This window comes from Pseudomonas sp. Con_6, from assembly GCF_059379395.1.
Window position 1 is genome coordinate 2,367,120 of record NZ_CM182011.1, and the last position, 57,671, is coordinate 2,424,790.

General features: G+C 65.5%; 22 protein-coding genes (1 of these 22 only partly in view). 16 read left to right on the plus strand and 6 right to left on the minus strand.

The features are described from left to right. The 7 genes from benC to AC5QPF_RS10745 form a co-directional block, all read left to right on the plus strand. Positions 1–251: the final stretch of a benzoate 1,2-dioxygenase electron transfer component BenC gene (gene benC / locus AC5QPF_RS10715; protein ID WP_494963189.1), read on the plus strand. 760 nt of this gene lie to the left of the window's left edge; 251 of the gene's 1,011 nt are visible here — the last part of the coding sequence; its start codon lies beyond the left edge, outside the window; its stop codon occupies positions 249–251. An 84-nt stretch (positions 252–335) separates the two neighbouring features. Then, positions 336–1,097 carry a 1,6-dihydroxycyclohexa-2,4-diene-1-carboxylate dehydrogenase gene (locus AC5QPF_RS10720; RefSeq protein ID WP_494963190.1) on the plus strand — a complete coding sequence of 254 codons (762 nt, stop codon included), beginning with the start codon at positions 336–338 and terminating at the stop codon, positions 1,095–1,097. 53 nt (positions 1,098–1,150) lie between these two features. Beyond that, complete coding sequence (locus tag AC5QPF_RS10725; protein WP_494963191.1) at positions 1,151–2,479, plus strand: MFS transporter; 1,329 nt, start codon at positions 1,151–1,153, stop codon at positions 2,477–2,479. A gap of 49 nt (positions 2,480–2,528) precedes the next feature. Then, the gene (catA, locus tag AC5QPF_RS10730; protein ID WP_494963192.1) at positions 2,529–3,455 is read left to right on the plus strand and encodes a catechol 1,2-dioxygenase; all 927 of its coding nucleotides are present in this window, start codon (positions 2,529–2,531) and stop codon (positions 3,453–3,455) included. A 145-nt stretch (positions 3,456–3,600) separates the two neighbouring features. Beyond that, positions 3,601–4,800 carry a benzoate/H(+) symporter BenE family transporter gene (locus AC5QPF_RS10735; protein ID WP_494963193.1) on the plus strand — a complete coding sequence of 400 codons (1,200 nt, stop codon included), beginning with the start codon at positions 3,601–3,603 and terminating at the stop codon, positions 4,798–4,800. Between the two features lie 76 nt (positions 4,801–4,876). After that, complete coding sequence (locus tag AC5QPF_RS10740; RefSeq protein WP_494963194.1) at positions 4,877–6,127, plus strand: OprD family outer membrane porin; 1,251 nt, start codon at positions 4,877–4,879, stop codon at positions 6,125–6,127. Between the two features lie 205 nt (positions 6,128–6,332). Next, the gene (locus AC5QPF_RS10745) at positions 6,333–7,295 is read left to right on the plus strand and encodes an AraC-like ligand-binding domain-containing protein (RefSeq protein WP_494963195.1); all 963 of its coding nucleotides are present in this window, start codon (positions 6,333–6,335) and stop codon (positions 7,293–7,295) included. Here the strand turns inward: AC5QPF_RS10745 and lpxH are convergent. Both lpxH and AC5QPF_RS10755 read right to left on the minus strand, forming a co-directional pair. Further along, positions 7,276–8,025, minus strand: coding sequence for a UDP-2,3-diacylglucosamine diphosphatase (lpxH, locus tag AC5QPF_RS10750; RefSeq protein ID WP_494963196.1), 750 nt, complete (start codon positions 8,023–8,025; stop codon positions 7,276–7,278). The two genes, AC5QPF_RS10745 and lpxH, sit on opposite strands and share 20 nt — an antisense overlap. Continuing rightward, positions 8,022–8,522, minus strand: a complete 501-nt coding sequence (locus AC5QPF_RS10755; protein ID WP_494963197.1) for a peptidylprolyl isomerase — start codon at positions 8,520–8,522, stop codon at positions 8,022–8,024. The genes lpxH and AC5QPF_RS10755 overlap by 4 nt, the downstream gene beginning before the upstream one ends. 237 nt (positions 8,523–8,759) lie before the next feature. On the opposite strand from AC5QPF_RS10755, the gene AC5QPF_RS10760 reads away from it, so the two are divergent. Further along, complete coding sequence (locus tag AC5QPF_RS10760) at positions 8,760–10,460, plus strand: glutamine--tRNA ligase/YqeY domain fusion protein (protein WP_494963198.1); 1,701 nt, start codon at positions 8,760–8,762, stop codon at positions 10,458–10,460. 9 nt (positions 10,461–10,469) lie between these two features. Further along, a complete protein-coding gene (gene cysS, locus AC5QPF_RS10765) occupies positions 10,470–11,852 on the plus strand; it encodes a cysteine--tRNA ligase (RefSeq protein ID WP_494963199.1) in 1,383 nt (460 codons plus the stop codon). A gap of 145 nt (positions 11,853–11,997) precedes the next feature. Here cysS and AC5QPF_RS10770 read toward each other — a convergent pair whose 3' ends face one another. From AC5QPF_RS10770 to AC5QPF_RS10780, 3 genes are all read right to left on the minus strand, one after another. Continuing rightward, positions 11,998–13,380, minus strand: coding sequence for an ATP-binding protein (locus tag AC5QPF_RS10770; protein ID WP_494963200.1), 1,383 nt, complete (start codon positions 13,378–13,380; stop codon positions 11,998–12,000). Beyond that, entirely contained in the window at positions 13,358–14,035 is a 678-nt protein-coding gene (locus AC5QPF_RS10775; RefSeq protein WP_494963201.1) for a winged helix-turn-helix domain-containing protein, read from the minus strand. Before AC5QPF_RS10775 ends, AC5QPF_RS10770 begins: the two co-directional genes overlap by 23 nt. A 128-nt stretch (positions 14,036–14,163) precedes the next feature. Beyond that, complete coding sequence (locus AC5QPF_RS10780; protein WP_494963202.1) at positions 14,164–15,180, minus strand: branched-chain amino acid aminotransferase; 1,017 nt, start codon at positions 15,178–15,180, stop codon at positions 14,164–14,166. Between the two features lie 277 nt (positions 15,181–15,457). Here AC5QPF_RS10780 and AC5QPF_RS10785 point away from each other — a divergent pair, with 277 nt between their 5' ends. The 7 genes from AC5QPF_RS10785 to AC5QPF_RS10815 all read left to right on the plus strand — a co-directional run bounded on the left by AC5QPF_RS10785 (position 15,458) and on the right by AC5QPF_RS10815 (position 56,607). Continuing rightward, a complete protein-coding gene (locus AC5QPF_RS10785; protein ID WP_494963203.1) occupies positions 15,458–20,893 on the plus strand; it encodes an NEL-type E3 ubiquitin ligase domain-containing protein in 5,436 nt (1,811 codons plus the stop codon). Positions 20,894–21,064: 171 nt separating this feature from the next. Next, the gene (locus tag AC5QPF_RS10790; RefSeq protein WP_494963204.1) at positions 21,065–26,536 is read left to right on the plus strand and encodes an NEL-type E3 ubiquitin ligase domain-containing protein; all 5,472 of its coding nucleotides are present in this window, start codon (positions 21,065–21,067) and stop codon (positions 26,534–26,536) included. Positions 26,537–26,752: 216 nt separating this feature from the next. Next, entirely contained in the window at positions 26,753–32,176 is a 5,424-nt protein-coding gene (locus tag AC5QPF_RS10795; protein ID WP_494963205.1) for an NEL-type E3 ubiquitin ligase domain-containing protein, read from the plus strand. 188 nt (positions 32,177–32,364) lie between these two features. Further along, entirely contained in the window at positions 32,365–37,830 is a 5,466-nt protein-coding gene (locus tag AC5QPF_RS10800; RefSeq protein WP_494963206.1) for an NEL-type E3 ubiquitin ligase domain-containing protein, read from the plus strand. Positions 37,831–38,006: 176 nt separating this feature from the next. Continuing rightward, a complete protein-coding gene (locus tag AC5QPF_RS10805) occupies positions 38,007–43,475 on the plus strand; it encodes an NEL-type E3 ubiquitin ligase domain-containing protein (RefSeq protein ID WP_494963207.1) in 5,469 nt (1,822 codons plus the stop codon). A 176-nt stretch (positions 43,476–43,651) separates the two neighbouring features. Further along, positions 43,652–50,992, plus strand: a complete 7,341-nt coding sequence (locus AC5QPF_RS10810) for an NEL-type E3 ubiquitin ligase domain-containing protein (protein WP_494963208.1) — start codon at positions 43,652–43,654, stop codon at positions 50,990–50,992. 266 nt (positions 50,993–51,258) lie between these two features. Continuing rightward, the gene (locus tag AC5QPF_RS10815; RefSeq protein ID WP_494963209.1) at positions 51,259–56,607 is read left to right on the plus strand and encodes an NEL-type E3 ubiquitin ligase domain-containing protein; all 5,349 of its coding nucleotides are present in this window, start codon (positions 51,259–51,261) and stop codon (positions 56,605–56,607) included. Between the two features lie 28 nt (positions 56,608–56,635). Here AC5QPF_RS10815 and AC5QPF_RS10820 read toward each other — a convergent pair whose 3' ends face one another. Continuing rightward, positions 56,636–57,640: a glycine betaine ABC transporter substrate-binding protein gene (locus tag AC5QPF_RS10820; protein WP_494963210.1), complete on the minus strand. Its 1,005-nt coding sequence runs from the start codon at positions 57,638–57,640 to the stop codon at positions 56,636–56,638. Positions 57,641–57,671: the final 31 nt, after the last annotated feature.

Here is a 57,671-nt window from a genome sequence, read left to right on the forward strand (position 1 = left end):
ATCGCCTGCAGGACCTGGCGGCGCGGATTCCCGGCTTCACCTTCAGCGCCTGCGTGGCCAATCCCGAGAGCCAGTACCCGCAGAAGGGCTATGTCACCCAGCATATCGAGCCGGGCCACCTGAACGACGGCGATGTGGATGTGTACCTGTGCGGCCCGCCGCCGATGGTCGAGGCGGTGAGCCGGTACCTGGGGGAGCAGGGGATCAATCCTGCGAATTTCTACTTCGAGAAGTTCGCGGCTGCCGCTTGAGTTTCTCGATGGGTTGCACTGGCCTCATCGCTGGCTTGCCAGCGATGAGGCCAGTAGCCACACAGCTGAGTCAGGAGAAGAACAATGAACAACAGATTCCAAGGCAAGGTCGCCCTGGTCACCGGTGCCGCCCAGGGCATCGGTCGCGGCGTGTGCTGGCGGCTCAAGGCCGAGGGCGCGAAGGTGGTGGCGGTGGACCGTTCCGAGCTGGTCCACGAGCTGGCCGGGGAGGGCATGCTGACCCTCACTGCCGACCTTGAGCACTACGAGGACTGCGCCCGGGTCATGGCCACCGCAGTCGAGACCTTCGGCCACCTCGATATCCTCGTCAACAACGTCGGCGGCACCATCTGGGCCAAGCCCTTCGAACACTATGAACAGGCCCAGATCGAAGCCGAAGTGCGCCGCTCGCTGTTCCCCACCCTGTGGTGCTGCCACGCCGCGCTGCCGTACATGCTCGAACGCAGCAGCGGCGCCATCGTCAACGTATCGTCCATTGCCACCCGCGGGGTCAATCGCGTGCCCTACGGCGCAGCCAAAGGCGGCATCAACGCGCTCACCGCCTGCCTGGCCTTCGAGACCGCCGGACGCGGCATCCGCGTCAACGCCACCGCCCCCGGCGGCACCGAGGCCCCACCCCGGCGCATCCCGCGCAACGCCGCCGAGCAGAGCGTCGACGAGAAAGCCTGGTACCAGCAGATCGTCGACCAGACCCTGTCCAGCAGCCTGATGAACCGCTACGGCAGCATCGACGAACAGGTCGGCGCCATCCTCTTCCTGGCTTCCGACGAGGCCTCCTACATCACCGGCACGACCCTGCCGGTAGGCGGTGGCGACCTCGGCTGAGTGCGCCTCCTGCAAGGTTTTCCTCGAACAACAAAAACAACGAGACAGATGCCATGCGAACCCTGGATATCCACCCGATCATCGATAACGCACGCTTTTCCCCCTTCCACTGGATGGTCATGGCCTGGTGCGGCCTGCTGCTGATCTTCGACGGCTACGACCTGTTCATCTACGGCGTGGTGCTGCCGGTGATCATGAAGGAATGGGGCCTGACCCCGCTGCAGGCCGGCGCCCTGGGCAGCTATGCGCTGTTCGGCATGATGTTCGGCGCCCTGGCCTTCGGCAGCCTGGCCGACCGCATTGGCCGCAAGAAGGGCATCGCCATCTGCTTCGCGCTGTTCTCCGGGGCGACCATCCTCAACGGCTTCGCCAGCAGCCCCAGCGAGTTCGGCATCTACCGCTTCATCGCCGGCCTTGGCTGCGGCGGCCTGATGCCCAATGCCGTGGCGCTGATGAACGAGTACGCGCCGAAACGCCTGCGCAGCACCCTGGTGGCGATCATGTTCAGCGGCTACTCGCTGGGCGGCATGCTCTCTGCCGGCGTCGGCATCTTCCTGCTGCCGCGCTTTGGTTGGGAATCGATGTTCTTCGCCGCCGCGCTGCCGTTGCTGCTGTTGCCGGTGATCCTTCACTACCTGCCGGAATCCATCGGATTCCTGGTACGCCAGGGCCGCACGGAAGAGGCGCGGGTGCTGCTCAAGCGCCTCGATCCCGACTGTGACGTGCAGCCTGAAGACCAGCTCCAGGCCATCGACCGCAAGGGCAAGGGCGCCTCGGTGCTGGAACTGTTCCGCGACGGCCTGGCGGTGCGCACCCTGGCCCTGTGGCTGGCGTTCTTCTGCTGCCTGCTGATGGTCTATGCCCTCAGTTCCTGGCTGCCCAAGCTGATGGCCAACGCGGGCTACAGCCTGGGGTCGAGCCTGTCGTTCCTGCTGGCGCTGAACTTCGGCGGCATGGCCGGAGCGATCCTCGGCGGCTGGCTGGGTGACCGCTACAACCTGGTCAAGGTCAAGGTGGCGTTCTTCCTCGCCGCCGCGCTGTCCATCAGCCTGCTCGGGGTCAACAGCCCGATGCCGGTGCTGTACCTGCTGATCTTCATCGCCGGCGCTACCACCATCGGCACGCAGATCCTTCTGTATGCCGGCGCCGCCCAGTTGTATGGCCTGTCGGTGCGCTCCACCGGCCTGGGCTGGGCCTCCGGTATTGGCCGTAACGGCGCCATCGTCGGTCCACTGCTGGGCGGGGCGCTGATGGGCATGCAACTGCCGCTGCAACTGAATTTCCTCGCCTTCGCCCTCCCTGGCGCGGTGGCCGCGCTGGCCATGGCCGTGCACCTGGCCAGCGGCAGGCGGGCCGCCGTGGTGCCGGCCGCCTCGGCCTGAGGCGCGGCGCGCTACTCCCACTTCAAGAAAACAAAAGAGGACCGCAATCATGACCGTGAAGATTTCCCAGACCCCCGCCATCCAGGCGTTCTTCGAAGAAGCGGCTGGCTTTCGCAACGACGAAGGCAGTCCGCGCCTGAAACGTATCGTCCAGCGCATCCTGCAGGACACCGCCCGTCTGATCGAAGACCTGGAAATCAGCGAGGACGAGTTCTGGCACGCTGTCGACTACCTCAACCGTTTGGGCGGCCGTGGCGAAGCCGGGTTGCTGGTCGCGGGGTTGGGTGTCGAACATTTCCTCGACTTGCTGCAGGACGCCAAGGACGCCGAGACCGGGCAGACCGGCGGCACCCCGCGGACCATCGAAGGCCCGCTGTACGTGGCCGGCGCACCGCTGGCCGAGGGCCAGGTGCGCATGGATGATGGCAGCGAGGAAAGTGTCGCCACACCGATGTTCCTCGAAGGCCGGGTATTGGACCCCGAAGGCCGGCCGCTGGCGGGCGCCACGGTGGACCTGTGGCATGCCAATACCCGCGGCACCTATTCGTTCTTCGACCAGAGCCAGTCGGATTTCAACCTGCGTCGCCGCATCGTCACCGATGGCGATGGCCGCTACCGCGCGCGCAGCATCGTGCCATCGGGGTACGGCTGCGATCCGCAGGGTCCGACCCAGGAATGCCTGGACCTGCTGGGCCGGCATGGCCAGCGTCCGGCCCACGTGCACTTCTTCATCTCGGCGCCGGGGCATCGGCACCTGACTACCCAGATCAATCTGTCCGGCGATCAGTACCTGTGGGACGACTTCGCCTATGCCACCCGCGACGGGCTGGTAGGTGAGGTGGTGTTCCGCGAGGACGGCGCGCGGGGTGTGCCGGGGCGGTATGCGGAGCTGGTGTTTGATTTCCATCTGCAGGCGGCTGTGGACACCGATGCCGAAGCCCGCAGCAAGCGGCCGCGGGCGCTTCAGCAAGCCTGATCGACAGTGCCGGCCTCGCCAGTTCCCACAGCTACCGCCGTGTTCTTCAGGGCAATGGAGATCCTTGTGGGAGCTGGCTTGCCAGCGATCGGGGCCACACAACAACCAGAGCCGGGCACCGGCCAATCCCTTGCGAGCAACCGTCATGAACACTCTGATCAAGGACTGCTCCCTGTCCGCCGTCATCGCCGGCCTGATCGCCACGCTGATTTCCTACGCCGGCCCGCTGGTGATCATCTTTCACGCCGCCGAAGCCGCCGGTCTGTCCCGCGGCCAGTTGTCGTCCTGGGTCTGGGCGGTGTCCCTGGGCAGTGCCGTACTCGGTGCCGTGCTCAGCCTGCGCTACCGTGTCCCGGTGGTGATCGCCTGGTCCATCCCCGGCTCGGCGCTGCTGGTCACGGCCCTGCCGCAATTGGGGCTGGAACAGGCCGTCGGCGCCTACCTGCTGGCCAACCTGATCCTGCTGGCCATCGGTATCAGCGGCGCCTTCGACCGTCTGATCGCCCGGCTTCCAGGTTCCATCGCCGCCGGCATGCAGGCCGGCATCCTGTTCAGCTTCGGCATCGAAGTGTTCCGCGCCTTGCCCGTGCAACCGCTGCTGGTCACGGCGATGTTCGTCACCTATGTGCTGATGCGCCGCATGCAACCGCGCTATGCGGTGGTGGCGGTACTGCTGGTTGGCGCGCTGGTGACCGTGGCCAGCGGGCAATTGCGCAGCGAGGCGCTGGTCATGGACCTGGCCTCGCCTGAACTGATTACGCCGCAATTCAGCCTGTCCGCCTTGTTCAGCCTCGCTCTGCCGCTGGTGCTGGTGGCCCTGACCGGTCAGTTCATGCCCGGTATGGTGGTCCTGCGAGGTGCCGGCTACCGCACCCCGGCCAGCCCATTGATAAGCGCCAGCGCCATTGGCGGCCTACTGCTGGCGCCGTTCGGCTGTCATGGCCTTAACCTGGCGGCGGTCACCGCCAGCCTCTGCACCGGTCGCGAAGCCCATGAAGACCCGCGTCGCCGCTATATCGCTGCACTCTCCGGCAGTGCCTTGTACCTGTTGCTGGGCATCGCCGGGGCGACCCTGATGTCGCTGTTCGCCGCCTTTCCCGCTGCCCTGATCGCCGCCTTGGCCGGGCTGGCCCTGTACGGCGCCATCAGCGAGGCCCTGAGCCGCAGCCTGGCCGAGCCGGCGGAGCGCGATGCGGGACTGTTCACTTTCCTGGTCACCGCCTCGGGAGTGTCCTTCCTCGGCCTGTCGGCGGCGTTCTGGGGCCTGCTGTTCGGCCTCGCCGCTCACGGCCTGCTGCGCCTGCGCAGACCTCAACCCGGTGCAGCCCTGCGCCGTGATGCCTGAAGGAGACCTGCCACTCTCGAGCCTCGCCGTATTCCCGCGCCTTACCCAATAACAACAAGATCAAGAGAGCTTCGGAATGAATCACACCCCTTGCGTCGTACTGGGCCTGAGCGTGCTCAGCCAACCCCTGCTGGCCGCCGAGAACGGCTTCTTCGAGGATGCCAAGGCCAGCCTCAACGCCCGCAACTATTACTTCAGTCGCGATTTCTCCGACATCGTCGGCGCCAACCGGCAGTCCAAGGCCGAGGAGTGGGCCCAGGGCTTCATCCTCGATTTCAAGTCTGGCTACACCCCCGGGCCGATCGGCTTCGGCGTGGATGCCCTGGGCTTGCTGGGCATACGTCTCGACAGCAGCCCTGACCGGGTCAACACCGGATTGTTGCCGGTCCACGATGATGGTCGTGCGGCCAACGAATACAGCCGCCTGGCACCGACCTTGAAGATGCGCGTGTCGAAGACCGAACTGCGGGTTGGCGAGCTGCAACCCAATCTGCCAGTGCTGACTTTCAGCGATATTCGCCTGCTGCCGCCCACCTATCAGGGCGTCAGTCTGAGTTCCAGCGAGGTCGACGGACTCATCGTGCAGGCCGGGCATCTGAGCTCGACCCACCTGCGCAACGAAGCCGGCGACGAGAAGATGCTGGCGATGCTCGGTCATGTGCCGCAGCGTCAGGCCGAAAGCGATGGCTTCGACTATCTCGGCGGCGATTACGCCTTCAATGGTGGGCAGAGCAGCGCCAACCTGTGGTACGGACAATTGCAGGACATCTATCGCCAGGGCTTCGTCGGTTTCAAGCACAGCCAGCCGGTGGGGGCTTGGGTGCTGGGTGCCAACCTCGGTTACTTCACGGCACAGGAGGAGGGCGATGCCTTGCTCGGGCGCATCGACAACCAGGCGCTCTTCTCGATGTTCAGTGCACGGCATGGCGGTCATACTCTGTATGCGGGCTACCAGGCGATGTACGGCGACAGTCCGTTTCCGCGGGTGTTCGCCAATATCACGCCGTTGGGCAACGAGGTGCCGACCTACGAGTTCGCCTACACCGACGAGCGTTCTTACCAGGTGCGCTACGACTACAACTTCGTCGCCCTCGGGATTCCCGGGCTGACGGCGTCGGTGCGCTATATCACCGGTGACAACGTGACCACGGGACAGGGCTTCGAGGGCAAGGATCGTGAGCGGGATCTCGATCTGACCTACGCGGTGCAGAGCGGGGTGTTGAAGGGGCTGGGGATTCGCATGCGCAATGCGATGGCGCGGTCGAACTACCGAAGTGATATCGATGAGAACCGGTTGATCCTCAGCTATACGTGGCAGCTCTTCTGAGGGAACGCGGATATTGTGCGCTGATCGAACAGGCTGCCCGGTCGCCCTGTCCGCTATCCGCACGGCTTTATACGACTTCGAAGGGCACACCGACGGTCGCCTGCTGACGAAACCCCGCGACCGCGCGCTAGAATCGATCCACCGTGAACGACCGCTGTCCCAAGGCAGCGGCGCAAGAACAATAACGACAACGAGTGCCTTGCCTATGGAAAGCCGCCTGCTCAGCGAGCGCAGTAGCGTGTTCCACCGTGCCGACCCCTATGCCGTGTCCGACTACGTCAACCGGCACGTAGGCCAGCACTGCATCGGCCTGTCCCGCACCACCCATCCCCAGGCCAGCCTGAGCCACCGCAAATTCGCCGAACTGGACCTGTGCCGCATCAGCTACGGCGGTAGCGTGCGGGTCACCTCGCCGGCACTGGAGTCGATCTACCACCTGCAGGTCCTGCTCAATGGCAACTGCCTGTGGCGCCGTGGCAACCAAGGCGAGCGCTACCTGCTGCCGGGCGAGCTGCTGCTGATCAATCCGGACGAACCGGTGGACCTGACCTATTCCGAAGACTGCGAGAAATTCATCCTCAAGGTGCCCACCCGGCTGCTCGACACGCTCTGCGACGAGCAGCGCTGGCAGCGGCCCAGCGACGGCGTGCGCTTCCTGCGCAATCATTACCGCCTGGACGAGCTGGAAGGCTTCGTCAGCCTGCTGGCCATGGTCTGCCAGGAAGCCGAGGTCAGCGACTCGCTGCCCCGGGTGCAGGGCCATTACAGCCAGATCCTGGTAAGCAAGCTGCTGACCCTGATGAGCACCAATATCCGCCGCGAAAGCCTCGGTTCACCGGGGGCGAACCTTGAGCGGATCCTCGACTACATCGAGCGCAACCTGAAACTGGAACTGTCGGCCGAGGTGCTGGCCGAGCAGGCCTGCATGAGCCTGCGCTCGTTCTATGCGCTGTTCGACCGCCACCTGGGCACCACGCCCAAACAGTACGTGCTGCAACGCAAGTTCGAGCGCCTGCAGCAGTGCCTGAGCGACCCTACCTGCACGGTGCGCAGTGTCACCGAGCTGGCGATGGACTACGGATTCATGCACCTGGGACGCTTCTCCGAGGGCTATCGCCAGCGTTTCGGCGAGTTGCCGTCGGAGACCTTCAGGCGGCGGGGAGCCTAGGGACGGGAGTGAAGTCGAACGGGGCCAGTTGGAAGCCCTGTTCATCCACCTGCAGGGTCCAGCCCTGGCGGTCCCAGTCGCCGAGGACGATGCGCCGGGCAGCGCTGTCGTCGTCCAGGGTCAGCTTGTGGATCGCCGGCCGGTGGGTATGGCCATGGACCAGGGTGTGCACGCGATGCTTGTGCATGATCCGCGGCACTTCCTCGGCGGTGACATCGATGATGTCGTTGGCCTTCATGCGCGTCTGCGCCTTGCTTTCGCTGCGCAGCTTGCGCGCCAGCTTGCGCCGGGTGGACAGCGGCAGGTGCCGGAGGATCCACAGGCTCAGCGGGTTGCGCAGGGTGCGGCGCAGCTTCATGTAGGCTTCGTCGCGGGTGCACAGGCTGTCGCCGTGCATCAGCAGCACCGGCTCGCCGCCCAGTTCGACCACGCTGGGGTCTTTGAGCAGGATGCAGCCGGCGGCCTTGCAGAAGGCCTTGCCGATGAGGAAGTCGCGGTTGCCGTGCATCAGGAAGATCTGCGTGCCGCTGTCGCTCAACTGGCGCAGCGCCGCGCAGATGGAGGCCTGGAACGGCGTCATGCCGTCGTCGCCGATCCAGGCTTCGAAGAAGTCGCCGAGGATGTACAGGGCCTGCGCATCCCGGGCGCGGGTAGCCAGCAGATCAAGAAACGCCCGGGTAATGTCCGGGCGTTCTTCTTGCAGATGCAGATCGGAGATCAGCAGTATCACTCAATGATCTCGGCTTTCTCGATGACCACGTCGTCCTTCGGTACGTCCTGGTGGCCGGACTTGGAACCGGTGGCGACCTTCTCGATGGCGTCGACCACTTCCTGGCCTTCGGTCACTTCACCGAATACCGCGTAGCCCCAGCCTTGCACGTTCTTGCCGCTGTGGTTGAGGAAGCCGTTGTCGGTGCCGTTGATGAAGAACTGTGCCGAAGCCGAATGCGGCTCCATGGTGCGGGCCATGGCGATCGAGTACTTCTTGTTCGGCAGGCCGTTGTCGGCTTCGTTCTGGATGCTGGCGCGGGTGCTCTTCTGCTTCATGTTCGCATCGAAGCCGCCGCCCTGGATCATGAAGCCCTTGATCACGCGGTGGAAAATGGTGCCGTCGTAGTGGCCGTCTTTCACGTACTGGACGAAGTTTTCCACGGTTTTCGGGGCTTTCTCGCTGTCCAGTTGCAGGACGATGTCGCCGTGGTTGGTGCTCAGTTTGACTTTGGCCATGCTGGAATTCGCTCTCTCAAGGCATGTGGGAAAGGAGGGTGCTGCTTCGCGTTATAGACCCTGACGTCGGCTCTGGCGCCGGCGATACGTCGATCGCGGTGATTTTTTGCCGGACGCCGTCAATATTCGCGCCGGTTTGTCGGCGCGGTGCTGTCGGCGGCGCGACGGCTTCGGCTATGATAAGCGCTTTGTTTCACGCGGCCTACCCGCGCCGCACACCGGAATTCCAAGGATCCTATGAGCAAGCCCACCGCCGACACCGCTCCCAATGCCGCCAAAGGGGCGCCTGCCGTCCCCGTCAACTTCCTGCGCCCGATCGTGCAGGCCGACCTGGACGCCGGCAAGCACAGCAGCATCGTCACCCGTTTCCCCCCGGAGCCCAACGGTTACCTGCACATCGGCCACGCCAAGTCGATCTGCGTGAACTTCGGCCTGGCCCAGGAATTCGGCGGTGCCTGCCACCTGCGCTTCGATGACACCAACCCGGCCAAAGAGGACCAGGAGTACATCGACGCCATCCAGGAAGACGTCAAGTGGCTCGGTTTCCAGTGGACCGGCCCGGTGCGCTACGCCTCGGAATACTTCGACCAGTTGCATGACTGGGCCGTGGACCTGATCAAGTCGGGCAATGCCTACGTCTGCGACCTGACCCCGGAGCAGGCCAAGGAATACCGCGGCAACCTGACCGAGCCAGGCAGGAACAGCCCGTTCCGCGAGCGCAGCGTCGAGGAAAACCTCGACCTGTTCGCCCGCATGAAGGCCGGCGAGTTCAAGGACGGCGAGCGCGTGCTGCGGGCGAAGATCGACATGGCCTCGCCGAACATGAACCTGCGCGACCCGATCCTCTACCGCATCCGTCATGCCCACCACCACCAGACCGGTGACAAGTGGTGCATCTACCCGAACTACGACTTCACCCACGGCCAGTCGGATGCCATCGAAGGCATCACCCACTCCATCTGCACCCTGGAGTTCGAAGGCCATCGTCCGCTGTACGAGTGGTTCCTCGAGCACCTGCCGGTGCCGGCCAAGCCGCGCCAGTACGAGTTCAGCCGCCTCAACCTGAACTACACCATCACCAGCAAGCGCAAGCTCAAGCAGTTGGTCGATGAAAAGCACGTGGAAGGCTGGGACGACCCGCGCATGTCGACCCTGTCCGGCTTCCGTCGTCGCGGCTACACCCCGGCGTCGATCCGCAACTTCTGCGAGATGATCGGCACCAACCGTTCCGACGGCGTGGTCGACATGTCCATGCTCGAATTCAGCATCCGCGACGACCTCGACCGCACCGCCCCGCGCGCCATGTGCGTGCTGCGTCCGCTGAAGGTGGTGATCACCAACTACCCGGAAGGCCAGGTCGAGCAGCTCGAACTGCCGCGCCACCCGAAGGAAGACATGGGCGTGCGCGTCCTGCCGTTCGCCCGCGAGCTGTACATCGACCGCGACGACTTCATGGAAGAGCCGCCCAAGGGCTACAAGCGCCTGGAGCCTGCCGGTGAAGTGCGCCTGCGCGGCAGCTACGTGATCCGCGCCGACGAGGCGATCAAGGACGCCGACGGCAACATCGTCGAGCTGCGCTGCTCCTACGACCCGGACACCCTGGGCAAGAACCCCGAGGGCCGCAAGGTCAAGGGCGTGATCCACTGGGTCCCGGCCGAAGGCAGCGTCGAGTGCGAAGTGCGCCTGTACGACCGCCTGTTCAAGGCGGCGAATCCGGAAAAAGCCGAAGAGGGCGGCACCTTCCTCGACAACATCAACCCTGATTCGCTGCAGGTGCTGCGTGGTTGTCGTGCCGAGCCATCGCTGGGCAACGCCCAGCCAGAGGACCGCTTCCAGTTCGAGCGCGAAGGCTACTTCTGCGCCGACCTGAAAGATTCCCGTCCAGGCCATCCGGTATTCAACCGCACCGTGTCCCTGCGTGACTCCTGGGGCAGCTGAGGAAATTTCGTGCTTACCATCTACAACACCCTGAGCAAGACCAAGGAAACCTTCAAGCCGCTGGAAGGCAACAAGGTGCGCATGTACGTCTGCGGCATGACCGTGTACGACTACTGCCACCTGGGCCATGGCCGCAGCATGGTCGCCTTCGACCTGGTCACCCGCTGGCTGCGCTATAGCGGCTACGACCTGACCTACGTGCGCAACATCACCGACATCGACGACAAGATCATCAACCGTGCCAACGAGAACGGCGAAGCCTTCGACGCCCTGACCGCGCGCATGATCGACGCGATGCACGAGGACGAGCGCCGCCTGAACATCCTCAAGCCGGACCTGGAACCGCGTGCCACCGACCATATCCCCGGCATGCACGCGATGATCCAGACCCTGATCGACAAGGGCTACGCTTATGCCCCGGGCAACGGCGACGTGTACTACCGCGTCGGCAAGTTCGTCGGCTACGGCAAGCTGTCGCGCAAGAAGATCGAAGACCTGCGCATTGGAGCGCGCATCGAGGTGGACGAGGCCAAGCAGGACCCGCTGGACTTCGTCTTGTGGAAAGGCGTCAAGCCGGGCGAGCCGAGCTGGGAGTCGCCATGGGGGCCGGGCCGTCCGGGCTGGCACATCGAGTGCTCGGTGATGTCCACCTGCTGCCTGGGCGAGAGCTTCGACATCCACGGTGGCGGCAGCGACCTGGAATTCCCGCACCACGAGAACGAGATCGCCCAGAGCGAGGCCGCCACCGGCAAGCAGTACGCCAATTCGTGGATGCACTGCGGGATGATCCGGATCAACGGCGAGAAGATGTCGAAGTCGCTGAACAACTTCTTCACCATCCGCGACGTGCTCGACAAGTACCACCCGGAGGTAGTGCGCTACCTGCTGGTGTCGAGCCACTACCGCAGCGCGATCAACTACTCCGAGGACAGCCTGCGCGATGCCAAGGGCGCCCTGGAGCGTTTCTACCACGCGCTGCGCGGTCTGCCACGGGTGGCGCCGCAGGGTGGCGAGGAATTCGTCGAGCGTTTTGCCGCGGCGATGAACGACGACTTCGGCACGCCGGAAGCCTGTGCCGTGCTGTTCGACCTGGTGCGCGAGATCAACCGTCTGCGTGACAGCGATGTGCAGGCGGCGGCGGGTCTGGCTGGGCGTCTGCGTGAGCTGGGTGATCTGCTGGGTGTGCTGCAGCTGGAGGCTGATGATTTCCTGCGTGCAGGGGCAGAAGGCAAGGTCGATGCGGCTGAAGTCGAAGCCCTGATCCAGGCGCGCCTGCAGGCGCGGGCCGAGAAGAACTGGGCCGAGTCCGACCGCATTCGCGATCAGATCACGGCCATGGGCGTGGTGCTGGAAGACAAGAAGGGCGAGACCACCTGGCGTCTGGCTGACTGAGGTCTTGCAGTACCCTTAAGAGCGTCATCGCGGGCAACGCCCGCTCCCACAGGGTGTGGTCCTTATGGGGTCTGTAAGGGCCCTTGCAGGTACACCGCAGAACCTTGTGGGAGCGGGCGTTGCCCGCGATGAGGCCATCAGCCTTTCACACTTGCCCCCTGCAATGCACCACCAGCCGGGCCCCACCCAGCTCGCTTTCCCCCACCTCCAGCCCGAACCCATGCAGATCGACGATCGCCGCAACGATCGACAACCCCAGCCCGAACCCCGCGTGCTTGTGCCCTTCCTCGCTGCGATAGAAGCGCTTCAACACCGTCTCGCGTTCTTCTGCCGGAATCCCCGGCCCACTGTCCTCCACGGCGATCTGCAAGCCATCCGCATCGGTCACGGCCGAAATGCGCACCTGCCCTCCCGCTGGCGTGAACTTGATCGCGTTGCCTACCAGGTTGGCCAGTGCCTCGAACAGCAGTTCATGGTCGCCGAACACCTTCGGTAGTGGTTCCTCCACCTCCAGGCTCAAGGCAATCTCGCCATCCTCGGCCAGCGGCAGGTAGAAGTCATGCAGTTCTACCAGGATTTCCTGCGGCTGCAGCTCGACGAATCCGGCCCGGCGCTGGCGATCTTCCAGCTCACTGATGCGCAGCAGCCCGCGGAAACGTGCCATCAGGGTGTCGGTCTCGGCGATCGCCTGTTCCATTGCCTCGGCCTGCGGGGCGTCGTCCCCCGCCTGCTGGCGAATCCGGTACAGCTGCGCGCGCAGGCGGGTGAGGGGGGTACGCAAGTCATGGGCGATGTTGTCGCACACGCCCTTGACCTCGTGCATCAGGCGCTCGATACGGTCGAGCATGGCGTTGACGATGGCCGCGAGCATGTCCAGTTCATCACGCCGTTGCGACAGCGGCAGGCGTCGGGTCAGGTCGCCGGCGACGATCTGCTCGGCGGTGGCCTGGATCGCACGGATGCGCTTCAGCGGCCGCCGGCGCAGCCAGTACCAGCCGGCGATGCCGGGAATGATGGTCAGCGACAGGCCCCAAAGCAGGGCGTGAAGAATGATCCGGGTGACCACGAACAGCGAGCCGTTGTCGCGCACCAGCACCAGCCAGCGCCCGTCCGGCACCTTCAGTGCCACGCCGTCGCAGCTGTCCGCCGGCATCCTTGGATCGTCGGCGTCGAGGCAGCGTTTCAGCTCATGGATGCGTCCGTCCAGGCCAAGGCCCGCGGGCATCTGGCGGATCTGCCCACCCAGCGGGTTGAACTGCGCATCGAACAACCCGTAGGCGTCGAAGCTGCGCTCCTCGAAGGTCTGGCTGGCGATCAGCGCGTCGTCCAGCTGCTTGCCGCTCATGTGCACGAACAGGTGCTGGCGCTGCATCAGGGAATGGCGGGTGAGCTTGTTCAGATAGCTGGACACCTCCAGGTAGAGCACCCCCATGAGGATGCTGCTCCAGGCCACGAACAGAAAACTGTACAGCGCCAGCAAACGGCTGGTGGACGAACTCCAGCCCTTATGCGGGTTCGGCAATGGCATAGCCGGAGCCTCGCACGGTGCGAATCAGCGGCGTCTGGCCGGGCGCATCGATTTTCTTGCGCAGGCGGCCGATATGCACATCGATCAGATTGGTGCCCGGGTCGAAGTGATAACCCCAGACTTCCTCGAAGATCATCATCCGGGTGATCACCTGGCCGGCGTGACGCATGAGGAATTCCAGGAGCTTGTACTCGGTAGGCAGCAGGTTGAGGGTTTGCTCGCCGCGCCGGGCCTCGTGGCTGATCAGGTCCAGCTCCAGGTCGGCCACCTGCAGGCGGGTCTGGGTCAGCGGCACGCTGTGGCGACGCAGCAGCACTTCGACCCGGGCGGCCATCTCGTCGGAGGCGAAGGGCTTGGTCAGGTAGTCGTCGCCGCCGGCACGCAGGCCGCGGACACGTTCGTCGACGTCGGAGAGGGCGCTGATCATCAGGATCGGCGTGGCGATCTTGAGGTTGCGCAGGGTGGTGACGATGGTCAGGCCGTCGACTTCCGGCAGCATGCGGTCGACGGTGATCAGGTCGTAGCCCCCGGCGATGGCGCGGGCCAGGCCTTCGCGGCCGTTGTCGACCCAGTCGACGTCGAGGCCATGGCTGGAAAGTTCGGCGACGATTTCCTGGCCGGTGACGGCATCGTCTTCGATAGTCAGTACGCGCATGCTTTTACCTGGGCGGGATTGAGGATTTGATTGTGCCAAAGAATAGGCAACGCCCGGGTTAAAGGAAATTCATGAAAGGAGACGGAAGGTCGCGGGGCTGGCACGCCCCGCGACGGGGGGAGGGCAGATCAGGCGACCTTGACGATCCAGCCAGCAGGCGCTTCGACGTCACCGCTCTGGATGCCGGTCAGTTCGGCATACAGCTTCTGGGTGACCGGGCCGACTTCGGTTTCGCTGTGGAACACGTGCAGCTTGCCGTTGTACTGGATGCCGCCGATCGGAGTGATCACCGCGGCAGTACCGCAGGCACCGGCTTCCTTGAACTTGCCGATCTCGCCGATCAGCACGTCGCCTTCGATCACGTTCAGGCCCAGGCGCGAGGCGGCCAGTTCCATCAGCGACAGGCGGGTGATGCCTGGCAGCACGGAAGCGGATTTCGGGGTGATGAATTCGTTGTCGGCGGTGATGCCGAAGAAGTTGGCCGAACCGACTTCCTCGATCTTGCTGTGGGTCAGCGGATCAAGGTAGATGGCGTCGGCGAAGCCGGCTTTCTTGGCGTCGTAGCCCGGCATCAGGCTGGCCGCGTAGTTGCCGCCGACCTTGGCGGCGCCGGTGCCTTGCGGGGCGGCGCGGTCGTAGTCGGAAATGATGAAGTTGTGCGGGGTCATGCCGCCCTTGAAGTACGAGCCGACCGGGATGGCGAAGATCGAGAAGATGAACTCCGGCGCGGTGCGCACGCCGATGTTGTCACCGGTGCCGATGACGAACGGGCGCAGGTACAGGGCACCTTTGCCGTGTGGCGGAACGAAGCGCTCGTTGGCCTTGACCACTTGTTTGCAGGCCTCGACGAAAACGTCGGTCGGCACTTGCGGCATCAGCAGGCGGGCACAGCTGCGGGCCATGCGCGCGGCGTTCTGGTCGGGGCGGAACAGGTTGATCGAGCCGTCCTTGCAACGGTAGGCCTTGAGGCCTTCGAAGCACTGCTGGCCGTAGTGCAGGGCAGTGGAGCCTTCGCTGATGTGCAGGACGTTGTCTTCGGTCAGGGTGCCCGCGTCCCACTCGCCGTTGCGCCATACCGAAAGGTAGCGCTTGTCGGTCTTGATGTAGTCGAAGCCCAGCTTGTCCCAGTTGATTTCGTTACTCATGACACCCTCGATCGGTTTGGCATTCGCCTGTTCGCTACAGGCCGCGCAGTGCGCGCAAGAGGGCCACGATAATACATCCCGTACGGATCGGAAAAGCCTGTCGGCAGATTCGCCGGTACATCTCGTCGTCCGTTTGTACCAGGTGGTGGTACATAGGGCTTTTTCAGGTTCGAAGTTCTGATCGAAGTCCTGCCTGTTCCATGAGGAATTTGCCATTTTTTAAGCCAGGTCCCGCCATTAGCCTGAGCCTCCCGATCACGGACGAGAGGTACCCGGCATGACCGCGCAAGAACCTGGAAGCACCCCCGACGAAACCGATATCCACTACCAGACCGTCAGTCAGCGGGTACCGCGCTGGTTGACGGAGGCGCCGGCGTCGCAGCGCCAGGCCCTGCGTGCCGGGTTGCCGGCGCCGCTGCCCTGGCTGGCCGCGGCCAGCGCCAGACTGCCCGAGGTGGTGCAGGCCTGGCGAGACGAGTACCAGCGTCACCAGCGTTATGCCACGGCCCTGGCCGGCATCCTCGAGCAACTGCCAGCGGTCGAGGCGTTCGCCGAGCCGCTGTTGCGCGAGGCGCTGAACACTCGCCTCGGCCTCGACCTGGATGTCCGCCGTGTGCACCTGTTCAACGCCGCCCGCGCGCGCTTGGCTGAGTCGCGCCTGGAACAGGGCGACCCGGCGGTGCGCGCGTTCGAGGTGGTGAAAGCCGCGACCCAGTCGCTGCTCACGGCCGCCCTGCAGAATTTCGAGGCCTTCGAGGCCGAGGCGCATGGCATGGACGACGGCCGGCGTGTCGCGATGATCTTTCACAGCGACAGCGGGCAGGCGTTGGATCCTCGGCGCGAGGTCGAGCTGCGCGCGCAAGACTTTGCCGCGCTATGCCGCGAGCTGGACCTGGGCGGCCAGTATCAGCGTCTGATCGACGGCCTGTTCGACCCGCCGCCTCAGGCGCAGGAAAGTCCCGCTGCCGCAGCCGCCAATCGTCAGGCCTGGTTCATCCTGTACGAGCAGTCGCGGTTGCGCCTCGAACTGCACCTGGCCCGCCTGCGCGGCGGCATCGCCCAGGACCTCTATGAAGACCTGCTGGAACAGAGCAGGAACGGCCGGGCCAGCGCGCGCCTGGAGCGCAGCCTGCTGACGCTGTGGGAGGTGGAGCTGAATGGCATTGTCCTGTTCTCTCGGCCCGAGGCGGTCGCAGGCGAAAGGCGGGTCGTGGTGTACATGCCAGGCGAGGCCAGCCAGCCGCTGCAGGCGTTCGACTCACTGCAGGCTTTCCACGCCTCGATGCGCCAGCGGCTCAAGGAGGCCACCTGGCGCACCTGGTTCATGCGCTTCGTCCCGGCGCGCGAGCGCGCCCCACTGTTGCGGCGCATTCAACACACGCTGTTCCCCAAGGTCTGGAACCCTGGCGGCTGGTACGAGGAACGCTTCGACGACAAGGCCGTGCTGCGCCTGGAATTGCAGACGTTCGGCGTGCCGCTGTTCAACGCGCTGTTGCAGCGCAGGCGGACTGTGCTCAAGGACGACGGGCTGTTCCACGCCGTGCCCACGGCGGTACAGGACCACAAGTCAGCCGAGGACAAGATCGCCTACTACCTGGGCGTTGCCTTCAATGTCGGCAACCTCGCGGCGTTCGTCGTACCGGGCCTGGGCGAGGTGATGCTGGCGGTCAACGCGGCGCTGCTCGGCTATGACGTCTACGAGGGCTTCGACAGCCTCGCCCAGGACGAGCGTGATGCGGCTTGGGGTTACTTCCTTGATGTCGGTGAGAATCTGGCACTGATCGCCGCGTTGGGCTCCCTCGGAGCGGCGGCACAGCGCTTTGCCGGCGATCTGCCGCTGGCGGTGCGTGGTATGCGTCCGGTGAAGCTGGCCGATGGCAGCGTTCGCCTGTGGAAGCCGGACCTGGCGCCTTTCGCTTACGACATTCGTCTGCCCCAAGGGATGCGCCCGGGGGCGAACGGGCTGTACGCCCACGAGGGACGCCAATGGTTGAAGCTGGACGGGCAGTTCTATTCGGTACGCACCCTGCTGGGTGAGGCGCCGGGATATTGCCTCGAGCACCCGACGCGGCCCGGCGCCTACGAACCGGCACTCAGCCACGATGGCGAGGGGGGCTGGCTGCATGAACTGGACACGCCACAGCACTGGCGCGGTCTGGAGCTGTTCGAGCGGCTCGGTCACAGCCAGGCCAATCTAACCGCAGATTTGGCGCAGCGTGCGCTGCGTATCAGCGGCGTCAGCGAGAGCCAATTGCGCCAGACCCTGGTTCAGCGGCGCCGGCCGCCGGCGCTGCTCAGCGACACCCTGCGCCGTTTGCTGCTGGCCGAGGACGCCCTGGCCCGTGGTGCCTTCGCCACGGCCTACCGCGCCGCGCAGCCTGAGCTGTCACCGTGCGGGCGTTTGCTGGCCCGACACTTCACGCTGCCTGGCGGCGTGGCCGAGGAGATCGTCGCTGCGGCCACGGCCGAGGAGCGTGCGCAGATGACCGGCAGTGCCCGGGTGCCGCTGCGTCTGGCAGAAGAGGCGCGGCTGTATCAGCAGCAGGTGCGTATGGCCCGGGCCTGCGAAGGACTCTACCTCGACCTCGAGGCCAACCCCGACAGCGCCTGCCTGCTCCTGCATCAGTTGGGGCAGTTGCCTGGCTGGCCGACCAGCCTGCGTGTTGCCCTGTATGACGGACGCCTCGGTGGCCGCCTGCTGGCGAGCATCGGTCCGCTGGCAGAGGCGGAAGTGGCGTTGCACTGGCGGGGACAGCTGCCGGGTGCGTTCTGCACGGAACTGTTCGCCGCCCTTGCCGACACCACCCGCACGCGCCTTGGACTCAGCGATGCCGCCAGCCTGCGCGAACGCTTGCGGGCACAGGCATTGCCGCCGCGCCAGCGCCTGCGTCAATGGCTCGGCCTGCAAGCGCAGAAACCGGCTTTCCGCTCACCGATGCGCCTGGCCGATGGGCGTATCGGTCACCCTCTCAGCGGTCGGGGCGGCAACCCGTTTCTCAGTGAGGACGAGCTGCTGGACAAGCTGCGCCTGCTGGAACTGGACAGCATCCATGCCGAGGACGCGTTGCAGGTGCTGGATGGCAGCGGGCTGGACCGGGTCACGATCAATGCTCGCCTGGATGGCTTGCTGGACGAAATGAGGCAATTGCGCGAGCACCTGGAACACTGGCAGGCGGACGTTGCCAGCGAAAGCCTCAGCGAGTCCCGACAACGCAGCCGCGAGCACGTGGAACAGGCCCTGTGGCGTTACTGGCGCAGCAGCATCCTGGCGGACTACGGTCGCCCGCCCGCTCGCCTTGAATTGTGGCAGGTGCAGTTGCAGGACCTGCCTGCCGCGTTACCGGAGTTTTTCCGCGAGCGGGTGCGTTCGGTGCTGCTTAACGATGTGATGCTGCAGGACGCCGCGGGTGGCGAGTCGTTCATCGATCAGCCGGGCATGCTGGCGTTCGCCCGACAGTTCCCCAACGTCAGCGCCCTGGACATTCGCGCCGGGCAGTGGGGGCCGGGTCTGACGACGATGATCGTGCAGGCTTGGCCGCGTCTTGCCAGTCTCGGTCTGCATGTGCCTGAGGTGGTGCTCGAAGGGCACGATCTCCGGGCCCTGGCCGGGTTGCCACGGCTGCGCTGGCTCGACCTCGCGGGCATGCGGGTGGGCGAGCTGCCCGACAGCGTGCTGGATGGCATGACCCTGGACTTCCTCGGTCTGAACTGGCTCGACCTGTCCATCTGGCCACAGTGGCTGAATGAGGCGGCGCTGGGGCGGATAGGTGAGCTGTCGTTGCAGAACAATCGCCTGAGCGAACTGCCCGCCAGCCTGCTCGACAGCACCGATGTGCCTGCCCGGCGCGTACGCGTCGCCTTGAGCGGCAATCGCTTTACCCTGTTGGCGCTGTTCGATCTGCGGGTGGCCGAGCTGTTCCGTCAGCGTTTCAGCTTCGATCTGGAGCCGAGTCTGATGCTTGAGGAGTCATTGCAAGCCTGGATCACGGAGCGCCGCCAGTTTAACCGCTCGCTGGGCGACTGGATCGACGCGGGGGGGCCGACGCCGGAGCAGCAGGCTTACCGCTTGCGTATCGCCCGGACGCTGCTGGATTGCTGGCGTGAAAGCCTGAACCCGGAGAGCACACCCTGGCTGTCCCTGACCGAGGTCAATCTCGATGATGTTCCCGAGATCCTGCCCGGTACCTTGATCGAACGCGTGTGTCGCCTGAGTCTGGAGCGATTCAGTGGCAATGCCGCAAGCCTGGAGCGTTTCGTGAGGCGCTTCCCGCGCCTGAGTGAACTGGTGCTGTGCGATAGCCAGCCGGCACTGGGTACGCTGCCCGGGTTCCTCGACGACTATCGCGCTCTGAACGAACTGGCCCTGGTGGGGCTGGGGCTGACCATCGACCAGGCGGCCATGGAGGCCTTCGCCAGACTGCCTGCGCTCAATGTGCTGGTGGTGAACGGCAACCGCCTCGGCGACATCAGCGACGTGTCGATGTTCGGCCAGCATTTTTTCGCCCACCTCGGCCTGGCGCGAATGAACATCGGCACCTGGCCGGCCTGGCTCGACGAGATGGTTCCGGGCGGCATCGAATACCTGGACCTTTCCGGCAACCGGCTCGTCACGCTGCCGGAGCGGCTTCTGCGCAACCGGCGCACCCTCGACGGGGTGACGGAGATCTCGTTGCGCGACAATCCGCTGCCCTACGATATCCTCGCTCGCGCCTACACCTCGCAATACTTCAACCGTCCGTTTTCCTTCGACCTCGATCTTCCCGAGGAGATCGCCAACCTGGGGGCCGACGCGCACAGTTCCGACTCCGACTCCGAAATGGACGCCGATGATGTGGATGACCTGCCGCTGGCGAACGGGGATCCGTTGGCACTGTGGCAGACTGGTCAGGCCCAGGCCGATGCAGTCAATCGCGAGCTCTGGGCCCGCCTGCAGCATCAGGGCGACAGCGAGGCCTTGCTCGGGCTGGTGACGCGCCTGCGCTACAGTGCTGACTACCGCTCGCTGATCACCCGTGCCGAACTGGTGCAGCGGGTCTGGAGTTTGCTCGGGGCGGCGGGGGAGGACGGAGAACTGCGCCTGATCCTCAATGCCATGGCCGAGGAACCCCTGCGCCAGTTGCAGAGCAACGAGACCTGTCCGGATGGTATCCGCCTGGAGTTCAACCAGATGGAATTCAAGGTGCATATGCGCCAGGCGCTGCGCGAAATCACCGAAGACAATCGCGGGCCGGCGCTGTTCCGCCTGATGCGTGGTGCGTTTCGGGCGCAGGCGCTCGACCGTATTGCCCGTGACAATGCCAAGGGCCGTGATGAAGCCGAGGTGCGGCTGGCCTATCGCCTTGGCCGCGGCAGCGAGCTGCAGTTGCCGGTGCCCCCCCGTGGCATGCTTTACCGCGGGGTCGCCAACATCGCGCCCGGCGAGCTCGACCAGGCCTTTAGCCAGGTGCAGCGTGAGGAAGCGGGGCAGGCGTTATTGAGCTTCGCCGCGCACTGCGACTTCTGGGTCGCTTACCTGCGCGAGACCTTCGCCACGCGCTTCGCGCCGCTCAGGGAGGCCTACGAGGCGGCGGTGCTTGGCGCCATGGAGGGCCCGGCGGACGACAGCCCCGAGCAGATGGCGGCACGCATTGGTGCACTGGAGGAGAAATTCCGCCAGGACGAACAGGCCCTGCTTGAGCACCTGACCCTCGAACAGTCCCACTCGATCATCTGAACAGCTGCGCGCCGGGGCTTCATGCCCCGGCGTCGGCAGGTGGTACATATGCCTTTTTCAGGTTCGAAGTTCTGATCGGAATCCTGCGGGTTCCATGAGGAATTTGCCATTTTAAATACACAATCGCGCCACTAGCCTGAACGCCCGAATCATGGACGAGAGGGCTTCATCATGGCTGCAACACCCGCTGTCGAACCATCCGTACCGGCCTCCACGGCTGCGGATATCCATTACCAGATCGTCAGCCAGCGCGTCCCGCAATGGCTGTTGAAGGCGCCGGCCCAGCAGCGCCAGGCCCTGCGCGAGCAGCGCCCGCAAGCGACTCCGTGGCTGGCCGAAGCCAGGACCCGCATGCCAGAGGTACTCGCAGCCTGGCATGACGAGCAGCAGCGTCATGCCTTCCATGCCGGGGTGATGGAGGATCTCCTCAAACAGTTGCCAAGCCCGGAAGCGTTTGCCGAACCGCTGCTGCGCGAAGCGCTGAAACGCAGCTTCGGTCTTGACCTCGACGTGCGCCACACCTACCTGTTCAATGCCGCCCGGGCACGGGTCGACGTGGCGCATTTCACTACCCGCGATCCGCTGGTCAAGGCGTTCCAGGTCGTCAACGCCGCCACCCAGCCGTTGCTCCTCGCCGCACTGCAGAACTTCGAGGCCTGGGAGGCGGAAACGGATGGCTTGCGCGACGGTCGCCGACCGTCGCTGATCTTCGCCAGCGACAGCGGACAAGCCCTGGCACCCAGCCGAGAGATCGATCTGGCACCGGAACGCTTCGCTGCCCTGTGTCGCACGCTTGACCTCGGCGGACGCTACCAGCGCCTGATCGATAGCGTGTTCAACCCGGCACCACGGGCGCAGGAAAGCGCCGAGGTTGCCGCCATCAACCGCCAGTCCTGCTTCCAGTTGTTCGAGCAGTCGGTGTTGCGCCTCAACCTGCACCTGGCCCGCTTGCGTGGCGAGATCGACCAGACCTTGTACGAGGACCTCCTGCTGGTCGCAAAGAATGGCCCGGCCCAGGGTGGGCTGCACCGCAGTGTCCTCAAGCTGTGGGATGTGCCACTCAACGGCATCGTCCTGTTCTACCGCCAGACTGCGGTCGATAGCGCGCCAGAGCAACTGGTGGTGTACATGCCGGACGACGGGAAACAGCCGTTGCAGGTGTTCGACTCGATCAAGGCCTTTCACGATGTGCTGCGTGACCGGCTCAGCGACCCGGCCTGGCGCCATGACTTCATGCGTTTCGTGCCCGCCCGTGAGCGCAGCCAGTTGCTGCGGCGCCTCCAGCTCAGCCTGTACCCGAAGGTGTGGAACCCGGGCGGCTGGTATGAGGAGCAATACGACACTCATGCCGTGCTGCGCCTGAACAAGGAGGACTTCGCCGCGCCGCTGCTCAACCAGTTGCTGCAGCGCAAGATCGCCGTGCTCAAGGACGACGGGCTGTTTCACGCGGTGCCGACGGCGGACGAGGATCACAAGAGTACCCAGGACAAGATTGCCTACTTCCTCGGCGTCGGTTTCAACCTGCTCAACGTCGCCGCGTTCGTCGTTCCTGGGCTTGGGCCGGTGATGCTGACGGTCAACGCGGCACTGTTGGGCTACGAGGTCTATGAAGGCTTCGACAGCCTGTCCAGAGGCGAGCAGGAAGCGGCCTGGGGCTACTTCATGGACGTCGCCGAAAACCTGGTGCTGATGGCGGCCCTCGGCGTGGTCGGTGGCGCCGGGCAGCGTTTCGACGGCCAGTTGCCGCTGGTGATGCGCAGCATGCGTCCGGTGACCCTGGCCGATGGCAGCGTACGCCTGTGGAAACCGGATATCGCCCCGTTCGCCTACGACATCCGCCTGCCGTCCGACCTGCAACCGGACAGCAACGGCCTGTATGACTGGCAGGGGCGCCAATGGTTGAAACTGGAGGGGCGCCATTACTCGGTGCGGACCCTGCTCGGCGAGGCGCAGGGCTACCGGCTGGAGCATCCGGCGCGGGTCGGCGCCTACGAGCCGACCTTGCGACCCAACGGTAATGGCGGCTGGCTGCATGAAGCGGACAGCCCCGAACGCTGGAGCGGCATGCAGCTGTTTCGCCGCCAGGGCTATCGCGAGGCGCAGCTTTCCGAGGGGCTGGCCAAGTGCGCGCTGCGCATCAGCGGGATCAGCGAGGCGCAGTTGCGTCAGACCCTGATCGACTGCCAGCGGCCGCCGGCACTGCTCACCGACACCCTGCGCCGCCTTGAACTGGCCGAGCGCCTGGACGCCGCCGGTACCCTCGATGCCAGCACCTTCGCCAGCGAATACCGCGCCCTGCAACCGCCGCTATCGGCTGCAGGCGAACAACTGCGACAGCGCTTCAAGCTACCCGACGGTATTGTCGCTGAGATCGTCGCTGCGGCGAGCGCGCAAGAACGGGCAGAGCTCGACGCAACGGCGAGTGTGCCGGCGCGTCTGGCCGAGGAGGCGCGCATCTATCTGCAGCAGGTGCGTATTGCCCGGGCCTGCGAAGGCTTGTACATGGACATCGAGGCCAACGCCGACAACGCCAGGCTGATGCTGCATGCCTTGGAAACCCTGCCCGAGTGGCCGGCCGGACTGCGCCTGGCGGTATACGAGGGCAGCCTCGATGGGCGCTTGCTCGGCGCGATCGGGCCGGAGCAGGAGCCGGCTGTCGCGGTGATCTGGCGCGGGCAGTTGCCACGCGGCTTTTGCAAGGCACTGTTTGATGCCATCCCTGGGGTCTTCCGCGAGCGTCTCGGGCTCATCGATGCTGCAACCTTGCGCGACAAGCTTCGTGCCCAACCTCTGGTGCCGCGTCAGCGCCTGCGCCAATGGCTGGGCATGCAGGCGATCAGACCGGCCTTCCGCTCGCCCATGCGCCTGGCCGATGGCCGTATCGGCCACCCCCTCAGTGGTCGCGGCGGCAACCCGTTCTTCACCGAGGATGAACTGCTGGACAAGCTGCGCTTGCTGGAGCTGGAGGACGTTTACGTCGAAGACGCCTTGCAGGCCCTGTACCGCAGCGGGCTGGACCGGCCCGCCATCAGCGCGCGTCTGGACGGCCTGCTCGACGAGATGCTGCAACTGCGCGCGTGCCTGGACCGCTGGGTACTCGATTCGGCCAAGCTGCCCGCGAACGAAGTCACCCAGCGCAGCCGCGAGCGCATCGGTCTGGCCCTGTGGGAATACTGGCGCCGCAGCATCCTCCCGGAACTCGGCCAGCCGGTCTCGCGGCTGATCCTGGTGCAGGTGCAACTGGCGGACCTGCCTGTTCAGTTGCCGGAGTTCCTGCGCCAGCGGGTGCGCGCGATTCTGCTCGACGATGTGGTGTATCGCACGGGGGCATCCTACGAGCAGATCATCGGCGAGAACCAGTTGCAGGCGTTCGCTCATGCCTTCCCCAACCTGGCCTCCCTGGATATCCGCGGCGGCGACTGGGGCGCGGACCTGGTGCAGATGATCGCCCGTGTCTGGCCGCGCCTCGCCGCGCTGGGACTCAACGGTGTCAATGCGATCATCGGCCAGCAGGACCTGCGCGCCCTGGCCACGCTGTCGCGCCTGCGCCGTCTCGAGCTGAGCGGGATCATCCTGCACGAGATGCCGGCGTCGGCGCTCGATGGCCTGACTCTCGACTACCTGGGCCTCGACCGGCTCGGCCTGCTGGCCTGGCCGCAGTGGCTGCACAGTGCGGCGCTGGCGCGGATCGGCGAGCTGTCGCTGGTCGGCAACCAGTTGAGCGAACTGCCCGAGGCGATCCTCGGCGATGTCACGCCGGTGGCCAGGCCGATGCGCATTGCGTTGCACGGCAACCGTTTTCTGCGCCAAGCCCTGCTTGATCTGCGGCTGGCCGAGCGCTTCGGGCGTCGCTTCGTCTTCGACCTGAGCTTGTTGCCTGGCGCCGAAGCCGAACTCAACCAGCGCCTGATCGAGTTCAGGCAGTTGCAGGCCTCGATCCAGGCCTGGGTCGATTCTGCGTCGCCTACCGCGCCGATCAGCGCGGAACAGCGCGCTTATCGCCAGCGCATTGGCAATACGCTGATGCTGTATTGGCGCGAGCACCTGCAAAATGCCGGTTCTGCCCTGCTCAGCCTGGAGGGACTGCGCCTCGATGACACGCCTGAGAACCTGCCGACAGGCGTCGTCACGGCCTTGCATCGCCTTGAACTGGTGCGCTTCGAGGGCAGTACCGAGCAACTGGAGCGTTTCGTCAGGCGCTTCCCGGGCTTGCACGAACTGGCCCTGGCCGATGGCCGCCCGGCGCTGACTCAAGTACCTGCGGCGCTGGTCGAGATGCCGCAACTGCGCGAACTGGTGCTGGTCGACATGGGCATGACCATCGATCAGGCGGCAATGCACGCCTTCGCCCGCAATCCCCTGCTGTCGACCCTGCAACTGGATGGCAATCGCCTCGGTGAGATCAGCGACATGTCGCTGTTCCGCCATCGCACCTTCAGCTATCTCGGCCTGGAGCGGATGGCGATCACCACCTGGCCGGCCTGGCTCGATCAACTGTTGCCGAGCAATATCGAACGGCTCGGGCTGGACGGCAACCTGCTCACCCGCCTGCCGGACTACATCCTGGAAAACCGCCGCCAGCCGGACGGCGCGGTAGAGATCTCGCTACGCAACAACCCCTTGACCCGCGATACCCTGATCCAGGCTTTCGTCTCGCAGCACTACAACCGGCCCTACACCTTCGCCCTGGACCTGCCCAACGACGTCATCGAGATGGAGCAGGAGGCACACACGTCCGATTCCGAAGACGAGAGCGACGGGCAAAGCGATCCCTGCCTGGAGGATGAAAACTTCGTCCAGACCTGGGCCACCGGCGAGGCCGGGCGCGACGCCCGTCACCAGCAGTTGTGGACCACCCTGACCGAGGACGGGGACGCGGAATGGCTACTGCGCTTGATCGCCCTGCTGCGGCACAGTGCCGACTATCGTTCCACGGCGACCCGCACCGAGCTGATCGACCGGGTCTGGGACGTGCTCGCCGCCGCCGGAGACGATACCGAACTGCGCCTGACCCTCAACGGCATGGCCGAGGAGCCGGTGCAGCAGCTTGACCGCCACGAAACCTGCCCGGACGGAATCCGCCTGGAGTTCAACCAGATCGAGTTCCAGGTCCATACCCGCCAGGCCTTGCGCAACCTGCCCGAGGGCAACCGCGGCCCGGCGCTGTTCCGCCTGATGCGCGGGATCTTCCGGGCGCAGACTCTCGACCGGCTGGCCCGCGAGGCCGCCCGCGACCGCGATGAAGCCGAAGTTCGCCTGGCCTACCGCCTGCGTTGGGCGCAAGACCTGCAACTGCCGCTACCGCCGCGAAGCATGTTGTACCGAACCGATGCGCATATCGTGCCCGGAGAACTGGAGCGTGCCCTGGCCACGCTGAGGCAGGAGGAGAGTGGAGTCGGCCTGTTGCGTTTCGCCGCGCAGTGCGACTTCTGGGCCGCCTACCTGCGCGAGACCTTCGCCGAGCGCTTCAATGCACTCAAGGTTGCCTATGAGGCGGCGGTGCTCGACGCCATGGAGCAGCATCCTGACGAATCCAGTGAACAATCTTCGGTGCGCATCGCCGCATTGGAAGCGAAGTTCAAGGCGCAGCAGCAGGGGTTGCTTGAAGAGCTGACCGTGAGTCAGGCGTTGTCGGCAGGATAATCCGCAGATCCAAGGGACTGGCGCGAACCTGCGGAAGCGGGTTCGCGTCGATGCTCTCTGCGCCACGGCGCAGCCCGGCAGCGTGCGGTACATATCCCTTTTTCCGATTCGAACTTCCGATCCAAATCCCGACCATTCCATGAGGAATTTGCCATTTTTTAAAGCGGAACCCGCCATTAGCCTGAATGCCCGATTCATGGATGAAAGGGCGTCAACATGGCCGCGACCGATACTCCCCGTAGCACTTCCACACCCCCCGATCCGCATTACCACACCGTCAGCCAGCGCGTTCCGCAATGGCTGCTGGACGCCACCCCACAACGCCGCCAGGCCTTGCGCAAGGTGCTGCCGCAGCCACTCCCCTGGCTGGACGAGGCCCGTGCGCGGCTGCCCGCAGTCGTCGCAGCGCTGCGTGAAGACGACAGCAAGCACCCGCTTTACGCCGAAGCGGTGGATGACGTCCTCAAGCAACTGCCGAGCCCCGAAGCGTTCGCCGAGCCGCTGTTGCGGGCAGCGATCAAGGACACCTTTGGCCTCGACCTGGACGTGCGCCGTACCTTCCTGTTCAACGCCGTGCGCGCCCGCGCCGCCGAATCGCACCTGAACGCTCGCGATCCTGTAGCCCGGGCCTTTCAAGCGGTGAAGGTGGCGACCCAGTCGCTGCTGGCCAGCGCCCTGCAGAACTTCGAGGCCTTCGAGGCCGAGACCGATGGCCTGCGCGATGACCGCCGACCCTCGACGATCTTCACCAGTGAGACCGGCCTGCCCATGGATCCGGGGCAGACGCTGGAGCTGCTGCCAGAACGCTTCGCCGCGCTGTGCCGCCAGCTCGATCTGGGCGGGCGTTACCAGCAACGGATCCGTGTGCTGTTCGAGCCGGCGCCACAAGCCGGGGAAGACAGCGCCACGGCGGCGGCCAGCCGCCAGGTCTGGTTCAAGCTCTTCGAGTATTCGACCTTCCGTCTCAACCTGCACCTGGCCCGCTTGCGTGACCATATCGATCAGGCGACCTACGCCACGCTGCTTGACGTGACGAAGAGCGGCAAGGCCAGCCCCGACTACAGGCGCAGCGTGCCGACACTGTGGGAGGTACCGCTCAATGGCATGGTCCTGTTCACCCTCGCTGGCAGCGCCGGCGTGGTGGTGTACATGCCGGATGAGCCGCAGCAGCCCGTGCAGGCCTTCGCCTCGCTCACGGCCTTCCACGATGCGCTGCGCGAACGTCTCAAGGAGCGGACCTGGCGCGGCGGGTTCCTGCGCTTCGTTCCGGCCCGGGAGCGCGAACAGCTGTTGCAGCGGATCCAGCGCAGCCTGTACCCGCAGGTCTGGAACCCCGGCGGTTGGTACGAGGAACGCTACGACCCGAACGCCAGCCTGCGTCTGGGTGAGCAGGCCCTTGCCACGCCGCTGTTCAACGCTCTGCTGCAGCGCAAGATCGCCGTGCTCAAGGACGACGGGCTGTTTCACGCGGTGCCCACGGCGGACCAGGATCACAAGAGCCGGCAGGACAAGATCGACTATTTCCTCGGCGTCGGTTTCAACCTGCTCAATGTCGCCGCCTTCGTCGTCCCGGTGCTTGGCGAGGTGATGCTGGTGGTCAACGCGGGGATGCTGGTCCATGAGGTCTACGAAGGCTTCCACAGCCTGGCCAAGGGCGAGCAGGAGGAGGCCTGGGGCTATTTCATGGATGTCGGCGAGAATCTCGCGATCATGGCGGCACTGGGCGTGGTCGGCGCCGGGGCACAGCGTTTCGAAGGCAACCTGCCGCTGGCGGTGTGCAGCATGCGTCCGGTCACCCTGGCCGATGGCAGCGTGCGCCTGTGGAAACCGGACATCACTCCGTTCGCCTATGACATTCGTCTGCCGGCCGATCTGCAACCGGAAGCCAACGGTCTCTACGACTACCAAGGCCGCCAATGGCTGAAGCTGGAAGGGCGCTATTACTCGGTGCGCACCCTGCTGGGCGAGGCACCGGGCTATCGCCTCGAACATCCTGAACGCGCCGCTGCCTACCAACCTGTAGTGCGCCCCAATGGCAACGGCGGCTGGCTGCACGAAGCCGATACCCCTGAACGGTGGCATGGCATGCAGCTGTTTCGTCGCCAGGGCCCGCGCGAGGCTGCGGTCAGTGCCGACATGGCGCAACGTGCGCTGGACATCAGCGGCGTCAGCGAGGCCCAACTGCGTCGGTCCCTGGTGGACTGCCAGCGCCCGCCGGCGCTGCTGACCGACGCGTTGAGCCGTCTGGTCCTGTTCGAGCAACTCGACAGCGCCGGTCTGCTCGATGCCGATACCTTCGCCACCCGCTATCGCGCCCGGCAGGCGGACCTGTCGGACGCGGGACAGTTGTTGCAGGGCGCGTTCAGGTTACCGAACGGGTTGCTTGAAGAAATCGTCGCTGCCGCGACGCCGGCCGAGCTGCGTGAGCTGGCCCTCGACGGGCGGGTGCCACTGCGTCTGGCGGAAGAAGCGCGGCGTTACCAGCAACAGGTGCGCATTGCCCGGGCTTGCGAGGGCCTGTACCTGGACCTCGGCGTCGGCGCAGACAGCGCCAGTCTGTTTCTCCACGCTCTTGAGAGGTTGCCGCACTGGTCGCGCGAGGTGGGTATCGCGCTACATAAGGGGCACGTCGAGGGCAGGCTGCTGGCGCAGATCGGCAGCGATGTCGCTGCGGCAATCCCGCTGGTCTGGCGCGGGCAATCCCTGGCGGAGCTGTGCGCTGCCGTATTCGAGGCCATACCGGGCGAAGCGCGGGTGGCGCTCGGGATCGACGACGCCGTCAGTCTGCGCGAGCGGGTGCTGGCCCAACCCCTGGCTCCGCGCTGGCAGTTGCGCGACTGGCTGGGCTTGTCCGCCGAGCCGCCCGGCTTCCGCTCGCCCATGCGTCTGGCGGACGGCCGCCTTGGCTACCCGCTCAGTGGTCGCGGTGGACCACTGTTCACCGAGGACCAGCTATTGGACAAGTTGCGGGTGCTGGAACTGGACGACCCGGAAGGCATCCTCCGTGTCCTGCTGGCCCAAGGGCTGGATCGCGCGGCCATCGATGCCTTGCTTGAACCGTTGCTCGAAGAAATGCAGGCGCTGCGCCAGTGTCTCGACCGCTGGGCGCTGGCGTCCGCCAACCAGCACCTGAGCGAAACCCGCCAGCTCAACCGCGAGCGCATCGGCGAGGCGCTCTGGAGCCACTGGCGCAACGGTCTGCTGCCGCAGATCGGACGCCCGACGCCACGTCTGGCGCTGTGGCGGGTGCAACTGGTGGACCTGCCGACGGACCTGCCGGCGTTCTTGCGCGAAGGGGTGCGCGAGCTGTTGCTGGACGAGGTGATCCAGGAGGAGGGCGAGGCGCACCAGCGCGTCATCGGCGAGGCTCACCTGCAGGGCTTGGCCGCATGCTTTCCTGAACTGACCGCGCTGGATATTCGCAGCGGCGAATGGACCCAGGGCCTGGCGCCGATGATTGTCCAGGCCTGGCCGCGCCTGCGCGCGCTGGGCCTGCGCGAGTTGCGCGGCCGGCTCGGCGAGCTTGACCTGCGTGCACTGCTCGGATTGCCGCGTCTGCGCCGGTTGTCACTGCGCGGCAGTCGGGTCGAGAGCATGCCCGATACCACCCTGCATGGCCTGACCCTCGATCATCTGTGCCTTGACTGGCTCGGCCTGCTGCACTGGCCGGGCTGGCTGGACAGCACGGTGCTGCTGCGGATCGGCGAAGTGTCGTTGATGAACAACTGGATGCAGGAGGTGCCATCTGCACTTCTGTCCGACACCACGGCGGTCGCCAGGCCCCAGCGCATTGTCCTGCGCGGCAGCCAGTTCAGTCACCAGTCCTTGCTCGACATGCGCCTGGCCGAGCATTTCAACCGGCGTTTCAGCTTCGACCTGGACCTGGAGCCGCCACTCGAGCAGATGCTTGCCCAGCACGTGCGCGAGCGCGCCAGCCTTCAGGCGGCCCTGCGTTCCTGGGCCGACCCGGCGGTGGCGTTCACCCGCATTGGTTACCGGCAGCGTATCGCCAAGGTGCTGCTGGCGTTCTGGCGCGAGGACCTGCGTGGACCGGGCACGGCCCTGCTGTGCCTGGAGGACCTGGTGCTGGAGGAGTTCCCCGACAACCTGCCGGCGTTCTTTGCCGAACGGGTGCACCGCCTCGACCTGACACGCTACAGCGCCGGGGACGGTGACAGCCTGTCGAACTTCCTCGGGCGTTTCCTGCAACTGCGTGAACTGAGCCTGATCAGCGGCACACCGGCGCTGACCTCCGTGCCCGAGTGCCTGATCCGCTTCTCCTGGCTACGCGAACTGGCGCTGATCCGCATGGGCATGTCCATCGACCAGGCAGCCATGGATACCTTCGGACGCCTGCCGATGCTGTCGTCGCTGCAGCTGGACGGCAATCGCCTGGGCACGATCACCGACGTGTCGATGTTCACCGGCCGCTTTCTGAACTATCTCGGCCTCGCGGAGATGCAATTGACTCACTGGCCCGACTGGCTCGACGGCCTGTTGCCCGGTGGTGTCGAACTGCTCTGTCTGGACGACAACCAGATCAGCGAGTTGCCGGAGGACATCCTGGCGAACCGGCGCACCTTTTCCGGGGTGGCCGAGATTTCCCTGCACAACAATCCGTTGACCCGGCAAACCCTGATCGATGCGCACCGTTCGCAACATGTCAATCGGCCCTATTCCTTCACCCTCGACCTGCCTGAGGACATTGCCGCGATGGAGCGTCTGCCGCACTCTTCGGATTCCGAGAGCGAAGGGGCAGAGGACAGCTCTCCGGAGCCGATTGCTGACCACGCAGTGTACTGGGAGACCGGCGACCGGGTGCAAGATGAGCGCCACCAGCAAACCTGGGGCATGCTGCTTGAACAGGATGGCGCCCGCGCGTTGCTGGGCCTGGTCAACCGTCTGCGACAGACTGCCGACTACCGTTCGCTGGTCACCCGTGACGAGTTGCGCCAGCGGGTCTGGAGCGTGCTGAGCGCAGCGCTGGACGACAGCGATCTGTGCCTGATCCTCAACGGCATGGCCGAAGAGCCTCTGCACCAGGCCAGCAGCCACGAGACCTGTCCGGACGGCATTCGTCTGGAGTTCAACCAGATGGAATTGCTGGTGCACACCCGCCAGGCGCTACGTGATATCCCCGAAAGCAATCGTGGTTCGGCGTTGTTCCGGCTGATGCGCGGAATCTTCCGCAGCCAGACCCTGGACCGCATCGCCCGTGACCACAGCACCGGGCGCGACGAAGCCGAGGTGCGCCTGGCGTACCGTCTGCGCTGGGCCGCCGAGCTGGAACTGCCTTTGCCGCCACGGACCATGCTTTACCGTGGCGCGGCAGAGATCGCCCCAGGCGAACTCGATCGTGCCCTGGCCCAGTTGCAACGGGAGGAGGGTAGCGCCGGGTTGTTGGCCTTCGCTCGCCAGTGCGAGTTCTGGACCGCCTATCTGCGCGAGGCCTTTGCCGCGCGCTTCAACGTGCTCACAAAAGCCTATGAGGCGGCGGTGCTGAAGGCCACCGAGGACTATCCCGACGAAAGCGCCGCGCAATCGGCGGCGCGCATCGAGGCGTTGGAGGCGAGGTTCAAAGAGGATGAGCAGGCCCTGATCGATCAGTTGACCTTGAGTCAGGCATCGTTGGAAAGGTAGATGCGTCGGCCCTCCCGTGAAACCCGCCCGGGCGCCGGCAAGCCAGCGCCCGGGCGTGCGGTACATATGGCTTTTTCCGATTCGAAGTTCCGATCCGAATCCCGACTGTTCCATGAGGAATTTGCCATTTTTAAAACAGGATCCCGCCATTAGCCTGAACGCCCATTCATGGACGAGAGGGCTTCAACATGGCCGATACATCAACGCTCGCGGCAGCCGCCACGACGACCGACGATATCCATTATCAGACCGTCAGCCAGAGGGTACCCGCGTGGCTGCTGCACACCTCGGCGGAGCAACGCCGGGCCTTGCGCGCCAATGTGCCGCCGACGCTGCCCTGGCTGACCGAGGCCGCCGACCGGTTGCCGGAGGTGGTGCATGCCTGGTACGAGGAGGTGCGACGTCACGAGCAGTACCGCGTGACCGTGGAGCGCCTGCTTGCCACGCTGCCCAGCGTCGAGGATTACGCCGCACCGCGGCTGCGCGAGGCACTGCGCAGCCGCTTCGGCCTTGATCTCGATGTGCAGCGCACCTTCCTCTTCAACGCCGTGCACGCGCGCACCGCTGAACAACAGCTGGCGCATGACGATCCTGCGGTCAGGGCCTTCCAGGCGGTCAAGGCCGGCACCCGCTCGTTGCTCCAGGCCGCCCTGCAGAACTTCGAGACGTTCGAGGCACAGCCCGATGGCCTGCGGGACGGACGCCGGCCTTCGTCGCTGTTCCTCAGCGACAGCGGCCAGCCTCTGGAGCCGGGGCAGCCGCTCGACCTGGCCCCCGAGAGCTTCGCGGCACTCTGCCGCGAACTGGACTTCGGTGCGGGCTATCAGCGCTTGATCGACGCGCTGTTCGCTCCCCCGCCGCAGGCCGGGGAAAGCGTTCAGGCCGCGACAGACAATCGTCAGGCCTGGTTCAAGCTGTTCGAGCAATCGAGCTTGCGCCTCAACCTGCACCTGGCCCGCCTGCGTGGCTGGCTCGACGCCGACCTGTACCAGAACTTGCTGGAGGTGGCGAAGAACGACAAGGCCAAGGATGGCCTGGAGCGCAGTGTCCTGACCCTCTGGGACGTCGAGCTGAACGGCATCGTCCTGTTCCAGAGCCCCGGGCGCGATGGTGCCGCGACGCGGCTGGTGGCCTACCTGCCGGACGAGCCTCGGCAGCCGCTGCAGACCTTCGACTCGACCCAGGCCTTGCAGGCCAGCCTGCGTGAGCGCATGCGCGATCCGGCCTGGCGCACCTGGTTCATGCGCTTCGTTCCGGCGCGCGAGCGCGATCGACTGTCGCAACGTCTCCAGCGCAGCCTGTATCCCAAGGTCTGGAACCCCGGCGGTTGGTACGAAGAGCAGTACGATGCCGACGCCTCGCTGCACCTGGGCAAACAGGCGTTTTCCGCGCCACTGTTGAACATCCTCCTGCAGCGCAAGATCGCTGTGCTCAAGGACGATGGCCTGTACCACGCGGTGCCGACAGCGGAGCAGGACCACAAGTCAGCGCTGGCCAAGGTCGAGTACGCCCTGGGGGTGGTCTTCGATGTGGCCAACCTGGCGGCCTTCGTCGTCCCGTCGCTGGGCGTGGTGATGCTCGGGGTCAACGGCGCATTGCTCGGTTACGAGGTCTACGAGGGTTTCGACAGCCTGGCCAAGGGCGACAAGGAAGAGGCCTGGGGCTACTTCATGGATGTTGGCGAAAACCTGGCACTGATGGCGGCGCTGGGCGTGGCCGGCGGTGCCGCGCAACACTTCGAGGGTAGCCTGCCGCTGGCCGTGCGCAGCATGCGCCCGGTGACCCTGGCCGACGGCAGCGTGCGCCTGTGGAAACCGGACATCACGCCGTTCGCCTACGACATCCGCCTGCCAGCTGAACTGCAACCTGGGTCGAATGGACTGTACGACTACCAGGGGCGCCAGTGGTTGAAGCTGGAGGGGCGCTTCTACTCGGTGCGGACTCTGCTCGGCGAGGAACAGGGCTACCGTCTGGAACACCCGCAACGCTCTGCTGGTTACCAGCCGGTGGTCCGCCATAACGGCAATGGCGGCTGGCTGCACGAGGCGGAGACGCCTGGGGAGTGGCGCGGACTGGAATTGTTCCAGCGTCAGGGACCGCGGGAGGCGGGAGTGTCCGCCGAGCTGGCCCAGCGCGCCTTGCGCATCAGCGGGGTCAGCGAGGCGCAGTTGCGCCAGACCTTGGTCGACAGCCGTCGGCCACCGGCACTGCTCACCGACACCTTGCACCGCCTGACCCTGGCTGAGGCTGCGGCGGATGCCAACGCATTCGCCCGCGCCTACCGTGAGCTGCAACCGCGCCTGTCGCCACGGGGGCGCTTGCTGGGGCGGCAGTTTCAGTTGCCCAACGGCCTGCTCGAGGAGATCGTTGGCGCGGCGACTGCGGAGGAGCTCGAGGTCATGACCCGGGAGGCTCGTGTGCCGCTGCGTCTGGCGGAAGAAGCACGGCTATACCGCGAGCAGGTCCGCATCGCTCGCGCCTGCGAAGGGTTGTACCTGGACCTGGAGGCCACGCCAGACAGTGCCTGCGTGCTTCTGCACAGCCTGCAAGGCCTGGAGGACTGGCCGGAAAACCTGCACCTGGCGTTGTATCGGGACCGCCTCGACGGTGCCTTGCTCGCCAGTATCGGACCTGCCGCAGAACCGGCGTTGGCGCTGGTGTGGCGCGCGCAGTCGCCCTCATTGTTTTGCCAGGTGCTGTTCGATGCGCTGCCAGAGGCTACCCGGGTCAGGCTTGGTCTGGCCGATGCCGCGACCCTGCGCGAGCGTTTGCAGGCGCAGGCATTGCCGCCGCGCCAGCGTCTGCGCCAGTGGCTCGGCCTGCGCGAACTGAAACCGGCCTTCCGCTCGCCGATGCGCCTGGCTGACGGGCGCATTGGCCACCCGCTCAGCGGACGCCCCGCGTTATTCCTGACCGAAGACGAGCTGTTGGACAAGCTGCGCCTGTTGGAGTTGGAGGACGTCTATGTCGAGGATGCGCTTCAGGCGTTGTACCGCAGCGGCCTGGACCGGGTCGCGGTGAACGCGCGGCTGGACGGTCTGCTCGGTGAGATGCTCGCCTTGCGCGGCTGTCTCGATGCCTGGGTGCTGGAGTCGGCCAGCGAACACCTCAGCGTCGCCCGCCAGCGTAGCCGCGAGCGCATTGGCCAGGCCATCTGGGCGCACTGGCGATGCAGTCTGCTGCCTGAACTGGGCCAGCCGGCACCGCGCCTGATCCTCTGGCAGGTACAGCTGGTCGATTTGCCGTCGCGGCTGCCGGACTTCTTTGGCGAGCGGGTGCGCACGCTGGTGTTGAACGATGTGATCGAGGAGGAGGGCGAAGCTTTTCAACAGATCGTCGAAGCACAACGCGTGAGTGCACTTGCCGGGCGCTTCCCCAACCTGACGGCACTGGAAATCCGCCGGGGACAATGGCCCGCCGGCGTGTCCGGACTGATCGCCCGTGCCTGGCCTCGGCTCGCTGGGCTGACGCTTCAGGAACTGGGTGGTCTGTTCGGCAAGGATGACCTGCACAGCCTGGGCAGCCTGAGCCGGCTGCGCCGCCTCGATCTGCGCGGCATGCACCTGCGCGCCATGCCGGCCACGGCGCTGAGCGACTTGACCCTGGACTTCCTTGGCCTCGACTGGGTCGGTCTGCAGGAGTGGCCGCAGTGGCTGGACAACACCGCGCTGGGGCGGATTGGCGAGCTGTCGTTGGTGGGCAATCAGCTCAGCGAGATCCCGGCGGCCATCCTCGACGACGCGCACACCGTGGCCACGCCGCTGCGTATTGCCTTGCTGGGCAACCGATTCTCCCGCCAGGCCCTGCTCGACTTGCGTCTGGCCGAGAGCTTCCGACGTCGTTTCAGCTTCAACCTGGGGTTGTCGGCGGCACTCGAGCAGGAGCTCCGTGAGCGCGTGCTGGAGCGGCGGCAAATCGAGGCGACCCTGGGCGAGTGGCTTGATCCGGCGACCTCCACGACGCCACTGGATCCTGACCAGATAGCCTACCGCCGGCGCATTGGCCAGGCCTGGCTGAGGTTCTGGCACGAGAGCCTGCAGGACAGCGGTACCGCGGTGCTGAGCCTGGGGAATGCCGTCCTCAGTGACATGCCCGAGAGCGTGCCGCCGTTCCTGCTCGCGCGTGTACGCCGCCTTGAGTTGAGCCAGTTCAGTGGCCGTGGCGGCGACCTCGAACGCTTCCTCTGGCCATTCCCGCAACTGACCGAGCTGTGGCTGAGCGAAGGGCAGCCGAGCATGACCAGGATACCGGCATTCCTCAGCCGCTTTACCCAACTGCGCGAGCTGGCACTGCTGGACATGGGCCTGACGGTCGACCAGGCGGCCATGCGCGGCTTTGCCCGGCTGCCGACGCTGACCTCGCTGCTGCTGGACGGCAACCGCCTGGGCTCGATCATCGATGTGTCGATGTTTCGCTCGCGGGTGCTGACATACCTCGGTCTGGCGCGCATGCAGATCGACACTTGGCCTGCCTGGCTCGACCGGTTGCTTCCCACCGGCGTCGAGCGCATCGGCCTGGACGGCAACCAGTTGCGCGAGCTGCCGGCGCTGCTTCTGGACAACCGGCGCAGTACCGAGGGTGCGGTGGAGATTTCCCTGCGCAACAACCCGCTGACCCGCGACACCATGATTCAGGCGCATGTCTCGCAGCATTACAACCGTCCGTATACCTTCGTCATGGACCTCCCCGAGGACATCGCAGTGATGGGGCGCGAGGCGCATGTTTCCGATTCTGAAGACGAGTCTGGCGGCTTAGAGGAGGGCGGCCCGTCGTCGGACGATCTGCCGGTGGCGGAGGGCGATCCGGCCCACAGTTGGAAGACCGGCAACCTGGAGCAGGATGCGCGCAATCAGCACACCTGGGACACCCTGGTGGAGGCCGGCGATGCCGAGGCGCTGCTTAAACTGGTGCGCCTGTTGCGACACAGCGCTGACTATCGCTCGACGCTCATCCGTCCGGAGTTGGTGGAACGGGTGTGGACCGTGCTGGCGGCGGTGGAGCAGGACCGTGAGCTGCGCCTGATCCTCAACGGTATGGCCGAGGAGCCGTTGCGCCAGGTCCACAGCCACGAGACCTGTCCGGACGGTATCCGCCTGGAGTTCAACCAGATGGAGTTCAAGGTCTACACGCGCCAGGCGTTGCGCCAGATCACCGACAACGATCGTGGCCCGGCGCTGTTCCGCCTGATGCGCGGGGTCTTTCGCGCCTACACCCTCGACAGCATCGCCCGCCGCGAGGCGCGCGGGCGCGACGAGGCGGAGGTGCGCCTGGCCTATCGCCTGAACTGGGGTGCCGAACTGCAATTGCCGCTGCCGCCACGCAGCATGCTCTACCAGGCCAGCGCCGACATCTCCCAGGGTGAGCTGAATGCCGTCCTGCGCCGGGTCCGCGAGGAGGAGCAGGGGCCGGCGCTTTTGCAGTTCGCTGCGCAGTGCGACTTCTGGGTCGCCTACCTGCGTGAGACCTTCGCCGCGCGCTTCGCGCCGCTCAAGGAGCGCTACGAAGCCGCAGTGCTCGACGCGATCGAGGCGCACCCGGATGACAGCGGCGAGCAGTCGGCGGCGCGGACCGGTGCCCTGGAAGCACAGTTCAAGACGGACGAGCAGGCCTTGCTCGAGCGCCTGACCCTGGAGCACTCGCTCGGACCGCAATGACCACGGCACGCGCGCCGGGGCGTCTTGCCCCGGCGTTGTCGCGCGGTGGTACATAAGGCTTTTTCAGGTTCGAAGTTCTGATCGGAATCCCGTCTGTTCGATAAAGGATTTGCGATTTTTAAAACAGGATCACGCCATTAGCCTGAACGCCCGATTCATGGACGAGAGGGCTGACCATGGCCGATGCACAGGATGTCGAAACAACACCGGGAACCGCCACGCAGGCGGATGTCCACTACCAGGCTGTCAGCGACAAGGTCCCGCCTTGGCTGCTCAAGACTTCGCCGAAGTGGCGCCAGGCTTTGCGCAAGACCGTACCGCAGTCGCTGCCCTGGCTCAGCGAAGGCGGGGCGCGCTTGCCGCAGGTGCTGCAGGCGCTGGACGAGGAGCACCAGCGTCATCGCCTGCATGTGAGGATGGTGGTCGGTTTCCTCGGGCAATTGCCGAGTGTCGAGGCCTTTGCCGAGCCGCTGTTGCGCGAGGCTTTGAAGAAAACCTTCGGCCTCGATCTGGATGTGCGCAAGACCTTTCTCTTCAACGCTGTCCGCGCCCGTGCCAGCGAAGCTCACCTGGCGGACAACGATCCGGTGGTGCGGGCGTTCCAGGTGGTGAAGGTCGCGACCCGTTCCTTGCTGCAGGCTGCGCTGCAGAACTTCGAGGCGTTCGAAGCCGAGCCGGATGGCCTGCGCGATGATCGCCGTCCTTCGAGGATTTTTGCCAGCGAAAGCGGCCTGGCGCTTGAGCCCGGCCGCGATATCGAGTTGGTACCGGAGCGTTTCGCGGCGCTGTGCCGGACCCTCGACCTTGGCGAGCGCTACCAGCGGCAGATCCGCGAGATGTTCCAGCCAACCCCCGTCGCGGACGAAAGCGCCGAGGCGGCAGCGCTGAATCGCCAGGCGTATTTCAAGCTGTTCGAGCAGTCGAGCTTGCGTCTCAACCTGCATATGGCCAGGTTGCGTGGCTGGATCGATCAGCACGCCTACCAGACCTTGCTGGAGGCCTCCAGCAACGGCAAGGGCGTCGCAGGCGTGGAGTGCAGCGTCATAACGCTGTGGGAGCTGGAGCTCAACGGCGCGGTGCTGTTTTCCCTGGCCGCGCAGGGCCCGTCTGCCGCTTGCCTGGTCCTCTACCTGCCGGACGAGCCGCAGCAGCCTGTCCAGGTCTTTGCCACCCTGCAGGCACTCAACCGCTCGCTGTGCGAACGCTTGCGCGATAACACCTGGCGCACCTACTTTCTGCGCTTCGTCCCGGCGCGCGAGCGTGATCGCTTGTTGCAGCGGATCCAGCGCACGCTGTTCCCGAAGGTGTGGAACCCGGGCGGCTGGTACGAAGAGCAGGCCGACCGCAATGCGCTGCTGCAACTCGACCGGACGGCGTTCACCACGCCGCTGCTCGACCTGCTGCTGCAACGCAAGATGGCTGTGCTCAAGGATGACGGGTTGTTCCACGCGGTGCCTACGGCGACGCAGGACCACAAGTCCCTTGAGGACAAGATCACCTACTGCCTCAGCGTCGGTTTCAACGTGCTCAACGTGGCTGCTTTCATTGTCCCGGGGCTGGGGCAGATGATGCTGGTGGTCAATGCGGCGCTGCTTGGCTACGAGGTATACGAAGGATTCGACAGCCTGTCCAAGGGCGACCGGGAAGAGGCCTGGGGCTATTTCATGGATGTCGGCGAGAACCTCGCGCTCATCGCGGCGTTGGGGGCGGCGGGTGCAGCGGCGCAACGCTTCTCCGGCAATCTGCCACTGGCCGTGCGGAGCATGCGCCCGGTGACCCTGGCCGATGGTCGCGTGCGTTTGTGGACGCCGGACCTGAAGCCGTTTGCCTACGACGTGCGTCTGCCCACTGACCTCAAGCCCGGTGAAAACGGCTTGTACGCCTGGCAGGGGCGCCAGTGGCTGGCGCTGGACGGACGCTATTACTCGGTGCGTACGCTGCTCGGCGAAGAAACCGTCTATCGCCTGGAACACCCCACGCGACCCGGTGCCTACGAGCCGGAGGTGCGCCACAACGGCAATGGTGGCTGGCTGCACGAGCTGGATACGCCGGAGCAATGGTCGGGCCTGGAGCTGTTTCGCCGCCAGGGGTTCCGCGAGGCCGACGTCAGCGCTGACATGGCCCAGCGCGCCCTGCGTAGCAGCGGGGTCAGTGAAGGGCAGTTGCGCCAGAGCCTGGTGGACCGCCGTCGGCCGCCGGCGCTGCTGACCGACACCTTGCGTCGCTTGCTCCTGGCCGACCGCCTGAGTGCCGCTGGCGTTCTCGACGCGGGGACCTTTACCGCCGAATACCAGGCCGGCCAGGCGGACCTGTCGGCGCAGGCGCAGGTCCTGCGGCGCGACTTCGACCTTCCCCATGGTGTGATCGAGGAGATCCTCGCTGCGGCGGACAAGCCGGAACTCGACGAGCTGACCTATCATGCGCGCGTCCCCCTGCGCCTGGCCGAAGAAGCCCGGCTCTACCAGCAGCAGGTTCGCATTGCCCGGGCTTGCGAAGGGCTCTACCTGGGCCTGCAGCTCGGTGCCGACAGTGCCTGCCTGGCGCTGCATGGCCTGGAGAGCCTGCCACAATGGCCGGCGAACCTGCGTATCGATCTGCACGAAGGTTCGCTTGGGGGCAGGCTGCTGGCGAGTATCGGTAGCGACGAGACGGCAGAGGTAGCCCTGGTGTGGCGCGAGCAGGCAGCGGTGGACTTTTTCCAGACCCTGTTCGACAGCCTGCCGGAAAAGGTGCGCAGCGGGCAGGGCGTCAGTGACGCGGCCGCGTTGCGTGAAAAGCTTCGGCAACAACCCCTGGCGCCGCGCCATCGTCTGCGCCAGTGGCTCGGCCTGCAATCGCACAAGCCGGGCTACCGCTCGCCGATGCGCCTGGCCGACGGGCGTCTGGGCTATCCCCTGAGTGGGCAGGGCACGCCGTTCATCACCGAAGACGAATTGCTGGACAAGCTGCGCTTGCTGGAGCTGGACGATATCCATCCCGAGGATGCGCTGCAGCGGTTGTACAGCCACGGGCTGGACCGCATCGCCATCAATACCCGGCTCAATGTCTGGCTCGACGAGTTGCTGGTACTGCGCCGTTGCATGGATCGCTGGAGCCTGGCGTCGGCCAACGAGATCATGGGCGAGGCACGTCAGGTCAGCCGTGAGCGTATCGGCCATGCCATCTGGGACCACTGGCGCCGCAGCATCCTGCCCGAACTCGGACGCCCGGCGCCGCGCCTGATCTTCTGGCAGGTGCAATTGGCGGACCTGCCGGCGGAAATGCCGCCGTTCTTTCGCGAGCGGGTTCGCGACCTGCTGCTGGACGAAGTGATCCAGACCGAAGGCGAGCGCCACGAAAGGATTATCGGTGCACAGCACCTGACGGCGCTGGCCCGCCAGTTCCCCAACCTGACCGCACTGGATATCCGCGCCGGCGAATGGGGAGTGGGCCTGACGGAAACCATCGCAGGCGCCTGGCCACGGCTGATGTCCCTGGGCTTGCGCGAGCAGGCCTTGCAGATTGGCCACCGCAGCTTGCGTTCGCTGCTGGCACTGACCCGTCTGCGGCGTTTGTCGCTGCGTGGCAGCCGCCTGGGTGATATACCCAGTACCACCTTCCACGGCCTGATCCTCGACTACCTTGGGCTTGACGCGGTCGGCCTGCGGGAGTGGCCGGTGTGGCTGGACAACACCGCGCTGGGGCGGATCGGCGAGCTGTCGCTGGAGGGCAATCACCTGACCGAAGTGCCACCGCTGATTCTTGCGGATATCACGCCCGTGGCCAGGCCCCTGCGGATTGCCTTGCAGGGCAATATATTCGGCCACCAGGCGCTGCTCGACCTGACGTTCGCCGAGCGCTTCCATCGCCGCTTCATCTTCGATCTGGACCTTTCGCCTGCGGTGGCCGCCGTGCTCGACCAGCGTGTCACCGAGCGCGCCACCTTGCAGATGGCGTTGCAGCGTTGGGCCGACCCCGCGCTGCAAACAGAGGTGCTGAGTCCCGAGCACCTCCAGTATCGGCAACGTATCTTCAGGTTGCTGATGGGCTTCTGGCGCGAGGACCTGCGCGGCCCCGGCATGGCCTTGCTGTGCCTGGACGACGTGGTGCTGGCAGACTTTCCGGACGACCTGCCGGCATTCTTCATCGAGCGTGTGCGGCGCCTGGACCTTACTCGCTACCATGCCGGCCCCGGCGCCGGCAGCCTGGAACGCTTCGTCTGCCGCTTCCAGCAACTGCGCGAGCTGAGCCTGATCAGTGGCCAGCCGAGTCTGGGCAGCGTGCCGGCGTTTCTTTCAACCTTGCCTGAATTGCGCGAACTGGCACTGGTGCGCATGGGCATGACCATCGACCAGACGGCGATGGAGGCCTTTGCGCGCCTGCCGTTGCTGTCGTCGTTGCAGCTCGATGGCAACGTCATGGGCCAGGTCAGCGACATGTCGATGTTCGCCGATCGCTTCCTCGGCTTCCTGGGCCTGGCACAGATGGGCATCGCCACCTGGCCGGCGTGGCTCAGCGAGATGCTGCCCAACGGCATCGAACTGCTGTGCCTGGACGACAACCAGCTCACTGAACTGCCGGCGCATATCCTGGAGAACCGTCGTACCGACAGCGGTGCGGTGGAGATCGCCCTGCACAACAACCCGCTGACCCGGGAAACGCTGATCGCCGCGCACACTTCACAGCACCACAGCCGACCCTATTCCTTCGCCCTGGACCTGCCCGAGGATATCGCGGTGATGGGGCGCGAGGTGCATGATTCCGACACCGATGAGCCCGAAGTCTCGGTGGAGGACCCGGCCCTCTCCGACGACGACCCGGCGACCACCTGGGAAACCGGCGATGTCGCTCAGGATGAGCGCAACCAGGGCCTGTGGGACAACCTGGTCGCCGCAGGCGATGCCAATGCCTTGCTGGGCCTGGTCGGGCGCCTGCGCTACAGCGCCGACTACCGGTCGACTGCCACCCGGGCCGAGCTGGTCCAGCGGGTGTGGAGCGTACTGGCGGCGGCCATGGACGACGGTGAGCTACGGCAGATGCTTGATGGCATGGCTCAGGAACCGTTGCAACAGGCCAATACCCATGAAACCTGCCCGGACGGCATACGGCTGGAATTCAATCAGATGGAAGGCCAGGTCTATACCCGCCAGGCACTGCGCAACCTGCCGGAAACCGACCGCGCGTCAGCGTTGTACCGGTTGATGCGCAGTCTGTTTCGCGCCCAGGCACTGGATTCCATCGCCCGCAGGCACACCAATGGCCGCGACGAGGCCGAGGTGCGTCTCGCCTATCGCTTGCGCTGGGCCCAGGAGCTGGAACTGCCGCTGCCACCTCGCGGCATGCTCTATCGCGGTGCCGCCAACATCGCGCCTGGCGAGCTGAACATGGCCCTGGCGCTCTTGCAGATGGAGGAGGCCGGGCCGGGGTTCTTCACGTTCGCCGGGCAGTGCGATTTCTGGACGGCCTACTTGCGGGAAGCCTTCGAGGGCCAGTTCAGGGCACTCAAGGACAGCTACGAGGCGGAAGTGCTCAGGATCACCGATGCCTACCCCGATGAAAGCGCCGAGCAGACCGCCGGGCGCATCCGTGTCCTGGAGGACAGGTTCAAGGGCGAGGAGCAGGCCCTGATCACTGTGCTGACGCTGCAGCACGGTTACGCGGAGTAACCCCCGAGCGCTGCGCCGGGGCACGTGCCCCGGCGTTTTCCAAGGTGGTAGATATGCCTCGTTCGGATTCGAAGTTCCGATCCGATCGCCGGTTTTTCCATAGATAATTTGCCATTTTAAAAGCCCGGTCTCGCCTCTAGCCTGAACGCCCGATTCATGGACGAGAGGGCCTGGAGATGGCTGCTACAGAGGATATCGATACCCCCGCCGCACCTTCCACGACGATGGATGTGCATTATCTGACGGTCAGCCAGCGTGTTCCGCAGTGGCTGCTGGACAGTTCGCCGCAACGGCGCCAGGCCTTGCGAGCGACGGTGCCGCGGGCGCTGCCGTGGCTGTCCGATGCCGGCTACAACCTGCCATGGGTGACCATGGCCTTGCGCGAGGAGGGCCAGCGCCAGCACCTGCTTGCAACGGCGGTGCAAGGTTGCCTGCAGGCACTGCCGAGCGCCGAGGTCTTTGCCGAGCCATTGCTGCGCGAAGCGATCAAAACCCGTTTTGGCCTTGATCTCGATGTACGCCGCACCTTCCTGTTCAATGCCGCTCGGGCCCGTGTCGACGAATCGCTGGTCACTGGGGGCGACCCCGTGGTCAAGGCGTTCCAGGTGGTAAAAGCCGCGACCCAATCGCTGCTGGCGGCGGCCCTGCAGAACTTCGAGGCATTCGAGGCCGCCGCGGACGGCATGCGCGACGGTCGCCGTCCTTCGACGATATTCGCCAGCGATAGCGGTCAGCCCCTGGCGCCCGGCGAGACGATCGATCTGTTGCCGGAACATTTCGCAGCCCTGTGTCGCGAGCTTGATCTTGGCGGCCGCTACCAGCGGCAGATCGAAGCGGTGTTCCGGCCCGCTCCTGGCGCGGGGGGAACGGTCAGCGCGGCGACTGCCGAGCGCCAGGGCTACTTCAAGGACTTCGAGCAATCGACCTTCCGTCTCAACCTGCACCTGGCCTATCTGCAATCCTGGGTCGCCGAGGACCTTTACCACGCGCTGCTGGACGTGGCGAACAACGGCAAGGCGAGCGGCGATCTCAAGCGCAGCGCATTGAAACTATGGGACGTCGAACTCAACGGTATCGTCCTGTTCTTCCGCCAGACGAACGCCGAAGGCGCGCCGCAACGGTTGCTCGTGTACATGCCGGACGAACCGCGACAGCCGTTCGAGGAGTTCGCCTCCCTCGGCGCGCTCAATCGTTCGCTGGTCGAGCGCTTGCGCGACCCGCAGTGGCGCACGTATTTCCTGCGCTTCGTGCCGGCCCGCGAGCGCGACCCGTTGATGCGGCGGGTCCAGCGCACGCTGTCGCCCAGGGTCTGGAATCCGGGGGGGTGGTACGAGGACAAGGCCGACCCCAACGCCGTCTTGCACCTGAACCGGCGGATGATCAGCGGGCCGCTGTTCGATCACCTGTTGCAGCGCAAGATCGCGGTACTCAAGGATGACGGGCTGTTCCATGCGGTACCCACCGCCGTGGAGGATCACAAGTCGGCGCAAGCCAAGGTCAGTTATTTCCTCGGTGTGGCGTTCGACGTCTTGAACGTGGCTGCTTTCGTGGTCCCGGGGGTGGGCGAGGTGATGCTGGTGGTCAACGCGGCGATGCTTGGCTACGAGGTCTACGAAGGTTTCGACTCGCTGTCGCAGGGCGAGCGCGAAGAGGCCTGGACCTACTTCATGGATGTCGGCGAGAACCTCGTGCTCATGGCCGCCATGGGCGCGGCGGGCTCGGCGGCCCATCGCTTCACCGGTAACCTGCCGCTGGCGGTGCGCAGCATGCGTCCGGTGACCCTGGCCGATGGCAGTGTGCGCCTCTGGAAACCGGACCTCACACCGTTCGCCTACGACATCCGCCTGCCCGCCGACCTGACGCCTGGCGAAAACGGTCTGTATGCGTGGCAGAACCGCGAGTGGCTGGCCCTGGACGGGCGCTATTACTCGGTGCGCACCCTGCTGGGACATCAAGAGCGCTACAGCCTTGAGCACCCCCAGCGTGCCTGGGCCTACGAGCCGGAGGTCCTTCACAACGGCAATGGCGGCTGGCTGCACGAACTGGACACGCCGCAACACTGGCATGGCTTGGAGCTGTTTCGTCGTCAGGGGCACCGCGAGGCGGGTGTCAGCGCCGAGATGGCGCTGCGTGCCCTGCGCATCAGCGGGATCAGCGAGGCGCACCTGCGCCATAGCCTGGTGCACTGCCAGCGCCCGCCGGCGCTGCTGACCGATACCTTGCGCCGCCTGGCGCTGGCCGAGCATCTGGGCCTGTCAGGGGCACCAACGGTCGAGGCCTTCGACGCCGCCTACCAGGCCCAGATGCCAGCGCTTTCGGTACAGTCCCAGGCCCTGAAGCGTCAGTTCGACTTGCCCGGCGGGTTGCTGGACGAGATCGTCAGGGCTGCGACCGATCACGAGTTCGCCGAGTTGTCCCGTTCCGGACGGGTACCGCCGCGTCTGGCGGAAGAAGCGCGGATCTACCGTCAGCAACTGCGCCTCGCCCGTGCTTGCGAAGGCCTTTATCTGGACGTGGCGATCAATCCCGACAGCGCCTGTCTGCTCCTGCATGCCCTGGAGGGGCTACCGGGATGGCCGGCGGGTCTGCGCATTGGCCTGTACGAAGCAACACCCGGTGGCAAGCTGCTGGGGCGTATCGGTGGCGACCAGGAGGCGGAGATCGCGCTGCTCTGGCGTGGGCAATTGCCGACGGACTTCTGCCAGGCGCTGTTCGACAGCTTGCCGCTCGCCGTGCGCGACCGTCTTGCGCTCAACGATGCCGGTGCATTGCGCGAGGCGATTCGCCAACAGCCGCTGGCGCCACGGCACACCCTGCGGGCCTGGTTGGGGATGGCCCCGTCCCGCCCCGGTTTCCGCTCGCCGATGCGCCTGGCGGACGGGCGTATCGGTTATCCGCTGAGTGGGCGCGGCCACCCGTTCTTCACCGAGGACGAGTTGCTGGATAAATTGCGCCTGCTGGAGATCGAGGAACTGTACCCCGAGGATGCGCTGCAGGCGTTGTACCGCTCAGGGCTTGACCGTGCCGCGGTCAACGGCCGCCTGGATGGCCTGCTTGACGAGATGCTGGTGCTGCGCCAGTGCCTTGATCGCTGGAGCCTGGAGTCGGCCAGCGAGGCCCTGAGCGAGACCCGCCAGCGCAGTCGCGAGCGTATCGGCCAGGCATTGTGGGACTACTGGCGGCGGGGCCTGTTACCGGAGCTGGGGCGACCGGCGGCGCAACTGGTCCTGGAACAGGTGCGGCTGGAGGACCTGCCAACGCAACTGCCGGCGTTTCTTCGTGAGCGGGTGCGCGACGTCGTGCTCGATGCGGTGAGCCTGCGTGATGCCGAACAAGAGACGCCCAGCACCGACGAACCCCGATGGCAGGCATTCGTCGGGCTGTTTCCCAACCTTGCCACGCTGGATATCCGAAGTGGTGACTGGCAGGCGGGCCTGCCACAGATGATCGCGCGGGTTTGCCCGTGGCTGACGGCACTGGGGCTGCGTGACCAGGCGCGTCCGCTGGGCTTTCCTGAACTGCGCGCGTTGGCCGCCATGCCGCGCTTGCGGCGCTTGTCCTTGCGCGGCAGCCGGCTGGGCGAGCTGCCCGTGAGCGTATTGAATGGCATGGTCCTCGATTACCTGGGCCTCGACCTGCTGGGGCTGGAGCAATGGCCGCACTGGCTGGACAACGCCGCGCTGGATCGCATCGGTGAGCTGTCGCTGGTCGGCAACCAACTACGTGAAGTCCCGATGACTGTGCTGGCTGACTGGGAGAGGGTCGCCCGGCCGCTGCGCATCGCCCTGCAAGGCAACAACTTTGACTACCAGGCCTTGCTCGACATGGCCCTGGCCCAGCGTTTCCACGGACGATTCATATTCGATGTGGAACTGTCCGCGAACATGACCGATACCCTCTACCAGCGGGTTCTGGAGCGTGCCCAGTTGCAGGCTGCGCTGCAGGCCTGGGCCGACCCGATGCAGGTACCCGCGCCACTGGCCCCGGGGCATGTGGTCTATCGGCAACGCATTTCCGGGGTGTTGCTGGACTATTGGCGTGAGGAACTGCGCAATGGCCAGAACGCCGCGCTGGTTCTGGAGGATCTGGCGCTCGATGACTTCCCCGGCAACCTGCCGCCGTTCTTCGCCTCCCGTGTACGGCGCCTGGACCTGAACCGCTTCTCCGGCAGCAGCCCTGGCCTGCAGCGCTTGCTCGGCCAGTTCCAGCACCTGCGGCAATTGACCCTGGCCGCCAGCCGGCCGGCGCTGTCCAGTGTGCCGGCGTGGCTGACCGCCTTTCCGCTCCTGCAGCAACTGGCACTGGTCAACATGGACATGCTCATCGACCAGGCAGCGATGAATGTCTTTGCAGGCATGCCTGGGCTGTCCCAACTGCGTCTGGAGGGCAACCGCCTGGGCGGCATCAATGACATGTCGCCGTTCCGCCAGCGCTACCTCGGCGTGCTTGGGCTGGCCAGGATGCAGATTTCCACGTGGCCCGCCTGGCTCGACCAGCTGTTGCCCAACGGCGTGGGCCTGCTGAGCCTCGATGACAACCAGTTGGTCGAGCTGCCGGAACCGCTGCTGGCTAACCCGCGCATGGAAACCGGAGCCGTGGAAATCTCCTTGCGCAACAACCCCCTGAGCCGCGACACCCTGATTCGCGCACACCTGTCGCAGTGCCCTGGCCGTCCGTATACCTTCACGATGGACTTGCCCGACGATATCGCTGCCATGGAGCGCCCGGTCTCGCCCACGGACGTCGTGTCGCCCGAGACTCCCGAGGTGCCGCAGACACCTGTAGAGCTCACTCCCAGCAGTTGGCAGGCGTTGCGCGGCCGACTGGTTCAATTGCAGCTGGACGACAGTTTTGCCGGCAGCCTGCTGCAGGCACTGCATCGCAGTGGTCTGCAGCGCGGGGCCATCGCGACACGGGTGGAAAACCTGTTCGTCGAACGCGAGACGCTGCGTGGGTACCTTGCGCGCTGGGTAGCGGAGGTCGAGGGACAGGTGTTGACCGAGACTCGCCAGCGTAATCGCGAACGCCTCGGCAATGCCCTGTGGGAACACTGGCGGCGCACCCTGCTGCCAGAATTCGAACGACCACCGGTGCCGCTGGTGCTGTGGCAGATTCCGTTGGCGGAATTGCCTCGGGCCTTGCCGGACTTCTACCGCCTGAGGGTACGCGGCGTGCTGTTGGACGATGCGGTCCTCAACGAAGACGATGCGGCCGGGCAGATGATCGGCGAGCGCGATCTGCTCGGTTTTGCCCGCCAGTTCCCCAACCTGGTCTCGCTGGATATCCGCGGCGGCCGGTGGACGACGGGGCTGGCGCAGCTCGTCGCGCGTGCCTGGCCACGGCTCGATGCTCTGGGCCTGCGTGAGCTGGATGGCATGCTCGGCGTCCAGGACCTGCGGGCCCTGGCCAGTCTGCCGCGGCTACGGCGCCTCGAATTGCGCGGCAGCCGTTTGCGCGATGTGCCGGCCGACACCTTGCATGGGATGAACCTCGATTACCTGGGACTCGACTGGCTCGATCTACAGGAATGGCCGCGCTGGCTGGACAATGCAACGCTGCTCGGGATCCGGCAGTTGTCCATGGTCGGCAACCAGTTGAGCGAGCTGCCGGCGCGGGTGCTTTCCGATATAAGCCCGGTCAATCGGCCGCTGTTCATTTCCCTGCAGGGCAACCAACTGCGTCACCAGGCGTTGCTCGACATCCTGCTGGCCGAGCGCTTCCATGGACGCTTCCATTTCGACCTGGACATGTCTCCGGCACTTGCCGATGTGCTGCGCCTGCGCGTGCAGGAACGGGTGCAGTTGCAGGAGGCCCTGCGACACTGGGTCGATCCGGCGCTGACACCGGCGCTGGCTGAGCCCGAGCAAGTGGCCCGACGCCAGCGTATCGCTCGCGAGTTGCTGACCTATTGGCGCGAGGAGGTACGGGGTGGCGCGACGGCGGTGCTGTGTCTGGATGACTTCGACCTCGAGGAGTTCCCCGGGAATCTGCCGAGCTTCTTCATGGCGCGGGTCCAGCGTCTCGACATCTCCCGCTTCAACGCGGCTCCGGCGAGTCTGGAGCGTTTCGTCCGACAGTTTCCGCAGTTGCGCGAACTGTCGCTGATCAGGGGGCTGTCGCCCTTGACCGAGGTGCCGCCGTTCCTCGAGCGCTTCAGCCAGTTGCGCGAGCTGGCGCTGGTGCACATGGGCCTGACTGTCGACCAGGCGGCCATGGAATCCTTCGCCCGCATACCCGAGTTGTCCTCGTTGCAACTGGACGGCAACCGCTTCGGTGAGATCACCGACGTGTCGATCTTCGAGACGCGCTTCTTCGGCTTTTTCAGTCTGGCGCAGATGGAGCTGGCGGCCGTGCCGGACTGGCTCTGCGAGATGCTGCCCAACGGCATCGAGCTGTTGTGCCTGGACGACAACCAGATCAGCGAGTTGCCGGAGTTCATCCTGCAGAACCGGCGCACCGACAGCGGCGCTGTGGAGATCTCCCTGCGCAACAACCCGTTGACGCGCGACACGCTGATTCGTGCACATACTTCGCAGCATTACGACCGGCCGTTCTCCTTCAGCCTCGACCTGCCCCCCGATATCGCCGCCATGGAGCATGAGGTGCACACCTCGGACTCCGAAGACGGTGAGTCGTTGCCGGACGATCCGATGACCGATGAAGACCCGCTCAGCACCTGGGAGACCGGCATTCTCGCGGACGACTTGCGCAACCAGCTGATCTGGAACGGCCTGGCCGCCCGTGGTGATGCCGAGTCGCTGCTGGGGCTGATCGCCTTGCTTCGCTACAGCGCCGACTACCGTTCCATCGGGACGCGGGCAGAATTGATCGGTAGGGTCTGGACCGTGCTGACTGCCGCCGCAAAAGACACCGAGTTGCGCCAGACCCTCAACGGCATGGCCCAGGAGCCGGTGCAGCAATTGCACAGCCACGAAACCTGCCCGGACGGTATTCGCCTGGAGTTCAACCAGATGGAGTTCCAGGTGCACACGCGTCAGGCCCTGAGCGAAATCACCGATGAGCATCGTGGTCCGGCATTGTTCCGCTTGATGCGTGGCATCTTCCGCTCGCAGACCCTGGACCGGATCGCCCGTGAGCAAAGCAACGGGCGGGACGAGGCAGAGGTGCGTCTGGCCTACCGCCTGCGCTGGGCCGAGACCTTGCAACTGCCGGCGCCGCCGCGGGGCATGCTGTATCGCGGTGCGGCCAACCTGGGGCCGGGTGAACTGGATCGCGCCATGACCCAACTGCAACTGGAAGAGTCCGGGCAGGAATTGCAGCGGTTTGCCGCGCAGTGCGATTTCTGGGTGGCCTACCTGCGCGAGGCTTTCGCCGAACGCTTCCGTCTGCTCAAGGAGAACTACGAGGCAGCAGTGCTGAATGCCACCGAAGCCTATCCCGACGAAACGCTCGAGCAATCGTCGGCGCGCATTCGGGCGCTGGAAAGCAAGTTCAAGCAGGATGAGCAGGACCTGCTCGAACACCTGACCCGGGAGTACGCCATGAGCGCCCAGTAGGCCGGGGTGGTGTCGCTGGATTCCTGTGCTTGCCGAGAAGGATTTCGCCATGCGTTGCCGGGCGTTGTCTGATTAGGCTGGAACGCCCCAATCCGCAAGCACAGGTATTACCGATGTCGGCATCAGAAGGATCTGCGACCCTACCGCCAAGCCCTCCGACCTACCCGCAGCGAGGGTATGCCACGATCGAAAAACATACGCCGCCCTGGGTCCTGGCGCTGCCTGGTGAAGCGCGTCAGGGCCTGCGCAAGCAAGGACCGGAGGCCATGTCATGGTTCACTACGGCCTTGTCGAGCATGCCCGCAGTGGTCGCTCGCCTGCAGGACGATTACCGCGAGCATGTGGCACTGGGCACTCAGGTTGACGCCTGGCTACAGGCACTGGAGGATGTGGAGCGCTTCGCCGAACCTTTGCTCAAGGCCGCCTTGAAAGAACGGTTCGGCCTGGAGATCGATGTTCGGCAAACCTGGCTGTTCAATCCAGGGCGGATGCAGACGGATGACTCCTTCCTCGCTGCGTCCAGGGACTGGATGGTGGAAAGCTACAAGTCCTTCCGCCTGGCCTGCCGCCCGTTGCTGAGCGTAGCGCTGCAGAACTTCGAGGCCTGGGAAGGCGAGCCCGGCGGAATGGACCTGAGCGTGACCAAGGCGCAGATCTTCACTACCACGCCGGGGCAACCATTGTGGGACGGCGAGCGTCTGGACCTGGCACCCGACGCCTTCGCTACGGCGTGTCGCCAGCTCGATCTCGGCCGGCGCTATCAGACGCTCATCCATGACACGTTCTACGGCCGGCGCGCGGTGTTCGAGCGACATGAGCAGACCGGATTGTTGCTGCACTTGCACTTGGCGCGGATGCAAGGCCAGGTCTGTCAGTCGCTGTACCAGGCCGTATGCGAGGTGTTGCACGGACGCGAAGCGCGCATTGACGGCCTGGCGCTCGAGTGCGGTGTGCTGCGGCTCTGGGACGTCGAGTTGAGCGGTTTGCTGATTTTCGGTGTCGATCGCACGTCCCGGGCGGGTATGGACCAGATTGTCGTCTACATTCCTGGCGATCCACTGGCGCCACTCAGGGAATATCCCTCGTTCCTGGATTTCTGCCGGCAGTTGCGTGATCAGCTGTTGCAGGCGGACTACCTGATGTTCTTCCAGCGCCTGCTGCCGCTGCGCCAGCGTGCCAGGGTCCTCGACAAGCTGCACCAGGCGTTTCACCCAAAGGTCTGGAACAGCGGGGGATTCTATGAAGAAGTCCTGGATCGCGAGGTCAGCTTGCCGTTCACCGAGGTCGCGCTGGCCGGGCCGGTGTTGTCGGCGCTGCTGGCCCGCAAGATCACCGTTCTCAAGGACGACGGTCTGTTTCTTGCCGTGCCGACGGCCAGCGAAGACCACAAGAGTCTGGAGCAGAAGCTGGAGTACTTCGCCCAGGCGGGTCTTTACAGCCTCAATGCGCTGGCGTTCGCAGTGCCGGTGGTGGGCGCGGCGATGCTGGTGTTCAGCGCTGCGCAACTGGCCCATGAGGTCTACGAGGGGGTTGGCGAGTGGACCCGCGACGAACGCGAACAGGCCTGGACCTACCTGCTGGACGTGGTGGAAAACCTGGCGCTGATGATGGCGCTGGGACAAGCCGCCCCCCCTATGGCCGAATTGCCGCCGTTGCCCGAGGCCTTGCACCCGGTCGACCTGGAAAACGGCGGCACGCGCCTGTGGTCCCGTGACCTGAAGCCTTTTGACCACGGTATCGTCCTGCCCGCAAGCCTGATGCCCGATGCCCGCGGTCTTTATCACTATCAAGGCAGGCAGTGGCTGGCACTGGGGGGGCGCCGCTATGCGGTGGGCTCACGTGATGATGGCAGCACCTACCTGCAACATCCGCGACGAGCCGATGCTTACCGGCCTGAGGTGCGTTACCAAGGCGGTGGCATCTGGTTGCACGCGCTGGACCGGCCCTTGGAGTGGGCGGGCCTGGAGTTGTTTCAACGCCTCGGCGTGGTGGCGGAGGGGCTTGATGCCCGCGAGGCTCGGCAACTGCTGGCGATCAGTGGCTGCCAGGAGTCCGAGTTGCGCCGGGCGCTGGTCGAAGGCCAACGGCCTCCCGCACTGCTGCTCGACAGTCTGGAGCGCTACCGGATGTATCGCAGCCTGGAGGAGGGCAACGAAGCCTTGAGCCATGAACACCATTCGCGGCTGTTCTATATGCTCTACCAGACGCCGGGCGCGCCGGCAGGGCCTGCTCAACGCTTGATCCTGCGCGATTTTCCCGGCCTGCCGCAGCGCATCGCCGAGGAGTTGCTGGAGCACGCCACCCGCGCCGAGCGCCAACTGCTCGACGAAGCGCAACGGGTGCCACAACGGCTAGCCGAAGAGGCGCGCTTCTATTTGCAGGGGGTACGCCTGGCACGGGCCTATGAGGGCCTCTACCTGCCAGCCTTGAGCAGCAACGACAGTACCCGCCTGGCCCTGCACAGCCTTGCTGCCTTGCCAGGCTGGGCCGAGCAATACCGTATCGACATCCGTGCCTTGCGCGTCGACGGTCCTTTGCTCGACAGCATCGGTCCGCATCCGGCGGTGCACCAGCGCGTGGTGGTGAAGACGGGGGAGGGCTACCGCACAGCCGAGGAACCGCAGAGCGCTGCCGATGACTTGTTCAGCGTGGTGCTGCGAACCTTGACCTCGGTACAGCGCACGGCCCTCGGCCTGGGCCCGGGGGCGGGAGGAGATGCGTTGCGCCGCAAGGTGCTGGAGCGACCGCTGGAGCGTCCGGCATTGCGTCGGGTCCTGCACATGCAGCCGATCCGCCCGGCGCAGCGCTCGCCCATGCGTCTGGCCAACGGCCGGGTGGGCTATCCTTTGAGCGGCCGCGCCCGCTTGGCCCCATTGCTCAGCGAGAGCACTCTGCTCGACAAGATCCGCCTGCTGGAGTTGCCGGACGTGTTCGCCAGCGACCTGCTGCGCCAGTTGCGTGGTGCGCGCCTGGACAATGCCGCCATCGATGCCCGCCTCGATACCTTGCTCGACGAGCGCGGACAACTGCAGCGCCTGTTGCCGCTGGGCGAGATCCCGCGCACGGAGGCCGATGCGGCGACGCCGCCTGGCGACCGGCAATTGATCGAGCTGGCGCTGTGGCAACACTGGCGTGACAACCTGTTGCCGGAAATCGGCCGGCATGGCGTGCCGTTGCGGCTGTTTGCGGTATCGCTGGAAGCCTTCCCTGTCGAGCTGCCCGGATTTTTCCGCCTGCGTGTGCAACGTCTGGAGCTCTCTGCCGTTACGGTACCGGCGGCGACCCGGGTCGTGGGCGAGGACGGTGTGCTGCGCCTGGTCGACCCTTTGCTCGACCTGCTGCGAGCTTTCCCGCGGGTCACCGCACTGGAAATCGACGCCTTGAGCGGGCGTTCGTCCTATGAACTGCCGCGCTTGCTGGTCGGTGCATACCCGCGGCTCGCTGAGCTGAACCTGCTCAACCAGCACTTGCCACTGGCCCAGGACGTGCTTGACGAGCTGTGCCGCCTGGGCGAACTCCGTCACCTGGATCTGAGTGGAAACTGCATCAGCCACCTGCCGGTGCGCCTGACCGAAGGCCTGCAACTGAAGTTCCTCGGCCTCGATCGCCTGGACCTGGAGAGCTGGCCGGAGTGGCTGGACAGCGATGCCTTGGAGTCGATCGACCGCGTTTCGTTGCGTGACAACCGCCTCACCGAGCTGCCCGCCCACGTGCGCAACAATCCCGTGAGCGCCGGGCGCGTGACCTGGATTGGCCTGGACGGCAACCTGTTCTCCCACCAGGCGTTGATCACTCTGCGTATCAGTACCTGGAGCGGGCGCCGTTTCCGCTTCGAACTGACGGTCCCGCAAACCGTGGAAAACATCGTCGAAGGCATGCTGATCGAGCAACGCAGCCTGTCCGCCGCGATCAAGGGTTGGCTCGAGTCGCTGCGCGAGGCCGGCACGGTGGGGGAGGAGCGCCTGGCAGCACGTCGGGCCCTCGGCGAGGCGCTGCTGGACAACTGGCTGGCCCAGACCGACGGGGCCACCACCCGGTCGCTGGTGCTGGAGGACATCCAGATCGAGGATTTCCCGGATGCATTGCCGGCCTTCTTCTTCAACCGTATCAGCCGCCTCGAACTCCTGCGCCCGGTGGCCAGCGTGGCTCAGCTGGATGGCTTGATCGCCCGTTTCAGTCGTCTTGAGCAACTGAGTATCGGCGGTTCTGCGCTAACGCAGTTACCGGAGGCGGTGACTCGCCTGGTGGAGTTGCGTCATCTGGCGATCACCGATGCCCGGTTGCTGGTTGACCAGGCGATGCTCGAGCAGTTCGCGCAGATACCCGGCCTCACCGCGCTGGAACTGAGCGGCAACCGCCTGGGGGATATCGCCGACGCCTCCGCCCTGGCCCGCTTTTCCCTCAATCTGTTGGGTCTCGAACGCATGGACATCAGTCGCTGGCCCGCCTGGCTCGACAGCTTGTTGCCTGAATGCGTCCAGTGGTTGAACCTCAACGATAATCGCCTCACCAGTTTGCCCCGATACCTGCTGGAAAACGCCGAAAGCGCCAGTGGCAACACGGAAATCTCCCTGGAAGGCAATCCGTTGGCCGAGGAGGTGATGCACTCGGCCTACCTGTCGGAGGGGCTCAACCGACCCTATAGCTTCCGCATGGACCTGCCCGAGCATCTCCGCCGCCTGGGTGGTGGGGGCAACTGGCGCGGTTCGAATTCTGGTGACGGCAGTTCCGTCGGCGCTTCGGATGCCGACCTGATCAGCGTCGATCTGTGGGTCGACAAGGCCGGTGCGATCAGCGACCAGCGTCGCCAATTGTGGCGCCAGCTGGAAACCGGTGGCGATGCCGACGACCTGCTGCGCATGGTCGGTCGCCTGCGGCACACCGCCGAATACCGCAATGGGCTGACCCGCCCGGACCTGGTCGAACGGGTCTGGCAGGTTTTGACCATCAGTGCCCAGGATATCGAGCTGTGCCTGGTCCTCAACGGCATGGCCGAGGAGCCGTTGCGGCAGTTGCGCGACTTCGACACCTGTCCGGATGGCATCCGCCTGGAGTTCAACCAGATGGAAATCCTTGTGTACACCGGCCAGGCACTGCGGTCCGCGAGCGCGGAGCAGCGTGGCCCGATCCTGTACCGGCTAATGCGGCGTCTATATCGCCTGCAGGCGTTGGACGATATCGCCCGGCGCGAAGCTGGCGACCGTGACGAGGCGGAAGTGCGCCTGGCCTACCGGCTCAACCTGGCGAACACCCTGGACCTGCCGCTGGCACCGGAACACATGCTCTATGCTGGCTCCGCCAACCTGCGCAGTGGTGAGCTGGAGCGTGCCGAGTCCTTGGTGCGGGAGGGCGAGAGCGGGCAGGGGCTGATGAACTATGCCGGGCATAGGGATTTCTGGCTGGCTTACCTGCAGGACACCCATGCCATGCGATTTACGGCGTTGCGGGATCGCTTCGAATCAGATGTGTTGGCCCTGGACGAACTGTATCCGGACGATACGCCGGTGCAGTACAGCGAGCGGGTTCAGGCGCTGATCGACCGGCGCAGGGTCGACGAGGCCAGCCTGGTTCGCGAGCTGACCCATGGCGAAGGGTTGCGACTGGATCAGGGATAGAGGGCAGATCAAGCGCCCAAGCCATGGATCAGCTACCGGACAGATACGCATCGACCTTGCCGCGCACTTCGTCTGGCAACCAGGGGTGCCAGACCTGCGGGTTATCCTTGAGGAAGGCGCGGGCGGCCAGCGCCGGGTCTTGCCGCTGCTCGCTCATGTGCGCAAGGACGGCGTTGAGGGTGTCGATCGGCAGGTCGACCTTGCTGAAGAAGGCTACCAGGTCCGGGTATTGCTCGTGGAAGGCCTTCGAAACGCCGATGGACAGCTTCGCCGGCAACGAGCGACTGCCTGTCGGCGCGGGGTTGCTGGCGTCGGTCAGGGTGGCCCAGGCCTGGGCATCGAACGGCGGCTCTTCCAGGCGCACCAGCTTGAAGCGGCCCATCAGCGGCGTCGGCGACCAGTAGTAGAACAGCACCGGCTTGCCGCGGCGGATCGACGAGGTGATTTCGGCGTCCAGCGCCGCACCGGAGCCGCTGCGGAAATTGGTGTAGAGGTCCTCCAGGCCATAAGCCTTGAGCTTCTGGCTGTTGACCGTCTCCGAGGTCCAGCCGCTGGGGCTGTTGAGGAAGCGCCCCTTGCCGGGTGCTTCCGGGTCGGCGAAGACCTTGGCGTAGCGCTTGAGGTCGTCCACCGTGCGCAACGCCGGGGCCAGCGGCTGGAGTCCGCGCCCGGTATCGCCCTTGACCACGAATTCCGGCACGTACCAGCCTTCGTCGGCGTTCTTCACCGTATCGCCGAGGGCGAGCACCTGGCCGGCCTGCTCGGCCTTGACCCAGGCCGGGCTGCGGCCCGCCCACTCCTCGCCGATCACCTGGATATCGTTGCGCGCCAGCGCCACCTCCATGCTCACCGTGCTGCCGGGCAGGGTGTCGGTGGGGTAACCGTAACCGTGCTCGACGATCAGGCGCAGCACTTCGGTGGTGAAGCTGCCGCTTTCCCAGGTGATTTCGCCGAAATGGATCGGCGCGCGGGGCGCGGCCAGGGCCGAAAGGCTGAGGAGGGCAGTGCAGAACAGCAGGGCCAGGCGTTTCATGGTCGGTGCTCGCTCGTGAGGTTGGCTCAGT

Excerpts from the sequence above, each read along its gene's own strand:
- AC5QPF_RS10720 (WP_494963190.1), top strand. The coding sequence starts at position 336 with ATGAACAACAGATTCCAAGGCAAGGTCGCCCTGGTCACCGGTGCCGCC.
- AC5QPF_RS10725 (WP_494963191.1), top strand. The coding sequence starts at position 1,151 with ATGCGAACCCTGGATATCCACCCGATCATCGATAACGCACGCTTTTCC.
- catA (WP_494963192.1), top strand. The coding sequence starts at position 2,529 with ATGACCGTGAAGATTTCCCAGACCCCCGCCATCCAGGCGTTCTTCGAA.
- AC5QPF_RS10735 (WP_494963193.1), top strand. The coding sequence starts at position 3,601 with ATGAACACTCTGATCAAGGACTGCTCCCTGTCCGCCGTCATCGCCGGC.
- AC5QPF_RS10740 (WP_494963194.1), top strand. The coding sequence starts at position 4,877 with ATGAATCACACCCCTTGCGTCGTACTGGGCCTGAGCGTGCTCAGCCAA.
- AC5QPF_RS10745 (WP_494963195.1), top strand. The coding sequence starts at position 6,333 with ATGGAAAGCCGCCTGCTCAGCGAGCGCAGTAGCGTGTTCCACCGTGCC.
- AC5QPF_RS10755 (WP_494963197.1), bottom strand. The coding sequence starts at position 8,522 with ATGGCCAAAGTCAAACTGAGCACCAACCACGGCGACATCGTCCTGCAA.
- AC5QPF_RS10760 (WP_494963198.1), top strand. The coding sequence starts at position 8,760 with ATGAGCAAGCCCACCGCCGACACCGCTCCCAATGCCGCCAAAGGGGCG.
- AC5QPF_RS10770 (WP_494963200.1), bottom strand. The coding sequence starts at position 13,380 with ATGCCATTGCCGAACCCGCATAAGGGCTGGAGTTCGTCCACCAGCCGT.
- AC5QPF_RS10775 (WP_494963201.1), bottom strand. The coding sequence starts at position 14,035 with ATGCGCGTACTGACTATCGAAGACGATGCCGTCACCGGCCAGGAAATC.
- AC5QPF_RS10780 (WP_494963202.1), bottom strand. The coding sequence starts at position 15,180 with ATGAGTAACGAAATCAACTGGGACAAGCTGGGCTTCGACTACATCAAG.
- AC5QPF_RS10785 (WP_494963203.1), top strand. The coding sequence starts at position 15,458 with ATGACCGCGCAAGAACCTGGAAGCACCCCCGACGAAACCGATATCCAC.
- AC5QPF_RS10790 (WP_494963204.1), top strand. The coding sequence starts at position 21,065 with ATGGCTGCAACACCCGCTGTCGAACCATCCGTACCGGCCTCCACGGCT.
- AC5QPF_RS10795 (WP_494963205.1), top strand. The coding sequence starts at position 26,753 with ATGGCCGCGACCGATACTCCCCGTAGCACTTCCACACCCCCCGATCCG.
- AC5QPF_RS10800 (WP_494963206.1), top strand. The coding sequence starts at position 32,365 with ATGGCCGATACATCAACGCTCGCGGCAGCCGCCACGACGACCGACGAT.
- AC5QPF_RS10805 (WP_494963207.1), top strand. The coding sequence starts at position 38,007 with ATGGCCGATGCACAGGATGTCGAAACAACACCGGGAACCGCCACGCAG.
- AC5QPF_RS10810 (WP_494963208.1), top strand. The coding sequence starts at position 43,652 with ATGGCTGCTACAGAGGATATCGATACCCCCGCCGCACCTTCCACGACG.
- AC5QPF_RS10815 (WP_494963209.1), top strand. The coding sequence starts at position 51,259 with ATGTCATGGTTCACTACGGCCTTGTCGAGCATGCCCGCAGTGGTCGCT.
- AC5QPF_RS10820 (WP_494963210.1), bottom strand. The coding sequence starts at position 57,640 with ATGAAACGCCTGGCCCTGCTGTTCTGCACTGCCCTCCTCAGCCTTTCG.